This window comes from Gibbsiella greigii, assembly GCF_039540155.1.
GTDB lineage: Bacteria > Pseudomonadota > Gammaproteobacteria > Enterobacterales > Enterobacteriaceae > Gibbsiella > Gibbsiella quercinecans.
Genome location: NZ_BAABEM010000020.1, coordinates 172493 through 230163, shown reverse-complemented (window position 1 = coordinate 230163; position 57671 = coordinate 172493). Strand labels below are relative to the sequence as shown.

Sequence of the window (57671 nt, the reverse complement as noted above, 5' to 3'; positions counted from 1 at the left end):
TTGGGATCGAGCTGCAGCTCATCAGACCGATTCTCCCGGATGCTGAGTGATAGTGGCCACGCATCTAGGCCGTTTTTATTTGAGAGTAGTTCGTGCTTTTGGATGCGGTTAATGAGTGTTTGCTGGTTTTTATTATCTACGGGCATATAAATCAGGTAAATTTTCTGGTTCTTTTCTGACATCCCCTGTTCAACGATAGAAATTTTCCAACCGGAGCGCTGGAATATGATTAGCATTGGATGACTGATAATCGCATAAATCCCCTCATAATTTTTATCGCGGGCATAGTTGATCATTGATAAGAAAAGGATTGAACTAATTGGGTGTTGATGAAGCTGAAGGGAACGCACACGTTGTTTATCAATAAATAATCTGCTGGCTTCAAGGTAGTTACCTTCTGGAATATTGATTTTATTAAAATAATGCTTAAAGGTGCCTGTGATCATATTATTATATCTTGTTTCAATAAACCGCATGCTGCAAATAATCAGATTGTCACAGACGCCGAAGAGATACGTAGTATGTGAGTTGTCATACTCGTCGAATTCCATATTATTTTTGCAGTTTACAATCCAGTCGAGACGATCTTTAAATGTTTTTTTTCTAAGAGAGAATAACTCTGCAGATCTATTTTCAGAAAGTAGATCATAATTCACATTGAAAATCTCTATCATTCTATTTTTTTCCTAATAAAATCAACCATGCTTTTTTATTTGCAATTCTTTATAGCTAAGAATACCAAATTATAGCTAATAAGTAAATTTAGGCTATTTCAATAGTAGCTTGTCAAATATTAAAATGGAGGGGATTTATCTTTTTTATAACGTATTATTCTGTGAAATAAATGTGCAAAAAATACTCATGCAGCACCCGGAATAAAGTAGCGTTGTAGATGCGTTGGCTTTGCTCTTTGGCCTATCGTTGCGCTTGTCTTGATGAACTGCTGAGCACTTTGCTTGCTTTCACCCTGAGTGTGTTGGCGAGAGATGGGGCTGCCGGCAGCCTTGGCACTGGCGATTTTCCCGGCTTTTCGGCGGCCAAAACCGCTTTTTGTTTGATGATTCGCACTTGATGCTGGATTGTGGCTGTATATCTTACGGTCAACGGGTATACTTGCGCATTCAATCTAAAACCACTTGTACCGCGTGCGAATTCAACATGCAAAAGTTTGATACCAAGACCTTTCAGGGCCTGATCCTGACACTGCAGGACTATTGGGCGCGCCAGGGCTGTACCATTGTTCAACCATTGGACATGGAAGTCGGCGCGGGTACCTCCCACCCTATGACGTGCCTGCGCGCGCTTGGCCCAGAGCCGATCGCCGCTGCCTATGTGCAACCGTCACGCCGCCCGACCGACGGCCGCTACGGCGAAAACCCTAACCGCTTGCAGCACTACTACCAGTTCCAGGTGATCATCAAGCCATCGCCGGAAAATATTCAGGAACTGTATCTGGGCTCGCTGAAAGAGCTGGGGCTGGATCCCACCATCCATGACATCCGCTTCGTTGAAGACAACTGGGAAAACCCGACGCTCGGCGCCTGGGGCCTGGGTTGGGAAGTGTGGCTGAACGGCATGGAAGTGACGCAGTTCACCTACTTCCAGCAGGTGGGCGGCCTGGAGTGCAAACCGGTTACCGGCGAAATCACCTACGGCCTGGAGCGCCTGGCGATGTACATCCAGGGCGTGGACAGCGTTTACGATCTGGTGTGGAGCAACGGCCCGCTGGGCGTTACCACCTACGGCGATGTGTTCCACCAGAACGAAGTGGAGCAGTCCACCTATAACTTCGAATACGCCGACGTCGATTTCCTGTTCACCTGCTTCGAGCAGTATGAAAAAGAAGCGCAAAAGCTGCTGGCGCTGGAAAAACCGCTGCCGCTGCCGGCTTACGAACGTATCCTGAAGGCTGCCCATACCTTCAACCTGCTGGATGCACGCAAGGCGATCTCGGTTACCGAGCGCCAGCGTTATATTCTGCGTATCCGCACGCTGACCAAAGCCGTTGCCGAGGCCTACTACGCTTCCCGCGAAGCGCTGGGCTTCCCGATGTGTAAAAAGAATTAAGAGGCAGCCATGACACAACAGACTTTCCTGGTGGAAATCGGCACGGAAGAGCTGCCGCCGAAGGCTCTTCGTTCACTGGCAGAAGCTTTTGCCGCTAATTTTACCGCCGAACTGGACAACGCCAGCCTTGAACACGGTGCCGTCATCTGGTTTGCCGCGCCGCGCCGTCTGGCGCTGAAAGTGGCCAACCTGAGCGCCGCCCAGGCCGATCGCACCGTTGAAAAACGCGGCCCGGCGATTGCCCAAGCGTTCGACGCCGAAGGCCGCCCAAGCAAAGCGGCCGAAGGCTGGGCGCGCGGCTGCGGCATCAGCGTCGATCAGGCGGAACGCCTGAAAACCGACAAAGGCGAATGGCTGCTGTACCGCGCTCACGTGAAGGGGCTGTCGGCGCAGGAACTGCTGGTCGATATGGTCAGCAATGCGCTGAGCAAGCTGCCGATTCCAAAATTGATGCGCTGGGCCGATAAAGAAACCCAGTTTGTGCGGCCGGTGCATACCGTTACCCTGCTATTGGGCGAGCAGGTGATCCCGGGCACCATCCTGGGCATCGAATCCGGGCGTACCCTGCGCGGCCATCGCTTCATGGGCGAAGCGGAGTTCACCATCGACAACGCCGACCAATATCCGCAGATCCTGCTGGAGCGCGGCAAAGTGGTGGCGGATTATGCAGCGCGTAAAGCTATCATCAAGCGCGATGCCGAACTGGCGGCGCAAAAGATTGGCGGCAAGGCCGATCTGAGCGACAGCCTGCTGGAAGAAGTGGCGTCGCTGGTGGAATGGCCGGTGGTGCTGACGGCCAAATTCGAAGAGAAATTCCTGGCGGTGCCGGCGGAAGCGCTGGTCTACACCATGAAGGGTGACCAGAAGTACTTCCCGGTGTATGACGCCGCGGGCAAACTGCTGCCGAACTTCATTTTTGTCGCCAACATCGAATCCAAAGATCCGCAGCAAATCATCGCCGGTAACGAAAAAGTGGTGCGCCCGCGCCTGGCGGACGCCGAGTTCTTCTTCAATACCGACCGCAAGCAACGCCTGGAAGACAACCTGCCGCGTCTGGAAACCGTGCTGTTCCAACAGCAGTTGGGTTCGCTGCGCGACAAGACTGACCGCATTCAGGCGCTGTCGGGCTGGGTTGCCGGCCAGATTGGCGCCGACGTCAACCACGCTACCCGCGCCGGGTTGCTGTCGAAGTGCGATCTGATGACCAACATGGTGTTCGAATTCACCGATACCCAGGGCGTGATGGGCATGCACTACGCGCGCCATGACGGTGAGGCCGAAGATGTGGCGGTGGCGCTGAATGAACAGTATCAGCCGCGCTTCTCCGGCGACGATCTGCCGCATTCCCTGGTGGCGTGCTCACTGGCGATCGCCGACAAGATGGACACCCTGGCCGGTATTTTCGGCATCGGGCAACATCCGAAAGGCGATAAAGACCCGTTCGCCCTGCGCCGTGCCGCGCTCGGTGTGCTGCGCATCATCGTTGAGAAAAACCTGCCGTTGGATCTGCAAACCCTGGCGGAAGAGGCGGTGCGCCTGTATGGCGATAAGCTGACCAACGCCAATGTGGTCGACGACGTGGTGGAATTCATGCTGGGCCGCTTCCGTGCATGGTATCAGGAAGAAGGCCACGCGGTGGACACCATCCAGGCCGTGCTGGCACGCCGGCCGACCAAACCGGCGGATTTCGACGCGCGGGTGAAAGCGGTGAGCCATTTCCGCACCCTGGATGCGGCGGCGGCGCTGGCGGCAGCCAACAAGCGCGTTTCCAACATCCTGGCCAAGTCTTCTGATACGCTGAATGACGAAGTCCAGGCGTCGGTGCTGAAAGATCCGGCCGAGCTGCAACTGGCCACCCACGTGGTGGTGCTGCGCGATAAGCTGCAGCCGCTGTTTGCCGCCGGCCGTTATCAGGAAGCGCTGGTGGAACTGGCCGCGCTGCGCGAGCCGGTCGATGCGTTCTTTGATAGCGTGATGGTGATGGCGGAAGATAACGACGTGCGCGTCAACCGCCTGACGCTGCTGAGCAAGCTGCGCGAGCTGTTCCTGCAGGTGGCGGATATCTCCGTGCTGCAGTAAGCGTTGCCGCAGTCAAACAGGAATGCCAGCCGGTTATGCCGGCTGGCATTTTTTATGTTACGCCGCGCTGATTTCGAGCAGCATCAACAACTGCCCGGCCTGGACCTGGCTGCCCGCCGGGCGGTTGAGTGCCCGCACCACCCCGGCCACCGGGGCGGCGATCGGTATCTCCATTTTCATGGATTCCAAAATGCCCAGCGTTTGCCCTTCCCGCACCGTTTCACCGGGCGTGACCAACCACTGCCACACGCTGCCCGCCACCAGGCTTTCCACCCCATGGCAGTTCTCCGGGATGGTTTCCAGCTCTAGCGGCTGCTCCTGCTGCTGGCTGCTGTCAAAGGTAAACTGGCCGTCGGCGCGCCAGCGCGCCAGTTCGGCATCAAACGCCAGCTGGCGCCGCTGCGCAAAGGCCGTAATCTCCGCCTGCTGCTGCGCAAGGAACGCCTGATACTGCGACAGGCTGAAGCTGCCTTCCTCCACCCGCAGCGGGTAATCGCCGTACGGGAAGCGTTCGCGGATATCGAGCAGTTCCTCGGCGCTCACCGGGTAAAAACGTAACTGATCGAAGAAACGCAGCAGCCACGGCTGGTTGAATTCCGGGGTTTGACGATCGCGGTTCCACATTTGCAACGTGCGGCCGACGAACTGGTAGCCGCCTGGCCCTTCCATGCCGTACACGCACAGATAGGCGCCGCCGATCCCGACGGAGTTTTCCGCCGTCCAGGTGCGCGCCGGGTTGTATTTGGTGGTTACCAGCCGGTGGCGCGGATCGAGCGGGGTGGCGACCGGGGCGCCCAGGTAGACATCCCCCAGCCCCATCACCAGATAACGGGCGTTGAACACGATCTCTTTGACCTGCTCCACTGAATCCAGACCGTTGATGCGGCGGATAAACTCAATGTTGCTCGGGCACCAGGGCGCGCCGGGGCGCACCGACTGGGTATATTTGGCGATGGCTTCATGGCAGGCGGCGTCATCCCAACTGAGCGGCAGCCACACGGTGCGCGAAGGCACCTGCGTGCCCTGCAGATCGCCCAGCTGTTGTTCCGCCGATTGCAGGTGCGCCAGCAAGCGCTCGCGCGGGCAGCGCAGCGCGTCGAAATGGATCTGCAGAGAGCGGATACCCGGCGTCAGTTCCAGCATGCCCGGCAGCGGGTGCTGTTCCAGCCACTGCATCAGCGCATGCACCCGGAAGCGCAACGCAATATCCAGCACCTGTTCGCCATACTCCAGCAGCAGGAAACGATCGCCGGCGCGGCGGCAGGTCACCGCCGGCAAGCCGCCGTGCGCGGCGCGGTGGAATAGAATCGGGTTGCCCGGCGCGGCCGGCGGTATGTGCACTGGCGCGGCCTGCAGCGCAGCGATTTCCTCTTCCGCACGTTGGGCGAGGCGGTCGGCATCTTCCAGCGTCACGGGGATAAAGCGCAAGGTATCGCCGGCTTTCAGCTGGCCGAGCTTCCACAAATCGGCGTGGATCACCGTTGCCGGGCAAACAAAGCCGCCGAGCGACGGGCCATCCGGCCCCAGGATCACCGGCATATCGCCGGTGAAGTCGATGGTGCCGAAGGCGTAGGCGTTGTCGTGGATGTTGGACGGGTGCATGCCCGCTTCGCCGCCGTCGCTGCGCGCCCACTGTGGTTTCGGGCCGATCAAGCGCACGCCGGTGCGGCTGGAGTTGTAATGTACCTGCCACTCGGCGGCGAAAAAGGCGCTGATGTCGCTGTCGGTGAAGAATTCCGGCGCGCCGTGCGGCCCGTAGATCACACGCAGTTGCCAGGTATTCCGCCACGGTGGCGCCATCTCGGCCGGCAGCGCCTGTGCGCTGCGGTGCGCCGGGGCCGCAAGGTGCAGCACATCGCCGCTGCGCAGTGCGCGCCCGGCATGGCCGCCGAAACGGCCCAGGGTGAAGGTGCTGCGGCTACCCAGATAGGCCGGGCAATCTACGCCGCCGGCCAGCAGCAGGTAGCTGCGGCAACCGGCGCCGCTCACCTTGCCCAGCGCCAGCGTTTGGCCGGCTTTGGCGTTCACCACTTGCCACAGTGGCACGGGCTGGCCGTCGAGAGTGGCGTCAATCTGCGCGCCGGTAATCGCCAATGCGCAATCGCAATTAATGCGCAGCGTCGGCCCGCGTAGGGTGATCTCCAGCCCAGCCGCCTGCGGATCGTTGCCCAACAGGCGGTTGCCGATCCTGAACGAGCGGCCGTCGAATGGCCCGGAAGGCGGCACGCCGATATGCCAGTAACCGATGCGCCCGGGCGCGTCCTGAACGCTGGTCAGGGTGCCGGGGCTGAGCACGTCCAGCGTCGTCGGCCGGTATGTCACCGTGCCAAGGGTGGCGGTAATGAGAGTGCCGTTGCGCACCGCGGGCAGCGTCAACAGGTGGCGCAGGTAGCCGAGGTTGGTTTCCACGCCGTACAGCGTGGTCTGGGCGAGGGTAGTTTGCAGCGCCGCCAGCGCGCTGGGGCGATCGGCCGCGTGAACGATAACCTTAGCCAGCATCGGATCGTACAGCGCGGGCACTTCGCTGCCGCTGTCGACCCAAGTGTCGATCCGCAACCGGGCGCCGGGCGCTTGCTGCGGGAACGCCACCTGGCTCAACAGCCCGGCGCACGGCTGGAACTGCTTGGCGGCATCTTCGGCATACAGCCGCACCTGCACCGCATGGCCTTGCGCCGGCGGCACATTAAGGGCCGGCAGGCAACCGGCGCCCAACTCCACCATCCAGCGCACAATGTCCACGCCATACACCATTTCGGTGACGCCGTGTTCCACCTGCAGCCGGGTGTTGACCTCCAGAAAGTAGAAGCGATCCTGGGCGGCATCGTAAACGAACTCCACCGTGCCGGCGCTGCGGTAGTTGACCGCCTGGCACAGCCGCACCGCGGTTTGGTGCAGCGCGCTGCGTACCTCATCACTGAGGTGCGGCGCTGGGGTTTCTTCGATCACTTTTTGGTTGCGGCGCTGCGCTGAGCAGTCGCGTTCGCCCAGGGCGATCACCAGGCCCGCGCCGTCGCCGAAAATTTGTACTTCGATGTGCCGGGCCTGAGCCACAAATTTTTCCACAAACACGCCGTCGTTGGCGAAGTTATTGCCTGCCAACCGTTTGACGTGGGTAAACGCTTTGGCCAGCGCTTGGGCATCGTCGCAGCGCTGCATGCCGATACCACCGCCGCCGGCGGTGCTTTTCAGCATCACCGGGTAGCCCATTGCCGCTGCGGCGCTCAACGCCTGCTGCTCGCTGGTCAGCAGATCGCTGCCCGGCAGCAGCGGCACTTGGTTTTGCTGCGCCAACGCCCGCGCCCGGTGTTTAAGGCCGAACGCCGCCATCTGTTCCACCGTGGGGCCGAGAAACACGATCTGTGCCTGTTCGCAGCGGGTGACGAAGCTGGCGTTTTCACTGAGAAAACCGTAGCCGGGATGGATGGCCTGTGCGCCGGCGCGCTGTGCGATGGCGATCAGTTTGTCCTGATTGAGATAGGTTTCGCGCACGCTGCCTTCGCCCAGGCTGAAAGCGCAATCGGCATGACGGACGTGCAGCGAATGGCGATCGGCTTCGGCGTAGACCGCAATGGCTTTGATGCCGAGCTGTTTCAGTGTGCGGATGATGCGCACGGCGATTGCGCCCCGGTTGGCGATCAATACGCAGTTGAACATGGTGCGTTCTCTTTCAAAGGCAGGCCGTCCTGCGTTTTGTTATGCGATGGCGGGTCGTCCCGTCATCATTCTCACCTTCGGTTTCTATCCCCCTCACCCTTGCTCTCTCCCTCAGGGAGAGGGGACCGAACGGTGCCGTCTGCGTAGGTTCTGCATTGCGGGCGGACGTGGTGTTACCAGACCTCGACTTCAATCGGCGTCGGGTTGTAAGCGTTGCATGGGTTGTTCAACTGCGGGCAGTTGGAGATCAACACCAGTACGTTCATTTTCGCTACCAGTTCGACGTATTTCCCCGGTGCGGAAACTCCGTCGGCGAAGGTCAGGCCACCTTCCGCGGTGACCGGCACGTTCATAAAGAAATTGATGTTATGGGTGATGTCGCGCTTGGTCAGGCCGTATTCCGGGTGTTCGGCGATCGCCAGCATCCAGCTGTCGCGGCAGGCGTGCATGTGGCGTTTTTCCAGATCGTAGCGCACGGTGTTGCTTTCGGTGGAGCAGGCGCCGCCCAGAGTGTCGTGGCGGCCGCAGGTGTCGCCGACGATCTCCAGCATCGGGCGATCGTCATTGGAGCGCAGCACGGTGCCCAGACCCAGGTACAGGTTTTGCTGGCCGCGCAGGGTATCCATGGCGCTGTAGCGCTCGGCGGTGTCATCGGCGTTGAAGAACAGCGTATCCGCCGCTTGGTTGCCTTCCAGATCGGTGATGCGCAGCGTTTGCCCGGCGTTGACGCGGTACAGCCAGTAATCGCCGGCGCCGATGGTTTTGCGGTAAACGGAAGGGGTTGCGGTGTTCATCATCAGGCTCCTGCGTAGTAAAGGTGGTTGTTGGCCAGGCCGCGGCGGTTTTCCTCGATGGTCAGGCAGTGTTCCGGCAGCGGCGCGCTGCCGGCCAGCAGGGCGATGCCGACCGCGCCGCGCGGGTATTGGGCGGCGGTGGACAGCGGGTGCGGGCAGGTGTGCAGCAGCACCAGCGCGTCCATCGCAAAGCGCAGCGTGACGCTGGCGCCGGGGTGCGGCGTTGCCGCCAGACGCAGGTTGCCGTCGGCGTCGGCCTCCACGCGGGAGAACAGATTGAGGCTGGCGGCCATATCGCGTTTGCCCAGGCCGTATTTCGCCAGTTCGGTCAGCAGGCTGTCATAGCCGTTCTGGTGGCGTTCGTTCCGCGCCTGCTGGTAATCCAGAGTGCCGAACTGTTTGGCTACCTGCGCGGCGTTGCTGGTGCCGCAAACGGTGTCGTGCCAGCCGGCGTCATCCTGTTCAATGCCGCAAAAGATGCGGCCCATATCGGAATACAGGCAGTGCCCGGCGGTCAGGCGGAACGTGTGCTGGCACTTCAGCGTATCGGCGGCGTTGTAGCGTTCCAGCAGGTTCTCCGGGTTGTAGAACAACATGCCGACGTTGGTGCCGCCGGCGATATCGGTGATCCGCAGCGCCATGCCGCGGCGCACTCGCAGCGACCAGTGGGCGCCGGCGGGCAATTGGGTTTGGTACAGGCTGTCTGTCATCATTCTCTCCTTTTAGCGTTCAGGCCCGTTGGGCCGGCGGATAGACCAGGCTGCTCACGTGCTCGATCGGCACGGCGGGCGTGCGGTCGAGCGGGATGTCATAGGTGATGCTGGCGCCGTATGCGTCCGGGGCCTGCGGATCGTGGCGCAGTTTGTCGAATACCCACAGGCGCGAGCCGAGGGAAAACCCTTCTTTCAGATCGTGGGTGATCATAAAGATCGTCAGGCGGTGCTGTTGCCACAGTTCGGTGATCAACTGGTGCATATCGGCGCGGATGCCGGGATCAAGCGCGCCGAACGGTTCGTCCAGCAACAGGATGCGCGGCTTTTTCATCAGCGCCTGTGCCAGCGCCAACCGTTGCTGCATACCGCCCGAAAGCTGGTGCGGGTATTTTTGCAGCGCCTGGCCCAGCCCCACCTGTTGCAGCATGGCGGCGGCCCGCTCGGCAATGGCGCGGCGTTTGCTTCCCCACACGCGGCCGAGCAGACGTGCCTGGCTGAATTCATCGCCCAGCATCACGTTTTCCTGGGCGTTGAGGTGTGGGAAAACCGAATAGCGCTGGAACACCACGCCGCGGTCTTCCCCCGGTTCCTGGCGGATCGGCTGGCCGTCCAGCAGCAGTTGGCCGCGGCTGGGGGATTCAGTGCCGAGCATCATTTTCAGGAAGGTGGTTTTCCCGCAGCCGGAGGCGCCGACGATCGACACGAACTCGCCTTCCTCCACGCTGGCGTTGACCCGCTCCAGCACCACCTGGGCGCCGTAATGTTTTTCCAACTGCTTCATCACTAACAGGCTCATGGTGTGTTCCTTAGCGTGCGTAATACCAGGGCCAACAGCGGCGGCTGATGCTGCTGAGCAACACATCCAGCAGGAAGGCCAGCAGGGTGATCCAGGCGACGTAAGGCAGGATCACATCCATTGCCAGATAGCGGCGCATCAGGAAGATGCGGTAGCCCAGCCCTTCGGTGGAGGCGATGGCCTCGGCGGCGATCAGGAACAGCCAGGCGGAACAAAGCGACAGGCGCACGGCTTCCAGCAGGCGCGGCAGCAGTTGCGGCAGAATGATGCGCCACAGGATCTGGCCGCTGTGCGCCCCTAACGTCAGCGCCTTGATCAGCTGCTCTTGCGGAATGGCCTGTACCCGCTGCTGCAAATCGCGGGCGATAAACGGCGCCACCCCGATCACGATCAGCACCACTTTCGAGACTTCCCCCAGCCCGAACACAATGAACAGGATGGGCAGCACCGCCAGCGGCGGGATTAGCGCAAACAGCGTGATCAGCGGCGACAGCAGGGCGCGCACCGCAGGCAGGGCGCCGCAGAATACCCCGAGCGCCAGCCCCAGCCCGCTGCTGATCAGAATGCCGATCAGCAGGCGCAGCAGGCTGGCGCCGGTATCGATCCACATCAGGTATTCCCCGGTGCGCGGGCTTGGCTGCAACGCCATGCGCGCCAGTGCGTCGCCCATGCTGCCAAAGCTCGGCAGCAGTTTGTCGGAGGCATTAGTCGCCAGCCGTGCGTCGGAAGCCATCAGGTAGATCACCGTCAGCAGCAACAGCGGCAGAAAGCCGAGCAGTACCCGTGACAGCCTGTCCGGCTGGTAGTTAATGATTTTTTTCATCATCGGCCCCGTGGCTTTACAGCTGGTTGGCTGCCGCCAGCTTCAGATAGCTGTCATCAAAATGCAGTTTGACGTTGCCGGTGTTGCCCCAGGTGCCTGCCGGCGTGCTGATGCCCACCACGTCGGCGCTGGGGGCGTTATCGCCCAGCAGCCCATGACGGAAGGAGAACTCTGCCACCGCCTGCATGGTGGTTTTCAACTGTGCACTTTGGGTAAACGCCAACGCCTGTTGCGGCGTGCTGAACAGATGGGTGGCCGCTAACTGCTGGTCGAAGCCGGCCAGATCGGTACCGGAGGCCTGCGCCATTTGGCTGCGTGCGGCCACCGCTTCGGCGCCGTCGCCCGCCATGGTGCGCAGGGTTTCATACCAGGCGCCGGTCAGCGCTTTGCCAAGCTCGGGGTGTTTTTGTAACGTAGCGCGGTTGACCACCAGCAGATCGAGGATCTCGCCGGGGATTTGCGCGGAAGAGAACAGCAGGTGGCTGTCGGGTTGCTGTTTGGCGGCGGCCAGCAGCGGGTTCCAGGTGACGATCGCTTTCACGCTCGGCGTGCTGAAAGCGGAGACCAGATCGGCGTCGGCGGTATTGACCACCTGCACGTCTTTTTCGCTCATGCCGGCCTTTTCCAATGCACGCGCCAGCAGGTAATGCGAAACGGAAAGCTCCACCAGGTTGATCGGCTGCCCTTTCAGCGCCGTCATATCGCCCTGGCCCTTGATCAGGATGCCGTCATTACCGTTGGAGTAGTCGCCGACGATCAACGCCGTGCTGTCCACGCCGCCGGCGGCGGGAATGGTCAGCGCGTCCATGTTGGTCATGGTGCAGCCGTCAAAGCTGCCGGCGGTATATTGGTTGACCGACTCGATGTAGTCGTTGATCTGAACGAACTGGATATCAATGCCGTATTTATCGGCCCATTTTTTGACGATGCCGTGCTGCTGGGCGTAATCCCAAGGCATCCAGCCCACATAGACGGACCAACAGAGTTTGAAACTGGGTTTGGCGCTCGCCAGGGTCGGCAGGCTGGCCAACAGGGCGCTCAATAAGACGGTGCCCTGCAGCAGGCGTTGGCAGAATTTAATCATGTGATGTCCTCTGACGTTAACCACGGAATAAAGGCAGGTCGGCGGCGAGAACGATCTCGCGTTGGCCTCCCGGGTTTTTATCCCGCCGTGTAACCGCCAGAGGGCGGTCGGCCACTCTCGGACCAGCGCCTGTTGCCAGACCGGAACCCTAGTGACCTATTGCAAATTGTCGTGCGACAACGGTGACCCGCTACCGCTCCTGCAGGCAAAATTAAGCAAGATACTTGCCAGGTTGTGAAAAAACCGCCTATCCGGCTTGTTTTATCAGGTTATTTGTTCGCCATTGACGTACTGCGCTATTCGGTGAATGATGGGCGGGCGGTCGCTTTTGGCGCAGTCTGCACTACGGCGAAGCATTTCACCGCGCAATATGCGCACCAGGGTGAATCGCGTATCGGATTGCTGGCAGTTGATCTATTCTTATAGGCGCACGGAGTGCGGCAAAAGGCATGGAGCCCGATGAAAAAGTACGTTTATAACAGGAGTTATGTCACATGGCGGTAGGGATCCAGAGCAGAAGCCTGATGCGTTGGTTGGTGCCGGTATTGGCATTGTTGGCAGTCCTGCAGTTGACTGCCTGTGGCGATAAAGAGCCGGAACAGCGCAAGGCGTTCATTGATTACTTACAAAATACCGTGATGCGCAGCGGCGTGAGAATTCCCACGCTGAGCGAAGATCAAAAGCAAAAGTTCGGCAATTATGCCGGCGATTATGCGATTTTAGTCGGCTTTTCCCAGCAGTTATCCAAATCGGTGGACGCCAGCCTGACGCCGGCGCTGGATCTGGTTAATCAGATCCGCGTCGCGCCAGACTATATCGCCAAGCGCGATGCGCTGCAGCAGTCCGTCGGCGCGCTGAACCTGCTCGGCCAGCAGATTCAGTCGGCAAAATCGCAGGCGGATACGGCGCGCGCGGCGTTGAAGCAGCCGGACGATCTTAAAGCCGTATACAACCAGGTGTATGACAAAGTGGTCACCGATCCGGCCAATGCGCTGATGCCGGCTATCCCGAACACCGCCACGTTCCTGCAGGATCTGGTGCAGGTGGGGGATTTCCTGCAGGCGCAGGGTAACCAGGTGAGCTTCAACAACGGCGGTGTGCAGTTCCGCACCCAGCAACAGGCGGCGCAGTACAACACCATGATGTCGAACCTGGTGGCGCGCCAGCAAAACCTGCTCAATGCGCAGAGCACTGTGCAGCGCGTGATGCAGTAACGGTATGGCCAGCGGCGGCGCCCGTGCTGGGTGCCGCCACCGGGGCGGCGCTTAACCCGCCGCCATTTCGCGCTTAAATACCGCCAGCGTATGGGCTTTGACCCGAATGAACTCCGGGTCGCTCATGGCTTCGGCGTTGCGCGGGCGCGCCAGGTTGAATGGCACAATCTCCGCCACCTGGGTGGGGCGCCGCGTCAGCAGCAGGATCTCATCGGCGAGGAAAACCGCGTCTTCCAGATCGTGCGAGACAATCAGCATGGTAACGCCGGTCGCCAGCTGCACTTGTTGCAGCTTGTCTCGAATAAACAGCGTCATTTCAAAATCGAGTGCGGAAAACGGCTCGTCCAGGAACATCACTTCCGGTTTAACCGCCAGCGCGCGCATGATGCATACGGTTTGCTGTTGGCCGCCGGAAAGCTCATACGGGTAGCGGTTTAGATCAAAACGGATATCAAACATTTGCGCCAGTTCTTCCACCCGCGCTTTGACTTCATGCTCTTTCATGCCGCGCCGTTTCAGCGGGTAGGCGATGTTTTTCCAGGCGCTCATCCAGGGGAACAGCGCATCGCGGTAGTTTTGGAACACGTAGCCAATATTGGTTTCGGAAAGCTTTTTGCCGTCGAACAAAATCTGCCCCTGATCGAGCGGCAGCAAGCCGGCAATCATGTTCATCAGCGTTGATTTACCGCAGCCGTTGGGGCCGAAAATGGAAACGATCTTTCCCCGGGGCAGATCCAGATTCAGATCGCTATACAGGGGTTGGCCCGCGAAGGATTTATACAGTCCGCGGATGGTAACGTGGGTGTTGGGCTTCGGCCAGGATGGATTACTCATGCTTTGCCACTCCAGTGTACGCAGCGTTTTTCTATTAACAAAAACGCCAGGTTAAGCAGATAGCCAAAGGCGCCGGTCAGCAGAATAGATGCATACATATCCTTGATATTAAACAACTGCTGCGCATCAATAATGCGGTGGCCAAGGCCGGTTTCCGAGCCGATAAACATTTCCGCGACGATGACGATGACCAACGCCATCGAGACGCCGGTGCGCAGCCCAACGAAGGTTTGCGGCAGGCTTTCCATCAGCATGATGTCTTTGAATATATGCCAGCGGGGCACCCCCATGACGTGAGCCGCCATGATGCGGGTCTTTTTGGCATTCATCACCCCGTAGGCGCTGTTAAACAGGATGACCAACACTGCGGCGAAAGCGGCGATGGCGATTTTATTGGCATCGGTGATACCGAAAATCAGCATAAACAGCGGGATCATGGCCGACGAAGGCGTGGAGCGGAAGAAATCCACCAGGAACTCTACGCTGCGGTAGACGCGCTCATTGCTGCCCAGAATCACCCCCAACGGCACGCCGATCACGGCGGAAAACACAAAGGCCATCATCGTGCGGTACAGCGTGGCGCCGATATCCTGGTTCATGCCGCCGCTCACCAGCGCTTCGAACAGATAGCGCAGTGTTTCCACCGGCGAAGGCAGCAGCACCGGGTTGAGCCATTTGGCGCTCACCGCCGTTTGCCATAAGACAAACAGGATGGCAGGCCCGATCAGGGGTAAGAGCCTGTTTCCCCAATTTTTGGTCATATCATCCCTCTACGCACGATAAATCAGTGATGCGACGTCTACCGGTTTGCTGAAAATCTTGCGCTCGGTGAACACGTCGTAAAATTTCTGGAACCACTGCAGATTGTCGCTGGTGAGCTGGTCATACATGACAAAGCCGGGCAGCGGCACTTCATGTACCAGCGCCGGCTCAATGCCGGTATAGCCGGCCACGTATTGGCGCGAAGCCTCCGGCTGTTGCTGGATAAACTCAACCGCCTGGCCGTATGCCTGGGTGAATTGCTGCGCCCGTTGGGGGTTGGCGCTGATAAAGCTGCTGGTCAGCGCCGCCGCGCCGCCGAACCAAGGGGCAGCGGCATCGCCCAGCACGTATTTGGAAATCACGCCGGTTTCCAACACTTTGCCCATCCCCTTGATGCGCGCCACCGTACCGGTTGGCTCCAGGGTATACACCCCGTCGATTTGCCCGGCGGCCAGCGATGGCGCATGCTGGCCCACCGGCAATTCGATGACTTTGGTGTCGCTGAAGCCGTTTTTTTCCAGAATGATTTTCGTCATGGTCACGTTCTGGATACCGGGGCCGCAGGCGATGCGCTTGCCCTGCAGATCCGAAATGCGCGTTGCGCTGCTGTTGACCGGCACCAGGAACTCGTCCAACACCATTTTTTCATTGGATGGGTTAGAGCAGATGATTTTGAATAACTCCGGGCTGGTGATGGCGCCAAGCCCCAGCGCACCGGTAGCGGTGCCGTTGGCGCAGCCGTGAATACGGCCGGTGATCATCGCTTCCACGACTTGTTGCGGGCTGGCGAACTTCACGGCCTTCACGTTCAACCCCGCCTGTTTGAAAATGCCTCTTTCAACGCCGGTGTACAGCGGCAACCCGCCGACAATCGGCCAGTAGCCGATAAGGATTTCATCATCGGCCGCCAAGGCCGGCGTGCTGTTCAGCATGCTGGCCAAGGTTATGCCGCCCAAACTCAGGGCGGATAATTTCATTAACCGACGACGCTGAATATCAATTTTTTCATCGTTATGATCGCGCATAAATGTTCCCCAGTGTTATTGACAGGATACAAACTTGTATACAAGGCCAGCTAACGTATGCAGAACTTATGCCAAAATAAAAAACACGTTAATACAATAGGATGTAACGTGTTCGGCCCAGGCAACGCACCGCAATGAGGCGGAGCGCTGTGGTGGTGCACTGCTGGCATCGCCTTCGTGGGGCGCAGTATGGCAAGGGCGATTTCCTGGCTTTATTTACCCACTTTTCGTGTTGTTATTGTTCTCTCCAGCGCCGGCGGGATGAGAAATGTAATTTTATTTCATTTTTTACGTTGCCGTTTTCAGCGCCATATCGGCGAAAACCAGGAACGAGATCGAGCTCTCGTTTTGCTCGCCGCAGCGAAAAGTTAATTGTGATTAACATCACAATTAACAAACAAAGTGGCCATAAAAAATAGTGATACAAATCACATTTTTTACGGCGTAACCGGTCTGTTTTTAACAATGTGCTTTTTTTACATTCAATTATTGTGATCTTAATCACCATTACCCCCCTGTAATGGGTATGTCTGGTGTGATTCATATCACAAAATTTTCACACGATATTCCCCCCCAAAAGCGCGTGCTAGAGTCCGCTTCGCATACAGCAGCAACTCGACGATTCCGTCACGACAAATATCACGCGCTCTTATTGTCAGCGCGTAACAATAGGGGTGGGGTTTATGTTTTCACCAGATATCAAGGTCAAGGTTCAAAACTTTGGCCGCTTCCTGAGCAATATGGTGATGCCCAATATCGGTGCATTTATCGCCTGGGGCATTATCACCGCGTTGTTTATTCCAACCGGTTGGCTGCCGAACGAAACGTTAGGCAAGTTGGTCGGCCCGATGATCACCTATTTGCTGCCACTGCTGATCGGTTATACCGGTGGGCGCCTGGTGGGCGGTGAACGTGGCGGCGTGGTCGGCGCCATCACCACCATGGGGGTGATCGTCGGTGCCGATATGCCAATGTTCCTCGGCTCAATGATCGCCGGTCCGTTGGGCGGCTGGGCCATCAAACGTTTCGACCGGTGGGTTGACGGCAAGATCAAAAGCGGCTTTGAGATGTTGGTCAACAACTTCTCCGCCGGCATTATCGGCATGCTGCTGGCGATCCTGGCCTTCATGGCCATCGGGCCGCTGGTTGAAGGGCTTTCGCACATCCTGGCGGCGGGCGTCAACATCATGGTGCAGAACAACCTGCTGCCGTTGACGTCGATCTTCGTCGAACCGGCGAAAATCCTGTTCCTGAACAACGCCATTAACCACGGTATCTTCTCGCCGTTGGGCATCCAGCAGGCGACGGAAGCCGGCAAATCGATCTTCTTCCTGATTGAAGCCAACCCCGGCCCGGGGCTGGGCGTGCTGATGGCCTATATGTTCTTTGGCCGCGGCAATGCCAAGCAGTCTGCCGGCGGCGCGGCGATTATCCACTTCTTCGGTGGTATTCACGAAATCTACTTCCCGTATGTGCTGATGAACCCACGCCTGATTCTGGCGGTGATTCTGGGCGGCATGACCGGGGTGTTCACCCTGACCTTACTGAACGGCGGCCTGGTTTCCCCTGCTTCCCCCGGCTCAATCTTGGCCGTGCTGGCGATGACGCCAAAAGGCGCTTACTTCGCCAACCTGGCGGCGATTGCCGCGGCATTCGCGGTCTCCTTCGTAGTTTCAGCCTTCCTGTTGAAAACCACCAAAGCGAAAGACGAAGACGAACTGGAAGAAGCCACCCGCCGCATGCAGGACATGAAGGCGCAATCGAAGGGTGCGGTTGCGCCGGCTAACGCGCTGGTGGATGGCGATCTGAGCACCGTGCGTAAAATCATCGTCGCTTGTGACGCCGGTATGGGTTCCAGCGCCATGGGCGCCGGCGTGCTGCGCAAAAAAGTGACCGACGCCGGGTTGAAAAACATCTCGGTGACCAACTGCGCGATCAACAACCTGCCGGATGATGTGGATCTGGTGATCACCCACCGCGATCTGACCGAGCGCGCCATGCGTCATGCGCCGCAGGCACAGCACATCTCGCTGACCAACTTCCTCGATAGCCACCTGTACAGCAACTTGGCCGAGCGCCTGGTGGCTGCCAGCAAGACCAGCGAAAACCAGCAGAAAGTGATCTCGACGCTGGATGACAGCTTCGACGCCACCGAGCAGAACCTGTTCAGGCTGCGTGAAGACAATGTCTTCCTCGGCTTGCAAGCGGCCGATAAAGAACAGGCGATCCGCTTTGCCGGCGAACAACTGGTGAAAGGGGGCTATGTCGAAGCGGAATACGTGCCGGCGATGCTGGAGCGTGAAAAGCTCACCTCCACCTATTTGGGGGAATCCATCGCGGTGCCGCATGGCACTATCGAAGCCAAAGACCGCGTATTGCGCACCGGGGTGGTGTTCTGCCAATACCCGCAGGGTGTGCGCTTCGGTAACGAAGAGGATGAGGTAGCGCGCCTGGTGATCGGCATTGCGGCGCGCAACAACGAACATATCCAGGTGATAACCAGCCTGACCACTGCGCTGGACGACGAAACCGTCATTGCGCGCCTGAGCAGCACCACCAGCGTGCAGGATGTTCTGGATCTGCTGAACGGTAAACAGGCGTAACTCCCTACGGGGGGTTGCGCAAGCAGCGCCCCCGTGATGTTTGAAAAGGCTAAGATTATGAAAGCATTACATTTCGGGGCAGGTAATATTGGCCGCGGCTTTATCGGTAAGCTGCTGGCTGACGCGAACATTGAACTGACCTTTGCCGATGTAAACCAATCGGTACTGGACGAGCTGAACAAGCGCGGTAGTTATGACGTGCATGTGGTGGGCGAACAGGCGCGGGTAGAGCCGGTGAATAACGTCAGCGCCGTGCATAGCGCCAGCGATGAGGCGGCAGCGCTGATTGCGCAGGCCGATCTGGTCACCACGGCGGTGGGCCCGCAGATCCTGGATAAAATTGCCGGCACCATTGCTAAAGGGCTGATTAAACGCCGCCAGCAAGGCAATGAGGCGCCGCTGAACATCATCGCCTGCGAAAACATGGTGCGCGGCACCAGCCAACTGAAACAGCACGTGTTTAACGCTCTGCCGGTGCAAGAGCTGGCTTGGGTGGAGCAGCACGTCGGTTTTGTTGATTCGGCCGTCGATCGCATCGTACCGCCGGCGGCGGCAGGCACCACCGATCCGCTGGAAGTGACGGTGGAAACCTTCAGCGAATGGATTGTCGATAAAACGCAGTTCAAAGGCGAGCCGCCGGCCATTGCCGGCATGGAGTTGACGGACAACCTGATGGCGTTTGTTGAACGCAAGCTGTTCACGCTCAACACCGGCCATGCGATTACCGCCTATCTGGGCCAGCGGGCGAACCTGCCGACCATCCGCGAAGCCATTCTCCATCCCGACGTGCGCAGTGTGGTAAAAGGCGCAATGGAAGAGAGCGGCGCGGTGCTGATCAAACGCTATGGCTTTGCGCCAGAAAAACACGCGGCGTATATCAACAAGATCCTCGGCCGGTTTGAGAACCCCTACCTGCATGATGACGTGGAACGCGTCGGCCGCCAGCCGCTGCGCAAACTGGGCGCCGGCGATCGCCTGATCAAGCCGCTGCTGGGCACGCTGGAATATGGCCTGCCGAACGAAAATCTGATCCAGGGCATCGCCGCGGTGCTGCATTACAGCAATGAGCAGGATCCGCAGGCGCAAGAGATGTCGGAGCTACTGGCACGGCTGGGGCCGCAGGCGGCGCTGGTGCAAATCACCGGCCTGCCGGAAGGCAGCGAGGTGGTACGCAAAGCGGTGGCTGCATATACCGCTATGCGGCAAACGCAGCGATAAAATTGCATTTTCTCTGATTGGGGAGGAGGTAGGATGAGCAGCATTCATGATATTGTTCACGCTTATCCAAAACCTCCCCTGTCGGGAGAAGGGATCCCACCCCACGCCATACGAAGAACGACGATGGAAGAAGCGCAGGCATTTGAAAATAAGGTTCTGGAAAAGCTTAACGCCGGCAAAACGGTGCGCAGTTTCCTGATTGCAGCGGTGGATCTGCTGGCGGAAGCGCTCAACGTGCTGGTAGTGCAGGTTTTTCGCAAGGATGATTATGCGGTGAAATACGCCGTCGAACCGCTGTTATCCGGTGCCGGCCCGCTGGGCGAACTGTCTGTGCGCCTGAAGCTGATGTACGGGCTTGGGGTGATTTCCCGCCATGAATATGAAGACGCTGAACTGCTGATGGCGCTGCGTGAAGAGTTAAACCACGACGGCAGCGAATACCGTTTCGTCGATGATGAAATCCTTGGCCCGTTTGGCGAATTGCACTGCGTGGCGGCGCTGCCGCCGGTGCCGACGTTCCTGCAACCCGGCGAAGCCGATGAATTGCTGATCGCCATGCAGCACCAGCGTTATCAGCAAATGGTGCGTTCCACTATGGTGCTGTCCCTCACTGAACTGATCGCCGGCATCGGCGCCAAACAGCCTTCCCGCCTTTCCCCGCTCGGCCCGGCTTAAGCCAGGGCGATCCGCCACTCATCATACAGCAGCCACAACGCCGTGGCCGCCATCAATCCGGCCATGATCCCGTTAAACACCCGCAGCTTCCAGGCCACGCGCAGGGCAGTGCGCAGCTGATCGCCCATGAGCGCCCACACCAACACACAGGGAATATTCAATAAGGTGAAACCGGCGATGATCGCCAGCGTTTGATGCAGGCTGGCGCCGCTGCGCGGGGTAAACAAAATAGCCACGTTGATCGCCATCAGCCAGGCTTTCGGGTTCACCGCCTGAAACAGCGCGCCGGCGATAAAGCGCATTGGCTTGGCCTGCTGTTTGGCCGTGGGCGTTGCAGCCTGAAACAGCTTCCACGACAGCCACAGCAGGTAGGCGCAGCCCATCAGCGCCAGTGGGAAACGCAGCCCGCTGGCTCCGCTGAGAATAACGTTGAGCATGGAGGTGGTTAGCGCGAGCTGCACCGCACAGCCGGCGCCGATGCCAAAAATCATCGGCAGCGTCCGGCGCAGGCCAAAGTTGACGCCGGATGAGGCCAGCAGCAGGTTATTCGGCCCCGGGGTTATCGACATCACGGTGACGTAGCTGATAAAAGCAGAATCCAGCATAAAAAAGCTCCTAAAACAGGGTGTTGGGCAGTAACACCAGCATAAGGCGCTTGGCGTGATGGTGACAGAACCAGAGATCGGCTATTGTGATGGATACAGTTTGTTAAAAATGAAACTGTACCCATTGCCTGGAGATAAACTGTGTTTCTTGATGAATCCACTGCGGAAACGCGCTATTTACAATTGGCCGAAACGCTGGCGGAGGCCATTCGCCGTGGCACGCTACAGCCTGGCAGCCGCGTGCCTTCCGTGCGCCGCTGCGCGCAGAGCCACAGCGTCAGCATCAATACCGTGGTGGCGGCTTACCGTATGCTGGAAGATCGCGGGCTGATCGAGGCGCGGCCGCAGTCCGGCTTCTATGTGCGCAGTACGTTGCCGGCGCTGAAAGCGGCTTCGCCGCCGAGCGACCGTATTGAAAAACCGGCGGATGACGTGCTGGCACTGATCGATACGGTGTTCGCCGCACAGCAGAATCCGGCGTTTACCAACCTGTCGCTGGCCTGCCCGCAGACGGCGGATTTTTATCCCGGCGGTAAACTGGGGCGCATGCTGGCTTCACAACTGCGGCGCCAGCCGGATTTGATCGGCCAATATGCGCTGCCGCCCGGCAGCCTGCGGCTGCGCCAGCAGATCGCCCGCCGCGGGATGGCGCTGGGTATGCTGCTGGAGCCGGGTGACGTGGTGCTGACGCACGGCTGCATGGAGGCGCTGCAACTGGCGTTGCGCGCTACCACCAAACCCGGTGACTGCGTCGGGCTAGAGTCACCCACCTATTTTTACCTGTTGCCGCTGTTGGCCAGCCTGGGGTTGAAGGCGCTGGAAATCCCCACCGATCCGCAGCATGGTCTGTCGTTGGATGCGCTGGAACTGCTGCTGGACGAGAAGCGGCTGAATGCGGTTATTGCTATGCCGACGGTGCAGAATCCGTTGGGCTGCACGATGCCGCTGGCGGCAAAAAAACGGCTGGCCCGGCTGATGAACGATCACCAGGTGCCGCTGATCGAGGATGGGCTGTATGCCGAAATCCAGTTTGGCGGTGTGCTGGAGCCGGCGGTAAAAGCCTTTGACCATGGCGGCTGGGTGCTGTTTTGCTCCAGCTTCACCAAAACGCTGGCGCCGGATTTCCGCATTGGCTGGATGGCCGGCGGGCGCTTTAGCGATGCGTTGCGTAAGCTGAAGGCGGTATCATCGATGGCGGAGTCGCAGCTGCTGTCGGAAACGCTGGCCACGTTTCTGGCCAGCGGGGGTTACGATCACCACTTGCGCAATCTGCGTAAACGCTATGCCGCCCAGGTGGATGAGGCGCGGGCGATTATCGCTCGCCACTTCCCGCGCGGAACGCGCGCCACCCAGCCGGCGGGCGGTTTTGTTTTCTGGGTTGAGTTCCCACACGGGGTGGACTGCGTGCAGCTGTTCCACCAATTGCTGGATGAGCACATCTGCCTGACGCCGGGTATGCTCTATTCGCCCAGCGGCCGTTATCGCAATGGGCTGCGCCTTTCCTGCTGCTATCCGTTCAACGAACGCTACCGACAGGCTTTAGCACGCGTCGGGGCCCGGGCCTGCGCGATGAGCGGCCTGCCGGCCGGGATCGCATCGGGCGGGTAACCGGCTGCGCATTTTGCTACAATGCCGCACTGAAAATCACTTCTTAGCGTGCCGCAAGCGGCACAACAGGCCGGATACCATGAAAGAGATAGAAAAGGCAGAGATTAAGCGCCTGAGCGACCAACTGGATGCACTGAACCACAAAGATAGCCAGGTGATCCAACAGGGCAACCCGGATCTGATCGCGCAACACAATAAAGAAAAAGAGACGCTGGCGGCGGAAATTGAGCGGCTGAAAAACGTGCGCGTGCAGAAGCTGAGCAGCGAGGCGCAAAAGCTGGAAAAGCTGCCGTTTAGCCGCGAGATCACCAAGAAAGAGCAGGCGGATATGGGCGGGCTGAAGAAAAGCGTGCGCGGCCTGATCGTGGTGCACCCGATGACCGCGCTGGGCCGTGAAATGGGGCTGAAAGCGGTAACCGGCTACGCTAAAAAACCTTTCTGATCCCGGCCGTGCGGTGGGCTTGCGTAGAGGGGATTCAAATCGCACCTATTCGGCGGGCGTTCATTAATTATTCAACAGCGCCTGCTTGAATGAATAGATATGCGCTTGCGCCGCTGCTTCCACTTGATCCACATTACCTTGTTCCATTGCCTGGATGATCGCCTCGTGTTCGGCGATCACCTCCTGCATATGCATGGCGCTCGATAGCGTAGTGGCCCAGAAGCGCTGCGCCTGTGCGTGAATTATGCTGAGGATATCTGATAGGCGGCTATTGCCTGCGATATCCGCCAGTACCTGATGAAACTCACGATCCAACAGCAGCATCTGTTCTCTGTCACGGGTTTCGCTGGCGGTGGCGATGCGCTGATTCAATTCGCGTAACAACTCAATTTGCGCTGAATTAACGCGCTGTGTGGCAAGGCGCAAACACAACGCTTCATTCACCAGGCGCACCTCAATTAACTCCAACGCATCATCAATCGACAGCGGGGAAACCATCACGCCTTTGCGTGGAATGATTTGCAGTAAACCTTCCGTTGCCAGCCGATGCACCGCCTGATTCACCGGCGTGCGGCCCATTTCCAAATCGTCCATCACCTGCGCGGTATTGAGATATTCACCCGGTTTATAGCGCAGCGTAATTAACCGATGTTTGAACGCCAGATAGGCGCGTTCGTTCAAAGAAGCATTTTTTGGGTTGGCCTGGGGTGGCACATTTTCAGCAATCGAATCACTCATCGTGCAAATCCTTCATTGGGTACCGATACATCTTACACAAAAACTTGGCATGAAAATGGCTAGATTGAAATTACAGTGAAATTTCACTGTAATTTCTTGAAGGGGTATCTCATGCATTTACGGTTTACAACAGACAACGCAGGGGCGGCAGTACTGGATGTGAAGGTTAATCAGTTGGTGATTGCTGGCTGGGTCGGACGTGACCGGGAGGCCGTACTGCACCATATCAGGGAGCTGGAGGCACTCGGTGTGCCCGCGCCTGGTGCGGTACCTTTGTTTTACCGCGTGGCAACCAATCAGCTCAGCCAGCAATCGTCGTTGGAAGTGGTCGGTGAAGAAACCTCCGGTGAAGCTGAACCGTTCGTGTTTTTCCATCATGGTGAATTCTGGGTTTCGCTGATCTCTGACCATACCGATCGTCACCTGGAAACCTTTAGCGTGCCGTTGTCGAAACAGGCGTGTATCAAACCGGTCGCCAGTCACGCGTGGCGTATGGCGGAAGTTAAAACGCACTGGGATCGGTTGGAACTGCGCGCGTGGATTAAGGTGAACGGCGATTGGGTGACGTATCAGCAGGGGACGCTGGCCGCTTTGTTGACGCCGATGGATCTGCTGGCGCGCTATTTCGGCGAGCAGCCGGTGGCAGAAGGTTTTGCCATGTCCTGCGGTACGCTGAGCGCGATTGGCGGCATTCGCCCTTCGAGTGAGTTTCGCATGGCGCTACACGATCCGGTGCTAAATCGCACGCTGGAACATACCTATATCACCGCTTCGCTGCCGGTTATTTCCTGATGAGGAGTCGTGCTATGACTACGTTATGGCAAGCCAGCCAGCAGTTACTCACAGGGCAGGCCAACCCGGAAACGTTGACGAATGAGGCATTGGATGCGATTGCCGCTGAATCCGGTGAAGGCAAACGCGTGTTTACCAAAGTGTATGCCGTTGATGCGCAACAGCAGGCACAACAGGCTAGCGTGCGCTGGCGACAGCATCAGCAGCGTAGCCCGATTGATGGTTTACCGATCAGCATCAAAGATCTGTTTGATGTGGCCGGTGAAACCACCTGCGCCGGTTCGAGCGTGTTAGTGGACGCACCAGCGGCTACTGTCAGCGCCAGCATGGTTCAACGGCTGGAGCTGGCTGGCGCGGCTATTGTCGGCAAAACCAATATGACCGAGTTTGCTTTCTCCGGTCTTGGCATCAATCCGCATTATGGCACGCCGGCCAATCCGTGGCAGCGCGCCGAAAAACGCATTCCCGGTGGTTCCTCTTCTGGCGCAGCCGTTGCGGTGACGGATGGAATGTGTCTGGCGGCGGTTGGTACCGACACCGGCGGCTCGGTTCGCATTCCAGCCGCATTATGTGGGCTGACCGGTTTCAAACCCAGCGCTAGCCGTGTTATGCAAACGGGGACGCTGCCGTTGTCCGTTGCTCTCGATAGTATTGGCGTTATCGCCCACGACGTGCGCAGTTGCTGGTTGCTCGACAGTGTGATCGCCGAACAGCCGTTGACCCTCAATAAGCGTGATCTGGCTCAGGCGTGCTTCGCCATTCCGCAAACGCGCGTACTGGACAATCTGGATGTACAGGTTAGCACTGCCTGGCAACATTCACTGAAACGACTGCGTGAACAGGGGGTTACGCTGGTCGAGCTACCGCTCCAGGAGCTCGCTGAACTGGAAGTCATGAATGCGCGCGGTGGTATCACCGCCTATGAAGCCTGGCAGTGGCATCAGCATTTGGTGCAGGCGCAACCTGAAGCCTATGACCCGCAGGTTCTGGCGCGTATTAAACGTGGCCGTTTGCTCAGCGCCGATGATGCCCAGGCGTTGTACCAGCAACGCGCTGACTGGAAACAGCGTGTGGAAAGGGCGGTTGTGTCTTTTGATGGCCTACTGATGCCGACCGTACCGCTTATCGCACCACCTCTCGCCGAGCTCGACGATCCCGAACGTTACACGCAGGTCAACCTGCTGATGCTGCGCAATACCAGCGTGATCAACATGCTGGACGGCTGCGCAATTTCCCTACCTTGCCATCAGCCCGGAACGGCGCCGGTAGGCCTGATGCTGGCATCCACTCATGGCAACGATGCGGCATTACTCAGCTGGGCGGCCGCGCTTGAATCCACCCTGAAACGGAGTCTCTGATCATGACAAATCCTCACGGCATGTTATTTGTTGCCACCGATATCGCAGTGGAAGACGAAGCGGATTTTAATCAATGGTATGACCATGAACATGTGGAAGAACGCGTGACAATCCGCGGTTTTCTCAGCGGCTCGCGTTATCAGGCGATTGACGCTGAGCGCAAATATCTCGGCCTGTATGAGACGGAATCACTAGAGACCTTCACCAGCGCCGATTACCACGCAGCATTTACCCGTCAGACGACATGGTCGGTGGAAAACCTCGACAAGATGGTGAACCCGATGCGCCGCGTCTGCGTCATCACGCATCAGCACGGCAAAGGCAGCGGTAGCCATTTGGCTGTACTGACACTGAAAGCTGACATAAACGCTGCAACCCTTAACGCCTGGCAAGAGAGCGTACAGCGGACGCCAGGCTACATCGCCTCTCGTTTGCTGACACCAGATTCTTCGCTGAGTACGCCGTTGCCGCGTGAAATCAATACGTATCGGCCGATGCATGCCATGTTGCTGCTGAGCTGTTCCGATATGCAGGCCTGTAAAACGCTGGCCGCCAGCGCGGCGCAGGCATTAAATGCAGACGCGCAACTTTATTCCTTTGGCTGGCAGTTGACCAAACAGGAGATGGCTCATGGCTAATAACGACTCCACGTTGCAGCATGCGGCTAGCGCGTCTGCTGGCAAAACTAAAACTGGCCGGCTCGCGGCGGCCAGTTCCATCGGCACAGCGCTCGAATGGTATGACTTCACCGTCTATAACATCATGGCGGCGTTGGTCTTTAATCATGTGTTTTTCCCGAGCTTTGATCCGCTGGTTGGCACCATTCTGGCATTTTCCACCTACGCGGTGGGCTACATTTCGCGCCCGGTCGGCGGCTTTATCTTTGGTCATCTCGGCGATGTTGCCGGGCGTAAAGCGGTGCTGATTACCACGTTGGTGATCATGGGCGTCACCACCGCGCTGATGGGCATGCTGCCTGGTTATGCTGTATGGGGCATCTGGAGCCCGGTGCTGTTGGTGGCGCTGCGCTTTATTCAGGGCATAGCGCTTGGTGGTGAATGGGCGGGGGCGGTATTACTGTCGATGGAGCATGGTGATGCGGACAAACGCGGACGTAATGCCTCGTTTGCACAAGTGGGGCCATCATGCGGCACATTAATCGGCACCGGTTTTATTACGTTGGTAACGTTGACACTCAGTGGCGATCAATTCCAAGAATGGGGCTGGCGTATTCCATTCTTACTGAGCCTGATATTAGTGATGTTCGGTCTGTGGTTGCGCCGCGGCGTCGAAGAGACGCCAACATTCATAGCGATGCAACAGGCGGAGAAAAACACCCATGCGCCACTGAAGGAAGTGTTTCTGCACTATCCACGCGAGCTGTTGATCGCTGGGGGCGCGCGCGTCGGTTCCGACGTGTTGTATGCACTGGTCGTGGTGTTTACGCTGACGTACGTTACTTCTGTTCTGCAACTGCCGCGCCCGCTGGCATTAATGGCAACGATGTTGGGCGCAATGGGTAATGCCGTGACGGTACCGATGTTTGGCGCATTGTCGGATCGCCTCGGTCGCCGTCCGGTGTATATCGCTGGTGCGCTGCTGGCAATCGTCTGGTCATTTGTCTTCTTTTTGCTGTTAGACAGCTCACAACCGTTCCTGATTGTGCTTGCAGTGATTGTCGGGCTGTTGATTCATGCGGTGATGTACGGGCCGCAGGCGGCGTTTGTCACTGAGCAATTCCCGAGCCACGTGCGCTACGCCGGTTCGTCTTTGGCGTATACGCTGGCCGGCATTATCGGCGGTGGCTTTGCTCCGCTGATCATCACCTCGCTGTACAAAGAAATGGGTAGCACGCTGTGGGTGTCGTTGTATGTCAGCCTGGCGCTGGCGATCACGCTTTTTGCCTTGTGGAAAGCCAAAGAAACGGCGCATAAACGGCTTTAAAACCCTCTGGCGAAGGACCGCCAATACCCCCAGCCGGTAATCACTGCTGATGCCACGTGATTTAATCCATCATCGGGTTGCGGGCACGCCTTCTCTGCGTCAGCCGGGCGCCCACTGCCAGTGGCATTTTCAGGTAACCGCTGGATGTTTTTTCTACGGCGAAGAGGGCGAATAACACGTAAAAGACCTATTAACAGGTCTTATTCAGGGGGCTGTATGCAAAATATTATTCTGAACGATATTAGCGCGAGCATCAGTGAGCTAAAGAAAAATCCGATGCGGACTGTCGGCGACGGTGACGGCTTCCCGGTGGCGGTCTTGAACCGGAATCAGCCCGCGTTTTATTGTGTGCCAGTGGCACTGTATGAGCAAATGTTCAATGCGCTTGACGATCAATAGCTGGTCAGGCTAGTTAACGTATGTCGCAATGAGGCGCTGATGGACGTCAATCTGGATCGTGTGCATGACGTACACGGTCAAATTCCGTGAGTCGGTGCTGAAAGAGTGGAGCAAGCTGGACAAAGCGATCCAGTAGAAGTTTGCCAAAAACTAAAAAGTGCTGCGAAAATCCGCATGTTCCTTTAGTCAAACTTCGGGGGATGCCCGGTTGCGACAAAATAAAGTTGCGCGCATCGGGCTTCCGTTTGGTCAATGACGTGATTGACGACATGCTGGTGATCGCCATTGTGGCGATGGGCAAAAGAGCGCGGAGTGACGTCTATCAACTGGCCAGCGAGCGTATGAAGTCATTCTATCAATCATCAATGATGGTTGCGTCGGGCGCTTTAAGACCGGGACGCTACTTCTACATCTCAATCCAGCATATTGAGCTTTTCGAGTAGTAAAAGAGGTAACGAATGCTTTACTTACTGCAAATTGCCTTGCTTCTGGGGGCCGTGTACTTGTATTTCCATATAGGGTGTACGGTATTCCCATCGTTAAAAAAAAGCCTGCTTGTTTTTTCTTCCCTAATGTTGATGGCGAGCGGCATACTCGCTCATCATCAGGTCTATATAGCGCTTTGGGTTTTTCTTCTTACTGTGTTTACTCTCGTCTTGAGCCGTAGAGGCGTTGGATATGGACGTTCTGGCAAGGAAAGTCAACTTGGGTTGCTATATATAAACTTCGCATCAATTCCAATGATTGTTTTTTTAGCAAGACAGATGGGGAACCTGTAATGCTATTGGCTGCGCAGTAAGCGTCAAAACCGTTGCTAGCCTTGATGAGTTTCCCGTCTTCGCCCCGGCACCCAATACCTGATATCGCTGTGCCGGTGTTCCCGGTTATACCAGCCAGTCAATCTCGCCAGCCAGCATCGCGCTTCCCAGATAGCCCCGGCGCAGTTTTTATTCCAGCTTGGTGGTGACGAACGCCTGGGTTTGGTAAGGCACCGTTACGGTTTCCTTGCCGCGCAGTTCTTCTTCCGCCGCCACCAGTTCGCGCAACTGTGCGATCACCTGTTCCTGCTGCGCCTGCGGCAGGGCGGCGATAAAGCTGGTTGAGCGCACCCGGTTGTAAATCACGTCTTCGGTGGCGCCGCTGTGGCCGAACATAAACCCTTGCTCCCGCAGGCTATCAAAATGCTTCACCGGGAACAGCGTGCGCCACGAGCCGGAATAGAAACGCGGCACGCCCCCTTCGTAGCGATCGACAATCTGGTTGAGTTTGCGCACCCAGTTCACGCGCGCATCGCGCATGTTCCAAATCAGCCCGAGTTTGCCGCCCGGCTTCAGAACGCGGCGGATTTCCGCCAGCGCTGCCGGGGTGGCAAACCAGTGGAAGGACTGGGCGCACACCACGGCGTCGACAGATTCGTCCGGCAGCGGGATGGCTTCGGCGGTTCCCGCCAGGGTCTTTACCTGTGGCAGCGCGGCGGCCAGCTTTTCACGCATCTGCAACACCGGCTCGATGGCGATCACCTGCGCCCCGGTTTCCAGCAGGCGGGAGGTGAATTTGCCGGTGCCCGCGCCGAGATCGATCGCGGTTTTCCCCGGCTGCAGGCCGACGGCTTCGCGCAGCCATGCGCTGACTTCTGGTGGATAATCCGGGCGGCCTTTAACGTAGTATTCCGCATTGGCCTGATAACCTTCGGCTGCGGCAGGATGGATGGGTTGTGTCATGGTCTTTGCCTATCTGTTTAATCTTTCACGTTGCTGGGGTGCCAGCGTGTTATGTGGCCCATCCCTGACCCTTGCGCGCTGTGTCTATCCGTTAATGGCCGAACAGGCGCCGGTTGAAATCTTCGATCTTGCCGGTGGTGATGCGCGCCAGCATGGTTTTGCTCCAGGTGGCGGATAGCCCGGCCGCCGCCAGCAGGCGGTGGTATTGTTCTTCGTCGAACGGCATATGCCAGGCGATGCTGATGGCCTCCGCCACCGAGATTTCGCTGTTGCGCGCCGCCAGCGTTAACGGGCGATCGCCGCTCACTTCACCGCTGGCGATCACCCGGTACAGCCAGCCGCAGCGGCCACTTTGCTGCATCAATAGCGAAATATCGTCGATATCGCAATGGAAATTGAGTTTAAAGCAGGGGGAACGCGGCTGAGTGACCTGAATCAACGCCTCGCCCCAGTGGAAGATATCGCCGATAAATACGTTGTGCTCAGTCAGGCCGAGGGTGGAGATATTCTCGCCGAAGGCGGGCGCACAGAACTGCTCGGCCTGCGCCGGAAACTGCGCGCGCCAGTGGTCGTAGTGTTCGCGCGGATAGTGGCACAGCGCGCGGTCCGGCCCGCCATGGTGGCGGGTTTCCGCCTGCTCATCGCCCGCCAGCCCCAGTGGGGTGAGCTGAACGGCACCGTCCACCTGGCGCTTGGCGATAGCGCTCGGGCGCCCGCCTTCGTAAGGTTGAATGCCGCCAATATAAACGTCGGGGTGGTGCATGTGAGCCTCCTTACTGTCACGTCAGGTTTCAGGATAGCGTGAGTTGCCGGCCAGGGACAGGATAAAGCGGTGCGGCCGTGAGAGGGAAAACGAAAGCGGGGCAGCGGCGCGGAATCGGGGCAAAAAAAAACCGCTCCCCGGCGGGGAAACGGTTAGCGTGGCTGGTGAACGCGCGCTTATTTCGCGGCGTCGGCGAAGCGTTTGGCGGCTTCGTCCCAGTTCACGACGTTCCAGAAGGCCTTGATGTAGTCAGGGCGTTTATTCTGATATTTCAGGTAGTAAGCATGTTCCCACACGTCCAGGCCGATAATCGGGAAGCCGGAAACGCCGGAAATGGCTTCGCCCATCAGCGGGCTGTCCTGGTTGGCGGTGGAAACCACAGCCAGTTTGCCGTCTTTCAGCACCAGCCAGGCCCAGCCGGAGCCGAAACGGGTGGCGGCTGCTTTCTCAAAGTCTTCCTGGAATTTTTCTACGCTGCCGAAATCGCGTTCGATGGCGGCTTTCAGATCGCCAGATAGCGTGGTACCGGTTTTCAACCCTTTCCAGAACAGGCTGTGGTTGGCGTGGCCGCCGGCGTTGTTGCGCAGCGCGGTTTTTTTGTCGGCCGGGACTTTATCCAGGTTGGCGATCAGCTCTTCAACAGACAGTTTGGCCAGCTCCGGCAGGCTTTCCAGCGCCGCGTTGGCATTGTTGACGTAGGTTTGGTGGTGTTTGGTGTGATGGATTTCCATCGTCTGCTTGTCGAAGTGCGGTTCCAGTGCGTCATAGGCGTAAGGCAGGGATGGCAGTGAATAACTCATGATCATCATCTCCAGTGGTTTTTGGGCGGCGCAATATGTGAGCACCGCGTAAGCAGTTGGATCATTATAGTTAATTAATTGGTATTGAAAATGATTATCAATGCCCTATTAAGTATAAGGATTTGTACAATCTGGCAAAAGCAACGCGTTATTTTTATACCTTGCCGGTGCTGGCGCGCATTTTAAGCGTCGTCGGCAGCTCATTGAACGCCGCCGGTTCGTCGCCGTTTAACGCGGCAAGCAGGCGCTTGCCAGCCACTCGCCCCATCTCCCCATATGGTAGTGCGACGGTGGTCAGCGGCGGGGAGCAAACCGCAGAGAGATGGCCGCCGCCGATGCTGGCAATCGCCAACTGGCTGGGAATGGCGATGCCCGCGGCGTGGCAGGCCATGATCGCGCCGCAGGCGACTTCTTCTGCGGTGCAAATCAGCACATCCAGTTCAGGCCACGTCAGGCGGATCTCCGGCAGCAACCCATGCCCGGTGGCGAAAGTCGGCTGCTGCGGCGAGGTGACTACGCGATGCGGCGCCTGATTCATCGCCAACATGCCGCTGTGCCAGCCATTAAGCAACTGCCTGAAAATGGTGCTGTTGGTTTGGGTACACAGCAGGCCGAGATTGCGATAGCCGTTTTCAACCAGCTTTTGTACCAACTGGCGAATGGCTTTGGCGTAATCAACGCCGATGCTGATGCCGGGGGCATCGTGGCGCACACCACCAATGTCCATCACCGGCAAACCGGAGTTGCTCAGCAGGCGGTGCGCGTCAGTGGCGTTATCGAAATTGAAATGCACCATCGCCGCCGGGTTGTAAGAGAGCAACATTTCGATCAGGTCTTTCTCTTCCGCCGCCGAATGGTTGGCTTCCGCCAGCATCATGTTATAGCCCTGCGGGCGCAACACGCTCTGCAGGGCTTCCGACACCACCGCACAGCCCGGCGTGGCGAAAGAGGGCACTACCATGGTAATCAGGAGCGATGAGGCCGAAGCCAGATTGCGCGCCTGCACGTTCGGCACATATCCCAGCTCAATCACCGCCGCATCAATCTTTTCGCGGATTTCAGGAGAGACTTTTTCCGGCACGCGCAGCGCGCGCGATGCGGTCATCGTACTGACACCCACTAAACGGGCGACATCGGCGAGGGTACTTTTGCCGGTATTGCGCCGTCGTTTTTCTGCCATGGCGTTCTCCTGACTGACTGTCCGTTTTTAACTGGACGCAGCTTAAGACCAAATGCGTCCGCGCGCTATGTTAAAAACCACACTTTTGGCCATTGAACAAACCCGCCCTGCAATTCAGAACATGCCAACCTATTGCCGCGATGTAAATTGCCGCTATGTAAACCACGCAACCGCAAATGCAAAAAATGTTAGCGGTAACTCATTTTTTAACAATAACCATGTTACCGCTAACTTTTGCGACTAGTATCACAGAATGGCGTTCACTAAATCACCAGAATGCAGATCATTCACCAACCGACGGGAAATTAGCATGCTTACTCAGTGGCTCACCGCCGACGCTATTAACATCGTGGACGAGGTTATTGACTGGCAGGATGCGGTGCGCAAGTCCGCCGCACCGCTGCTGGCGCGGGGCGCCATTACGCCTGCGTATCTTGAGGCGATTTTTACCGCGCACGCCGAAATCGGCCCTTTCTATGTGCTGGCGCCTGGCCTAGCAATGCCGCATGCCCGCCCTGAACAGGGCGCGCACGAAAATGGCCTGTCGCTGCTGCATATCAAAAACGGCGTTAATTTTGATGCCGGGGAAAACGATCCGGTGTACGTGGTGATCATGCTGTGCGCCGTGTCCGGCGATGAACACATCCAGATGATCACTCAGTTAGCTGAACTGTTCAGCGATGAAGCACGCCTGCAACAACTGTTGACGGCAGATACCCTACCCGCCATTCAGGCGGCCATTAGCCAGTAATCACCAGAGATGACGATGATGAAAAAAGTACTGATTGTGTGTGGAAACGGTTTAGGCAGCAGCTTTATTGTCGAAATGAACGTGAAAAAGATTGTGGCGGAATTAGGAAAAGAAGCGGAAGTCGGCCATACCGATTTAACTTCCGCCAAATCTGAAAAAGCCGACCTGATTATTAGCGCCAAAGATATCGCCGATCAATTAGCCGGCCACAGTGCGCAGGTATTTGGCTTAACTAATTTGCTGGATAACGCACGGATTAAAGAAATTCTGGCAGAGCACCTGTAATTATTCCCGATTGCATGGAGTAAATTATGCTGCAGTTCATCATTAAGGATGTTCTTGGAACACCCGCAATACTTGTCGGCCTGTTTTCTCTGATCGGGTTATTACTGCAAAAGAAACCGATCTCCGATGTTATTTCCGGCACGCTAAAAACCGTTATGGGTTTTGTTATTCTGATTGCCGGTGCTAATTTGATCGCCGCGACGCTGACTATTTTCAGCCAGCTGTTTGAACACTCGTTCTCGATTCAGGGCGTGGTGCCAAATACCGATGCGATGGCGGCGTTGGCGCAGCGGAATTACGGTACTGAAACCGCGATGATCATGGTGTTCGGTATGCTGGTGAATATTCTGCTGGCGCGCATTACGCCGCTGAAGTACATCTTCCTCACCGGCCATCACACGTTATATATGGCGGCGATGCTGGCGGTGATCCTGTCGGTGGGCGGCGTGAGCGGCTTTTGGCTGGTGCTGATTGGCGCGCTGATCCTCGGCACCATGATGGTGGTCAGCCCAGCGATTTTGCAGCCTTTTACCCGCAAAATCACCAATTCGGACGATCTGGCGCTCGGCCACTTTGGCTCCACCGGTTATCTGCTCTCGGCGTTGGTCGGCAAGCTGGTTGGCAAAGGCAGCCCGTCGATTGAAGAGCTGAAGGTGCCGAAAACCCTCAATTTCCTGCGCGATTCATCGGTGGCGATCTCGCTCACCATGATGATTCTGTTCATCGCACTGGTGCTGGTGGCAGGCAAAACGTTTACCGAAAGCCAGGTGAGTGGCGGCCAGAACTTCATCGTGTTCGCCATTATCCAGTCGATCACCTTTGCGGCGGGTGTTTACATCATCCTTGCCGGGGTGCGCATGATCATTGCCGAAATTGTCCCGGCGTTTAAAGGCATCGCCGACAAGCTAGTACCGAATGCCAAACCGGCGCTCGATTGCCCGACGGTATTCCCGTTTGCGCCTAACGCGGTGATCATCGGCTTTCTGAGCAGCTTCGCCGCCGGCCTGATCAGCATGTTCCTCTGCCCGCTGTTTGGGTTGAGCGTCATCGTGCCGGGCCTGGTGCCGCACTTCTTTTGCGGTGCGACCGCGGGCGTGTACGGCAACATTACCGGCGGGCGCCGCGGCGCCATCATCGGCGCTTTTGTTCAGGGGCTGTTGATCTCTTTCTTGCCGGCGATTCTGCTGCCGCTGATGGGCGACTTGGGCTTTGCATCAACCACCTTCGGTGATGCCGACTTCGGTATTATCGGCATTATTCTCGGCCATATCGTTGCATTCTTCCATTGATGTCATGAGCAGCCGATGGCTGCTCATGTAATGATGAGGATTACCTAATGAACGCGAAATTTTCCCCTTCGCTGATGTGCATGGATTTAACCCGCTTTCGCGAACAGATTGAGGCGATGAACAGCACAGCGGCGTTTTATCACGTCGATATTATGGATGGCAGCTATGTAAAAAATATTACCCTGTCGCCGTTCTTTATCGAAAACCTGCGCAAAATTACCGAAGTGCCGATCGACGTGCACCTCATGGTTAACCACCCGGAAGATATTATTCCGATGTGTATTGATGCCGGGGCGGATATTATTAGTTTTCATCCGGAAACGGCGAATAATAAAATATTTCGCCTGTTGAATCAGATTAAAGACGCCGGGCGCCGCTGCGGCGTGGTATTAAACCCAGCGACGCCGGCCGACAGCATTCGTGAATATGCGCATTTGCTGGACAAAGTGACGGTGATGTCGGTTGATCCCGGTTTTGCCGGCCAGAAGTTTATACCGGAGACGCTGGATAAAATTCGGCAACTGATTCGCCTGCGTGAAGAGCACGGCTATCACTATCTGACCGAGATCGACGGTTCATGCAACGCACGCACCTTCCGGCAAATCGCCGCCTCGGGCGTGGATGTGTTTATCGTCGGCACCTCCGGCCTGTTCAGCCTGGCTGATGATGTGGCTGAAGCCTGGCAGAAAATGGCAGCGGTGTTCGCCGCCGAAACCGCCGCCTGATCCTCACCGGCGGCGAAGCGGCCGCCGGTTTCTCCTGCCTTACCCTGCGCGCTGTCCGTGTTCAAAATGGCAAGTAAAATCGCCCTAATGGGATAGGCTCTTAAACCAGCCGCTGCGGATGGGTATAGACGCTCGCCCGGCCGGGCCGGCTGAAACCCACCAGCGTCAGATTACAGCGTTCGGCAATCTCCACCGCCAGCGAGGTGGCGGCAGACACCACGAACAGGATCTCGGCGCCGCACATGGCGGCTTTTTGCACCATTTCATAGCTGGCGCGGCTGGAAACCAAAATCGCCCCTTGTTGCCAGCCCTGTTGGGCGCGCACGCCCAGCAGCTTATCCAGCGCCACGTGGCGGCCAACGTCTTCGCAGCCGCCCAGCAGTTCGCCCTGCGGCGTGATCCAACCGGCAGCATGGGTGCAGCCGGTCAGTTGGCCGACCTGCTGCACGTCCTGGAGCTGGGCCAATGCGCCATCAAGCCGGCTGAGCGTGAAGGTTTGGCTAAACGGCAGCGGCGCCAGCGGACGGAAGATATCGGCCAATTGCTCAATGCCGCAGACGCCGCAGCCGGTGCGCCCGGCCATGGCCCGCCGGCGTGCTTTCAGGCCGGCGAAGCGGCGGCTGGAAAGCTCTATGTTCACTTCCAGGCCGTGGCAGGTGGCGGCGATATCCATGCCGTAAATCTCGTTGGGCGAAGCGATAATTCCTTCAGACAGGGAAAAGCCAACGGCGAAGGCCTCCAGATCCTTGGGTGTGCACATCATCACCACGTGAGAAATGCCGTTGTAGACCAGCGCCACCGGCACTTCTTCCGCCAGCCAGTCCTGCCCGGCGGCCGCCAGGTCATCGCGTTGAAATACCTGGCGTTGGATGGCGCCGGCGAGCCCGGGCGCGCTGGTTGCGGGTTCTGTGTCTATATTATTCACTGACTTGGCACCTCGGCATAACACCCATACCTACCCTGTGGTAATGTGGCGTCAAATAATGTCTCTGCCTTTATCTTAGCGCTGTAACCCGATAAAGGTGTATGCACAATGTGATTATTGCCCGGCGCACAGGGCACTGCGCCGGCATGAGCCAACAGGAAAATAAACGCTGATGAGCATTCGTATCGTTCCTAAAACGCCGTCAGAGGCACCGGGCGCCAAGTCTACGGCGGCGCACGCCATTCCGCCGTTGCTGTTCGCTAACCTGAAAAGTCTCTATCGCCGCCGGGCGGAACGCCTGCGCACGCTGGCGGAAAATCATCCGCTGGGGGATTACCTGGAATTTGCCGCGACCCTGGCTGAAGCGCAGCACAACGCCCTGCACGATAACCCGCTGCAGTTGGATCTGAGCGAAGCCTTGGCGCAAGGCGCGCGCAGCGGCAAACCGCCGCTGGACATCAGCGTGTTTGCGCGCAGCGGCCATTGGCGCACGCTGTTGGCTTCGCTGATCGCCGAACTGCGCCCGCAGGCGCCGGAACATATTCTGGCGGTGCTGGATAATCTGGAAAAAGCGTCCGTCACGGAGCTGGAACTGCTGGCCGATGGTTTGCTCAACCGCGAATTTAGCCAAATCGGCAGCGATAAGGCGCCTTTCATTTGGGCGGCGCTTTCCCTGTACTGGGCACAGATGGCCAGCCTGATCCCAGGCAACGCCCATGCCGAAGACGGCGAGCACCGCCAGTTCTGCCCGGTGTGCGGCAGTATTCCGGTTTCCAGCGTGGTGCACATGGGCACGGCGAACGGCCTGCGTTACCTGCACTGCAACCTGTGTGAAAGCGAATGGCACGTGGTGCGGGTCAAGTGCAGCAACTGCGAGCAGACGCGCGATATCAATTACTGGTCGCTGGGCAGCGAGCAGGCGGCGGTGAAGGCGGAAAGCTGCGACGATTGCGGCACCTACCTGAAAATTCTTTATCAGGAGAAAGATCCGCAGGTTGAAGCGGTGGCCGACGATCTCGCCACGCTGATCCTGGATGCCAAAATGGAAGATGAAGGGTTTGCCCGCAGCAGCATCAATCCTTTCCTGTTTCCCGGCGAATAAGCGGCTATCCCTTTATGCGGTTGCCATGTGGCAAATCGGGCCGCAACTCTGGCAAACGCCAGAGTGACTTGCTACGGTTAGGCATAGATGTGTGGTAGCAAAGGAAAGGGACGATGTTAACAACATGCGTAAAATTCGCCACGGTGGTATGGCTGGCCGGCGCTCTGGTTGCCTGCGACAATCCGGACAGCAAAAAGCCGGAAATCCCGAAGCCGGAGCCTAAACCCATCGTGACTCAGCCCGCCGCGCCGCCGGTTGCGCCGGTGGCCGAGAGCGTGCCGCAGGCCGGCCTGCCGGTTTCCCTGCAGCAAGGGCGCATCACCTTTGAATTGCCGCCGGGCTTTAGCGATCAGACCAAGTACAGCGGTATTATCAACGACAGCAAATCCACGATTCAACTGTTCCTGGACAGTAAATCGCGCCAGCGCACCGTCTCTTCCGAGGTGATCCCGCCGGAAGGGATGAAGCTCAGCAGCAGCGATGCGATGCTGAAAGAACTGATGCAGAGCATGATCACCGAGCTGGCGGATCGTTATCAGAATATCAAGAAAACCCGGGAAGAGAGCTTTAGCGTCGGCAAACAGCGCTTTCGCCGCCTGGACAGCGAACAGAACGTCAGCGGCCAGCAGGTGGTCTCCACCATTGTGGTGACGGTATTCAACCAGCGCGTGGTCACGCTACAGATCCTGTCGCCGGCCAAAACGCCGCAGGCGCATCAGGCACTGGTGCAGCGGATTATTGAAACCATGGTGGTCAAATAACCCGGATAGCGAAGCTATCCCCGGAGCGAGGAGCGACTGATGAAGCTGATCGGCAGTTATACCAGCCCGTTTGTGCGCAAGATTTCCGTGCTGCTGCTGGAAAAAGGGCTGGTATTTGAATTCGTCAACGATCCGCCGTACGACGCGGGCAGCCAGGTTGCGGCCTTCAACCCGCTGGGCAAAGTGCCGGTGCTGGTGGCCGATGACGGCGAGCTGTTTTTTGATTCCCGGGTGATTGCCGAATACCTTGAGCTGCAGCAGGAGGCGCCGGCGTTCCTGCCGGCCGATCGCCTGGCGGCGCTGCGTATCCGCCGCGTCGAGGCGCTGGCGGATGGCGTGACCGAAGCCGCCGCCATGCTGTTTCGCGAAAGCAAGCGCGCGCCGGGGAAACAGGATGAAAACGGGATGCTGCGCCAGCGCCAAAAGCTCACGCAGGGGCTGGATGCGCTGGAAGCGTTGGCGCAGCAAAAAACGCTGCTTAATGCCGAACAGCTTACGCTGGCGGATATCGCCACCGGGTGTGCGCTGGGCTACCTGAATTTTCGCCGCATCGTGCCAAACTGGTGCGTTTCCCGCCCGGCGCTGATCAATCTGGCCGAGCGGCTGTTCAGCCGCGAAAGCTTTGCCCGCACCCTGCCGCCCTGATCGGCAGGGCGGTGATACGAGCCACCCCTCAGGCAAAACCGCGCCGGTTTAGCTGCCCACGGGTTAAAACTGTGACCCCCTTCCAAGAGTTGATCATTATTTCTGCCTGATGGGCGCTTCCTGCCTAAGCTTGGTATAGAGATTTCTCCCAGATTCTGATTCTTGCAACTTCATATACCACTGTATTAGCGGCCGCCCCGCGATACTGCTTACTGCCTGCGGGCGGTAATTATGATGCTGCGTAAAAGGAGACAGAACATGGCAACCCACACCACTGCAACCCCGATCACCCCAGAAAACACCGGTTTTCCGCTCAAGCTGAAAAAACGTTACGACAACTTTATTGGCGGTGAATGGGTGCCGCCGGTTCAGGGGGAATATTTCACCAACCTGACCCCGGTTACCGGCCAGGCGCTCTGCGAGGTGGCCAGTTCCAGCTCGCACGATGTCGATCTGGCGCTGGATGCGGCGCACCGCGCCAAAGCCGCCTGGGGTAAAATGGCGGTGCAGGATCGCGCCAACCTGCTCAACCGCGTGGCAGACCGCATGGAGGAGAACATCGAGCTGCTGGCGGCGGCGGAAACCTGGGACAACGGTAAACCGATCCGCGAAACCCGCAACGCCGACGTGCCGCTGGCCATTGACCATTTCCGCTACTTCGCCGCCTGCGTGCGGGCGCAGGAGGGCGGCATCAGCGAAATTGATTCGGAAACCGTCGCTTATCACTTCCATGAACCGCTGGGGGTGGTGGGGCAAATTATTCCGTGGAACTTCCCGCTGCTGATGGCCTGCTGGAAAATGGCGCCGGCGCTGGCGGCGGGCAACTGTATCGTGCTCAAGCCCGCCAAGCTGACCCCGCTGTCGGTGCTGGTGCTGATGGAGCTGGTGCAGGATTTGCTGCCGCCGGGGGTAATCAACGTGGTCAACGGCGCCGGCGGCGAGATCGGCGAATATCTGGCTACCTCGAAGCGTATCGCCAAGGTGGCGTTTACCGGCTCCACCGAAGTGGGCCGCCAAATCATGAGCTACGCCACGCAGAACATTATCCCGGTTACGCTGGAGCTGGGCGGCAAATCGCCAAACATCTTCTTTGCCGACGTGATGGATAAAGAAGACGCGTTCTTTGATAAGGCGCTGGAAGGGTTTGCGCTGTTTGCCTTCAACCAGGGGGAAGTTTGCACCTGCCCAAGCCGCGCGCTGGTGCAGGAATCGATCTACGAACGCTTTATGGAGCGCGCGATCAAACGGGTTGAAAGTATCCGCAGCGGCAATCCGCTGGACAATAATACCCAGATGGGCGCGCAGGTGTCGCAAGGGCAGTTGGATACCATCCTCAACTATATCGATATTGGCAAGCAGGAAGGCGCCCGGGTGCTGACCGGCGGCCGCCGCAAGGCGTTGGACGGCGGGCTGGATGGCGGCTACTACCTGGAACCCACCATCCTGTTCGGCAAAAACAGCATGCGGGTGTTCCAGGAAGAGATCTTCGGCCCGGTGCTGGCGGTGACCACCTTCAAAGATATGGATGAAGCGCTGGCGCTGGCCAACGATACTGATTATGGCCTGGGCGCCGGGGTGTGGAGCCGCAACGGCAACGTGGCCTACCATATGGGGCGCAACATTCAGGCCGGGCGCGTGTGGACCAACTGCTACCACGCCTATCCGGCGCATGCGGCGTTCGGCGGCTACAAACAGTCGGGGATTGGGCGCGAAACCCACAAGATGATGCTGGATCACTACCAGCAGACCAAATGCCTGTTGGTCAGTTACTCGGAAAAAACGCTCGGTTTGTTCTAACCCCGCGCCCCACGTTTTGCTTGCATGGCCCCTGCCGTTGGCAGGGGCCGTTTTGTTGGCGCCAGCGCCACAATAGCGCGTTTGGCTTGTCGCCGGCAGCGCCGCTCTATACTCTAAATAATTCGAGTTGCAGGAAGGCGGCGACGCAGCGAATCCCCAGGAGCTTACTTCAGTAAGTGACTGGGGTGAGGGAGGAAAGCCAACACACCTGCAACTTGAAGTATGACGAGTATATACCCTTTGGGGTTTGGAACTTATGATGAGGCCAGCGGCAAAGGGCGTTGATGAGCAATAAAATCGGCTGGATAGATAACCTGCGCGCCTTGGCGTGCCTGATGGTGGTGATGATTCATGCCACCACCTATTACGTGACTCACGGTATGGCAGTGGGCGAGACGCCCTGGGACGTGGCCAATGCGTTGAATGCGCTGTCGCGCGTTGCCGTGCCGCTGTTCTTTATGATTTCCGGCTACCTGTTTTTCGGCGAACGCAGCGCCAACCGCCGCCACTTTAGCCGCATCGCCTGCTGCATTGTGTTTTATAGCGCCGTGGCGCTGATCTATATCGCGCTGTTTACCCGCATCGGTTTCTGGCCCTCGCTGCGCGGTATAGTGGAAAAGCCGGTGTTCTATCACCTGTGGTTTTTCTACGCTATCGCGGTGATTTACCTGCTCTCGCCGCTGATTTGCGTCAAGCCGGTGGCCGGGGGCTATCTGGCGGCGGCGCTTGCCGTGCTGGCGGTGATCGCCAACCCCAATACTCCGGCGTTAAACGCCGGCCACGCATCGCTATTGCCGGTGAATCTGTATATCAACGGCGATACGTTTTATTACCTGCTGTATGCGTTGGCCGGACGGGCGATCGGCATGCTGGATACCCAGCGGCGTGGCGCCAGCCTGCTGGCGGCGCTGGTGTTTGTGGTGTGCGTGGTGCTGATCATCGTCGGCACCAAACGCCAGCTGTTTATCAACCGCAACTTCGCCGACACCTTTTACATTTACAGCGGGCCGTTGGTGTTTATTGCCGCCGTCGCCCTGCTGGTGTGGTGTAAAAACTGCCTGCCGGAGCCGATCGGCTGGCTGGGGCTATTTTCCCGCCATTCACTGGCGATCTACGGTTTCCACGCCATTATCGTCAATGCGTTGCGCAGCGGCCATTTAACGCTGAGCGCCTATCCGGTGCTGGATATCTTTTGGGTATTCGGTGCGGCATTGGGGCTGAGCCTGCTGCTTTCCGCCGGCTTGCAACGCATCGATAAACGGCGGCTGGTTTCCTGAAGCCTACGCCGTCTGTGGCCAGCGCTGCTGGGCTCGGCGTAACTGCCGGCCGGAAGAGAACCCGGCGGCGAGGGCGGCCTTTTCCAGCCCGTAGCCCTGCTGCAGGCGTTGCTGCGCTACCGCCAGCCGCAGTTGCTCATGGTATTCACGCACGCTGATGCCGATGTGGCGGCGGAACAGCCGCGCCAGGTGGCGGCTGCTGACGTGAGCCCTGTCTGCAATCTGGGCGACCGACCATTCGGCTTCCGGCTCGGCGGCCATCACATCCTGCGCGCGGTGCACTGCCGGGTGCAGGTGATTACGGTAGCGCAGCCAGGGCGACAACTGCGGATCGTCCCCGGAACGGCGGAAATACACCACCATTTCCCGTGCCACCGCCAGCGCTGCAGTGGCGCCGCAGTGGCGGCCGATCAGATGCAAAGCCAGATCGATGCCTGCGGTAATGCCCGCGCTGGTATATATGCTGCGATCTTCGACAAAAATACGGTTTTCTTTTACCTGCGCCGCCGGCGCCTGCTGGCGCAGGCGAGCGATCACCTCATGATGCGTGGTGCACTGGTAGCCGTCGAGCAACCCGGCCTGCGCCGCCAGCAGCGCCCCGGAACAGATGCACACCAGTGTGATGCGTTGTTCGTGCAGCGCCGGTAGAAGTTGCTGCAGCCACTGGCGCGCTAGCGCGGCTTCCTCATTGGCGAAAAAGGCGCTGGAGTCGGTTACGCCGGGCAGCACCAGAATATCGCCGTCCGCCAACCGTGGCGGCAACGGCTGGAGCTGGCCCAGCGTCATACCGATGGAACAGGTGATCTGCGGGCACGGGCTGATATAGCGCAGGGCAAACTGCCCGCTTAGGCGCAGAGTTTCCGCCGGGCCGCTGACGTCCAGCGACAGCACGTTGGGCAACAGTAAAAAGTACACGGTTTGGGTCATCAGGGTTCCTGGCGCAGATCCTCCAGCGCCCGATCGACGCTGGCGAGCTGGGCGAAACGGCCGGCCAGCACCGTTTCAGTATGCCGCTTTAGCTGTGCCGTGGTAAAGCTCGCACCGTCCGGGTGCTGCATGGGGAAGGTGAGCGTAGCTTCGGTGACGAAGGTCACCCGGTAGCCCAGATCGGACGCCACCCGGGCGGTGGTTTCGCAGCACTGTTCGGTGCGCAGACCGGCGATAATCAGGTGCCTGATGCCGCGCTCCCGCAGCCAGGCGTCCAGGCCGGAATCGGTCAGGGCGTTGTGAACCCGTTTGTGTACCGTCACATCCGCCTGATGCTGCAGGAACGGCAAGCGTTGCACCAGCCCGGACGCCAGGGAAAAGGGCCCCTGCGGCGCAACGTGGAACACATCGACCAGCGCCACGCCCTGCTGTTGGCAACCGGTGATGAGCCGTTGCAGGTTGGCGGTGAATAATGGCAGATCGTCTTCCTGCCAGAATGGCCGGTGCAGGAAGGAGTGTTGAACATCAATGATTAACAGTGCGCTGTGTGGCATTTTCGGCCCTCCGCCGTGTGGGATTAAGCCTATCATGCGCGGCTTTCCATCACGGAAGAAGGCCAAAAACGGCCATCATGATGACACCCACGGACCTTTGGTTTACGGGGCCAGGAATGCTTTATCGCCATCCCCCGCCTGGCTTACTAATCAGCCAGGCGGGGGATGGTGCTGAACTTCATGAGGGCCTGGACATCGGCAATAATTCGATTTTGCTGGACTGCGCCCCCTGTTTACCGCCCGCCAAATAGCTATACCTGATCGGCTTCAATAATACTCCGCAGGCCTGCCAGTAACCCGGGGAAATAACTCTGATCGAAGCATAAGCCACCAGTCAGTTCACTCCCCGCTTGTATATCAGGGCGAATCCAGAACGTGAATCCTATAACGCCACTGTCACTGATCTGCCGAATGGTAATATCAAGAATACCAATACGTGGGCTAAATTATACATATCAATACGATATATAAAGAATCCTGGCTTTTTTTGGGGATCGGCAGCACGAACCCCATAACAAATGGCTTTTTCCTGAATTTGTAATGGTACATAGCGGCCGGGGGTATACATATGCTTTGCGGCAGTATCTGTCATTTTAAGACTACGGGCTGATAATCCCATTTTAGCCGCCCACGAAGTAGGCTGACCGTTGCATGGCTCAATTTAACGGTAACGGCTGTTTTTGCCCCGCTTTCCAGTAATGAGCCTCCTACCCGGAAAAGACGGAAAACCCCACATGCCAGCAGAGCAAGATCTGTTGGGTCAATCAGCGGTGTTTCCAGCGGCGCTTCTTCCATACAGCTGAAGATGCCATCCGTATCGTAAATCTGCCATAAGCCAGGCGATTGCACAACGGAGTAACCGATACACATACCGCTTTCATCATCGACAATTGGCTGGGCATTGTGAGGAATATGGCGGGGGCGGATTTCAAAATATTCGCCAGGCATCAACCTGGATTGAAAAGTATAGTAGCGCCCTGGCTCTTCAGGCGTAGCAAGTCCTGTTGTCATTATTATGGCTTCCTTATGAGGGTTCTCCTGCCTCAGAGAATAATAAATAACCAGGGGGGACGCATCTACATTTATCCCCCAGGCTATCTTTGTGTAGACAACACATTACTGATGGTTACCACTACTTTGGCTCGCAAATGCGGGTTGCTGTTCGAGGCGGCTTACCGTTTAACGAGCCTGGGCAAAAAACGGCCATCATGATGACACCAGCGGACCTTTGGTTAACGGCAGCAGGCAGCGATACAGCTCGCGGAAGGTCGCGCGCTGTTCGGCATAACGCGCATGGCGCTCGCTATCCGGTTGGTGAACCTGTTCCAGCGGCAGTTCCGGCAGCAGTTCGCTCAAGGGGCGCTGCGGGTTGAGGGCAATCTGCGCCAGCCGCGCCGCGCCCAGCGCCGGGCCGACGTCGCCGCCGGTGCGGTATTCCAGCCGCTGGCCGCTGATGTCCGCCAGCATTTGGCGCCAGTACGGGCTGCGCGCGCCGCCGCCGATCAGCCGGATGCTGGTGGGCTGCAGGCCGCTGGCGTGCAACACATCCATCCCGTCGGCCAGTGCAAAGCCCACGCATTCCAACACGGCGCGCGCCAGATCGTTCGGGCCATGCTGATGAGTCAGGCCCCAAAAGGCGCCCTTGGCGTTAGGGTTGTTGTGCGGCGTGCGCTCGCCGGAAAGGTAGGGCAGGAACCACAGGGGCACCTCTGCCGGTTCGGCCTGCTCGACGTTGCGCAGCAGGGTGGCTACGTCCGCCACCTGGGTTAATTTGCACACCCAGTCCAGGCAGGAAGCAGCGCTTAGCATCACTGACATCAGGTGCCAGGTGGCGGGCAGCGCGTGGCAGAAGCTGTGCACGGCGCTGGCCGGGTTGCTGAGGAAGCCGTCGCTGACGGCGAAATAGACCCCGGATGTGCCGAGCGACAGCATCGCCTGGCCGGCCTGGTACAGGCCCACGCCCACCGCCCCGGCGGCATTATCGCCGCCGCCGGCCACCACCGGCACCGGCTGTATCCCCCAGCGTTTGGCCAGTTCCGTATGCACCTGGCCGGTAATCTGGTTGCCTTCAAACAGCGCCGGCATCTGATCGCGCGTCAGCCCGCAGGCGGCGAGCAGTTCATCGCTCCAGGTGCGCTGCGCCACGTTGAGCCACAGGGTGCCGGCGGCGTCGGACATATCGCTGGCGAATTCGCCGGTGATGCACCAGCGCAGGTAGTCTTTCGGCAGCAAGACTTTGTCGATCTGGCTAAATATCTGCGGCTCATGCCGTTTAACCCACAGTAGCTTCGGTGCGGTAAAGCCCGGCATCATCAGGTTGCCGGTGATGGCGCGCGCGTTCGGCACCGCCTGTTCCAGCGCCTGGCACTCGGCCGAGCTGCGGCCATCGTTCCATAAAATGGCCGGCCGCAGCACACGCTGCTGTTTGTCCAGCAGCGTGGCGCCGTGCATCTGGCCGGTCAGGCCGATGGCCTTGACCGCCTGCAGATTATGCTGTTTCGCCAGCGCCAGCATGGCGCGGTCGGTGGCTTTCCACCAGTCCTGCGGCGATTGCTCCGACCACAGCGGATGAGGGCGAGAGATCGGCAAGGGTTCGCTTTGGCTGGCCAGCAGTTGCCCCTGTTCGTCAAGCAGAATGGCTTTCACGCCAGAGGTGCCAAGATCGATGCCAATGTACATGAGCGCGTATCCTTCAAAGCGTGGGGCCGCCGGGCGGCAAGGCGCGCCAGCACCTTGCCGTGGCCCTCGGGGTTTAACACAACGGCGGGCAACGCCGCCGGATGGGGCTAACCGAACAGATAACGGTTGACCAGGTTTTCCAGTTTTTCCTGGTGGCCGCTTTGGTGCTGCGGTGCCAGAGCCTGTTGTTCAGCGTACTTCGCCAACGCATCAAGCGACAGTTTTCCCTGCAAGATTTGCTGGCCCAGTTCACTGTTCCAGCCGGCGTAGCGCTTGGCGACCTGCTGATGCAACTGGCCGTCTTCGACCATCTTCGCCGCCACTTTCAGCGCCAGCGCCATGGTGTCCATTGCGCCGATGTGGCCGTAGAACAGATCGTATTTATCGGTGCTCTGGCGGCGCACTTTGGCGTCGAAGTTCAGGCCGCCGGTGGTGAAACCGCCCGCCTTGAGGATTTCAAACATCACCAGCGCATTTTCCTCCACGCTGTTCGGGAACTGATCGGTGTCCCAGCCAAGCTGCGGATCGCCGCGGTTGGCGTCAACAGAGCCAAAAATACCCAGCGCGATGGCGGTGGCGATTTCATGATGGAACGAGTGGCCGGCCAGGGTGGCGTGGTTGGCTTCAATATTGAGTTTAATCTCTTTTTCCAGCCCGAACTGCTTAAGGAAGCCGTACACGGTGGCGACGTCGTAGTCGTATTGGTGCTTGGTCGGTTCCTGCGGTTTGGGTTCGATCAGCAGCGTGCCCTGGAAGCCGATTTTGTGTTTGTGCTCCACCACCATCTGCATAAAGCGGCCGATCTGTTCGCGTTCCTGGCGCAGATCGGTGTTCAGCAGGGTTTCATACCCTTCGCGCCCGCCCCACAGCACGTAGTTTTCACCGCCGAGCTTTTTCGTGGCGTTCATGGCGGTAAACACCTGGGTGGCGGCCCAGCAGAACACGTCCGGATCGGGGTTGGTCGCCGCGCCGGCGCCATAACGCGGGTGGGTGAAGCAGTTGGCGGTGCCCCACAGCAGCTTAACGCCGCTGCTCTGCTGCTTCTCGGCCAGCACGTCGCTCATCACCGCAAAGTTGTTCAGGTATTCTTTCATCGATGCACCTTCCGGCGACACATCAACGTCGTGGAAACAGTAATAAGGCACGTTGAGCTTGTGGAAGAACTCGAACGCCACGTCGGCCTTTAATTTAGCCAGCGATAGCGCATCGCCCGGCTGTTGCCACGGGCGATCGAACGCGCCCACGCCGAACATATCCGCGCCGGTCCAGCAGAAGGTGTGCCAATAGCAGGCGGCAAAGCGCAGATGATCGGCCATGGTTTTGCCAAGGATGATCTCATCCGGGTTGTAATGGCGGAATGCCAGCGGGTTGGTGCTGCCGGTGCCTTCATAGCGGACGTGTTCGAGCTTTTCAAAATAGGATTGCATTCTTGACTCCTTAATTGACAGGACCCTGCGTACGGGATACTGCTTCATCTTCGGAGTTCATTGCCGGCTGCTCAATTACGTTATTTCACACTTAAATGCACAGAATTATTAAATGTGCGCAAGATCCCACAATGACGATAAAACGCAGCCGGAGAGAGACAGACAGGATATTTCTATTTAGCTGCGTGAAAGTCTCTGGGTGAAAACGTGATCGCCACCATAAAAACAACATTAAACCAAAAAACATAATTGGCGGGTAAAAATCAGTAATTGCTGAATGCGAAATAAGCGTCAACAATTCGCAGGACGTAATCAAAAAAGCCTGTTTCAATTATTACCCCTACACATTCAATAACAAAGGTATATAAGATGAAATTCAAGCACATTTTCCTCTCCGCCTGTGCCCTTCTGGTGCTGGCCAGCCAGCCGGGGTTTGGTAAAGAAATAAAAATCGGTATGGCGATCGATGATTTGCGCCTGGAACGTTGGCAAAAAGATCGCGACATTTTTGTGAAAAAGGCCGCCTCGCTGGGGGCGGACGTGTTTGTGCAATCCGCCAACGGCAATGAAGAAACCCAGATGGCGCAGGTTGAGAACATGATCAACCGTGGTGTCGACGTGCTGGTGATCATCCCTTACAACGGCCAGGTGCTGAGCAACGTGATCGCCGAGGCGAAGCGCGAAGGGATCAAGGTGCTGGCTTACGATCGCATGATCAATGACGCCGATATTGATTTCTACATTTCGTTCGACAACGAAAAAGTGGGTGAGATGCAGGCGCAAAGTTTGGTCGACCGCGTGCCGCAGGGCAACTACTTCCTGATGGGCGGCTCGCCGGTGGATAACAACGCCAAGCTGTTCCGCAAAGGGCAGATGAACGTGCTGCAACCGCTGATCGACAGCGGCAAGATCAAGATAGTGGGCGATCAGTGGGTTGACGCCTGGCTGGCGGAGAACGCGCTGAAGATTATGGAAAACGCCCTGACCGCCAACAACAACCATATCGATGCGGTGGTGGCTTCCAACGATGCCACGGCGGGCGGCGCTATCCAGGCGCTGGCGGCGCAGGGGTTGGCCGGCAAGGTGGCCATTTCCGGCCAGGATGCCGATCTGGCGGCGATCAAACGCATTGTGGCTGGCACCCAGACCATGACGGTGTACAAGCCGATCAGCAAACTGGCGGATGAAGCGGCGGATATTGCCGTGCAGCTGGGCAAGGGCGAACAGCCGAAATCCAATAGCGTATTGAATAACGGCAGCCGCGACGTTCCCGCCTGGTTGTTGACGCCGATCGCAGTGGATAAATCAAATATCGACAGTACCGTTATTGCCGATGGCTTCCATAAAAAATCCGATATTAATTAATTTTCATTTGACGCAGTAATGCGGAGGGAATAATGCCCTGCCTGTTGGAAATGAAAAACATCACTAAACAGTTCGGCGTGGTAAAAGCCGTGGATAACGTCAGCCTGCAATTAGATGCGGGGCAGGTATTATCCTTATGTGGTGAAAATGGATCGGGTAAATCCACTTTAATGAAAGTGCTGTGCGGAATATATCCGCACGGCAGTTACCAAGGGGAGATTTATTTTTCCGGGGATTTATTAACAGCAAAAACCATTCGTGATACTGAACAAAAAGGCATTGCTATTATTCACCAGGAGCTGGCATTGGTGAAACAAATGACGGTGCTGGAAAACATGTTTCTCGGCAGCGAGTGGGGCCGTTTCGGGCTGATGGATTATGACGCGATGTTCCTGCGCTGCCAGCGCATGCTGGCGCAGGTCAAGCTGGCGGTGGATCCTCACACCCGCGTCGGCGAGTTGGGCCTGGGGCAGCAGCAGTTGGTGGAGATCGCCAAGGCGCTGAACAAACAGGTGCGTTTACTGGTGCTGGATGAACCCACCGCATCGCTGACGGAAAACGAAACCGCCACGCTCTTGGCGATCATCCGCGATCTGCGCGATCACGGCATTGCCTGTATTTATATTTCGCACAAGCTCAATGAGGTAAAAGCGATCTCGGATCTGATCTGTGTGATCCGCGACGGCAAACACATCGGCACCCGCGCGGCGGCCAGCATGAGCGAGGATGACATCATCGCCATGATGGTCGGGCGCGAGCTGACCGAACTGTACCCCCAGGAGCCGCACGATATCGGCGAGGTGATCCTACAGGTGGAAAACCTCAGTGCCTGGCACCCGGTGAACCGCCACGTGCGCCGGGTTGACGATGTTTCCTTTACTCTGCGGCGCGGCGAAATCCTCGGCGTTGCCGGGCTGGTCGGTTCCGGCCGCACCGAGACCATGCAGTGCCTGTTCGGCGCTTATCCCGGCCGCTGGGAAGGGCGTATCACCATCGACGGTCGGCCCGCCACCATCAACAACTGCCGCCAGGCAATGGAATACGGCATCGCCATGGTGCCGGAAGATCGCAAGCGCGACGGCATCGTGCCGGTGATGGGAGTGGGCGCCAATATGACGCTGGCCGCGCTGGGGGATTTCAGCGGCAGGCTGACCACGCTGGACGACGCCCGTGAGCAGGCCACCATTCAGCAGTCGCTGGCGCGGCTGCGGGTGAAAACCTCTTCGCCGGAGCTGGCGATCGCCCGGCTGAGCGGCGGCAATCAGCAAAAGGCCATTCTGGCTAAATGCCTGTTGCTGAACCCGAAAATCTTGATTCTGGATGAGCCGACGCGCGGCATCGATATCGGTGCGAAACAAGAAATCTACAAGCTAATCAACCAATTGGTGCAGCAAGGTATCGCGGTGATCGTTGTGTCTTCCGAACTGCCGGAAGTGCTGGGGCTCAGCGATAGGGTGTTGGTGATGCACCAGGGGCAGATTAAGGCTTCCCTGATTAACCGCGGCCTCACTCAGGAGCAGGTGATGGAAGCGGCTTTGCGGAGTGAAACACATGTTGAAAAGCACAGAGTCTGAAGCAAGCCTGTCGGCAGCGGCAGAGAAACAACCGCTGCTTAAACGTAGCCCGATTAACCTGCAGGTGTTCGTGATGCTGGCGGCGATCGTCGTCATCATTCTGTTTTTTACCTTTACCACCGACGGCGCCTACCTGAGCGCGCGTAATATTTCCAACCTGCTGCGCCAGACGGCGATCACCGGCATCCTGGCGGTGGGCATGGTGTTCGTGATTATTTCGGCGGAGATCGATCTGTCGGTGGGATCGATGATGGGGTTGTTGGGTGGGGCGGCGGCGATCTTCGACGTCTGGTTTGGCTGGCCGCTGCCGTTGACCATCGTGGTGACGCTGGTGGCAGGGCTGGTGCTGGGGGCGTGGAACGGCTGGTGGGTCGCCTATCGCAAGGTGCCTTCGTTTATCGTCACCCTGGCCGGGATGCTGGCATTCCGCGGCATCCTGATCGGTATCACCAACGGCACCACGGTGTCGCCGACCAGCAGCGCGATGTCGCAGATCGGCCAGAGCTATCTGCCGGGCGGCGTGGGTTTTGGCATCGGCGCGATCGGCCTGATGGTGTTTGTGGCCTGGCAGTGGCGGCAGCGCAGCCGGCGCGCGCAGCTTGGCCTGCCGGTGGTCGCGGCGCGCGGCGATGTCGCCCGCCAGAGCATCCTGGCGGTGATTGTGCTGGGCGCCGTTTATCTGCTGAACGACTACCGCGGCGTGCCGACGCCGGTGTTGATCCTCACCGCCCTGATGCTGGCCGGGATGTTCATGGCCACCCGCACCGCCTTTGGCCGGCGGATTTACGCCATTGGCGGCAATATCGACGCCGCGCGCCTGTCGGGGGTGAACGTTGAGCGTACCAAGCTGGCGGTGTTCGCCATCAACGGTCTGATGGTGGCGATTGCCGGGCTGATCCTCAGCTCGCGCCTGGGCGCCGGTTCGCCTTCCGCCGGCAACATTGCCGAACTGGATGCCATCGCTGCCTGCGTGATCGGCGGCACCAGCCTGGCCGGCGGCATCGGCAGCGTGGCGGGGGCGGTGATGGGGGCGTTTATCATGGCGTCGCTCGACAACGGCATGAGCATGCTGGATGTGCCCACTTTCTGGCAATACATCGTGAAAGGCAGCATCTTGCTGCTGGCGGTGTGGATGGATTCCGCAACCAAACGGCGGGTGTAAAAAGCGCGCTGGCTCACAGTTATCGCGCAATTATTCCAGCTCTCTGGTTGGCGTGTGCTATCCAGAGAGCCGGGCTGTGTCCCGTCACGTGCGTGAGAGCCGCTGGCGGCCATTGGGCCGCGCTTCTGCGTTGCTCGCCGTTTGTTGGGGCCGGCCAAATTGCACGGCTCGCGGCTTGATATCTATATAAATGGCTACTCACTGCCGGCTCTCGCGGGCTTTACCCGCGTGTTTTCCAGGAGTGTACACCATGTTCGAGAAACGCTACCGCATCACGTTACTGTTCAACGCCAACAAAGTGTATGACCGCCAGGTTGTGGAAGGCGTCGGCGAGTATTTGCAGGCATCACAGTGTGACTGGGACATTTTTATCGAAGAGGACTTTCGCTGCCGTATCGATAACATCAAGGAGTGGTTGGGGGATGGGGTGATCGCCGATTACGACGATCGCGAAATTGAACGCCTGTTGGCGAACGTGAATGTGCCGATCGTCGGCGTCGGCGGCTCTTATCACCGCCCCGAGGATTACCCGCCGGTGCATTATATCGCCACCGATAACGCCGCGCTGGTCGAAGCCGCCTTTATGCACCTGAAAGAAAAGGGGCTGAACCGCTTTGCCTTTTACGGTTTGCCGATTGAGGGCGGCAAGCGCTGGGCGCAGGAGCGCGAGCATGCCTTCCGCCAACGGGTAGCGGCCGAGCAATATCAGGGGGTGGTGTACCAGGGCATGGCCACCGCGCCGGAAAACTGGCAGTACGCCCAGAACCGCCTGGCGGACTGGGTGCAAACGCTGCCGCAGCAAACCGGCATTATCGCCGTGACCGACGCCCGTGCGCGCCATCTGCTGCAGGTGTGCGAGCATCTGGACATTGCGGTGCCGGAAAAGCTGTGTGTGATCGGCATTGATAACGAAGAACTGACGCGCTACCTGTCGCGGGTGGCGCTCTCCTCGGTGGCGCAAGGTTCGCGCCAGATGGGCTACCGCGCTGCCAAACTGTTGCATCAGTTGCTCAATGGGCAACGGCCGCCGCTGCAGCGCATTCTGGTGCCGCCGGTGAAGGTGATTGAACGCCGCTCCACCGACTTCCGATCGCTGCGCGATCCGGCGGTGATTCAGGCGATGCACTATATTCGCCATCATGCCTGCAAAGGCATCAAGGTGGAACAGGTGCTGGATGCGGTGGGCATGTCGCGCTCCAATCTGGAAAAGCGCTTCAAAGACGAAACGGGCCAGACCATCCATAACATGATCTATCAGGAAAAGCTTGAGCGCGCCCGTAACCTGTTGGCGGCCACCACGCTGGCGATTAACGAAATTTCGCAAATGTGCGGCTATCCTTCGTTGCAATATTTTTATTCGGTGTTCAAAAAAGGCTACGGCACCACGCCCAGGGAGTATCGGGCGCGGTTTGGCGAAGTGGGGTACTAGGCTGTGTCCCGTAATAGTGCGTGAGTGCCGCTGGCGGTTCAGGGATGGGCCGAGTCATAAAGCCACCACACCTGCAATTTGAAGGATGACGTGTATAAATCATATTTCTGTCATTACGGCTCCCTATAGTGGCGTTGTTTTTACCTTTGTGTACAGATAACAATCAGGGAGCCTGAAATATGCATATAACAAAAACACGCCTGGCGCTGTTGGCCGCCTGCATGATGTGCAGCCAGCCGCTGTGGGCACAGCAAGACGTTTCCGCCGAGCTGGCCGGGCATGCTCTGCTGCCGGTGAAATCCACCGTGGCCGCGCCCGCCGATGCGCCGGTGGATCTGCAGCAGAGCGGCAAGTACACCAGCGGCCAACGGGTGACGGAACTGGGCAGCGTGCCGGGGAAATCCGCCGATCGCTTAACCGGCATCGGCTTGCCGATTAACGGCCAGCCGCTGCAAGGCCATTCCGGCATCAAACACATGCCGGACGGCACTTATTGGGTGCTGACCGACAACGGCTTCGGCAGCAAGGCCAACTCGCCGGACGCCATGCTGTATCTCAACCATTACAACATCGATTTCAAGGCCGGCACCGTCACGCCGCTGAAGACCGTGTTCCTGCACGATCCGGATAAAAAAGTGCCGTTCCATATCGTCAACGAGAGCACGGAAAAACGCTATCTGACCGGCAGTGATTTTGATCCGGAAAGCTTCCAGTTTGCCGGCGGCGCGCTGTGGATCGGCGATGAGTTCGGCCCGTATCTGATTAAGGCCGATCTTGACGGCAAGATACTGGCGGTGTTCGACACCCTGGTCGACGGCCAGATCGTGAAATCCCCCGACAACCCGACGCTGACCCTGCCGGGCACGCCGAATAGCAAACTGAACTTCCAGGTATCGCGCTCCAAAGGTTTTGAAGGCATGGCCGCCTCGCCGGACGGCAGCAAGCTATATCCGCTGTTGGAAGGCGCGCTGTGGGATGGCGAGCAGTTTGAAAACGTTGGCGGCAAACGCTACCTTCGCGTGCTGGAATTTGATGTTAAACAGCAGCAGTGGACCGGCCGCAGTTGGCAGTATGTGCTGGAAGACAACCAGAACGCGATTGGCGACTTCAACATGATTGACGCGACGCACGGGCTGGTGATTGAGCGTGATAACGGCGAAGGCACCGAAGACAAAGCCTGCGCCAGCGGCGCGGCGACCGCCAACTGCTTTAGCGACGTGGCGAAATTCAAGCGCGTGTACCGCATCGCGTTTTCCGATGCCAACGTCGGCAAACCGGTGGACAAACAGGCCTATATCGATCTGCTCAAGATTAAAGACCCTAACGCCGTGGCGCGTAAGCCGCTGAACAACGGCGTGTTCACCTTCCCGTTCTTTACTATTGAGAACGTCGACGTGGTGGACGGCAGCCATATCATCGTTGGCAATGACAACAACTTCCCGTTCTCCTCCAGCCGCCTGCCCAACGTGGCTGATGACAACGAGTTTATTTTGTTAGAGGCGAAGGGCTTGCTGCAGCCGTAATTCGGCAACGTTAAAAAAGCCCCCGGCAGGGGGCTTGGTTAAACCCGGCTCTTCCCGTGCCCGCCAGGGCAAAATGTTAAACTGTGACGCCTCTCAAAAAAGCAGCCTTTACCCGTTTGGCTTGCTAATCGGTTTCTCCCTTTTCCTCGCGGGCGTTTTCCCCCGTTGGTGTACGTAAGTAACGTTCAGCCTATTAATTCGATAGTGGTAGTTGGCTCACTAATCCGTGTAATGCCATGTAGAGTGAGCGTGATTTCAGGCAGATAGCCTGTATCACCCGACGCAGGAAAAGCCAAGGCGGCGGCAACGCGCAGATCAAGGTGGGGAACAGCGAACCCGGATAAACAAAACGGCCGATAGGCCAGACCTGGCAAAAACAATAAGTGTGCTGAATGTGTTCGGTGATTTCACGTCGCCGTTACGCAGGGCTGCCCTTTGCGTTTTTTTAGCGGATGGCGCCGGTTGCCGGCGAAGCACGAGCCAACGGACGGCTTTCCTTATCCTCTGCCTTTGCGCCTAAAAAAAACAGGCTGTAGGCGCTAGCGCCAGCGCGGGAATGCGTTTTACCACAAAACCGATGAGGATAGCGTTATGAGCAATAACCGTATCACCGGCGGCTTTATCACCCGGAAAAAGCTGCTGATTGTTTTAACCTCGCTGGCCATCAGCCCGATGACGCTGGCAGAGACCTTAACCCGTGATAACGGCGCGCCGGTGGGTGATAACCAGAATTCGCAAACGGCCGGCGCCGGCGGCCCGGTGCTGTTGCAGGATGTGCAACTGCTGCAAAAGCTCCAGCGGTTCGATCGCGAGCGCATCCCCGAGCGCGTGGTGCACGCGCGCGGCACCGGGGCGCACGGTGAGTTCACCGCCACGACAGACATTTCCGATCTGACCATGGCGAAAGTGTTTACCGCCGGCAGCAAAACGCCGGTGTTTGTCCGTTTCTCTAGCGTGGTGCACGGCAACCACTCGCCGGAAACGCTGCGTGATCCGCGCGGGTTCGCCACCAAGTTCTATACCACCGAAGGCAACTGGGATCTGGTCGGCAATAACTTCCCCACGTTTTTTATTCGCGATGCCATCAAGTTCCCGGACATGGTGCACGCGTTCAAGCCGGATCCCCGCACCAACCTGGATGATGATTCACGTCGCTTCGATTTCTTTTCCCATGTGCCGGAATCGATCCGTACCCTGACGCTGCTCTACTCCAACGAAGGGACGCCGGCTTCCTACCGCAATATGGACGGCAACGGGGTTCATGCCTATAAGCTGGTGAACGCCAAGGGCGAAGTGCATTACGTCAAGTTCCACTGGAAGACGCTGCAGGGGATAAAAAACCTGGATCCGCAGCAGGTTGAGCAGGTGCAGGGCAAAGACTACAGCCACATGACGCACGATCTGGTGGCGGCGATCAACCGTGGCGACTACCCAAAATGGGATCTCTACATCCAGGTGCTGAAGCCGGAAGATTTGAAGACGTTTGATTTTGATCCGCTGGACGCCACCAAGATTTGGCCAAACGTGCCGGAGCGCAAAATCGGCCAGATGGTGCTGAATAAAAACCCGGACAACGTATTCCAGGAAACCGAACAGGTGGCGATGGCGCCTTCCAACCTGGTGCCGGGGATTGAACCTTCGGAAGATAAACTGCTGCAGGGGCGGCTGTTCGCCTATGCCGATACGCAGATCTATCGCATCGGGGCCAACGGTCTGAACCTGCCGATTAACCGGCCGCATAGCCCGGTTAACAACGGCAACCAGGACGGCAGCCTCAACAGCGGCCACACGCAGGATAAAGGGGTGAATTACCAGCCAAGCCGCCTCTACCCGCGCGAAGAGCTGGCTTCCGCCCGCTACAGCCACACGCCGCTGGAAGGCACCACGCAGCAAAGCAAAATCCAGCGCGAACAGAACTTCAAGCAGACCGGCGAACTGTACCGCTCGTACAGCAAGAAAGAGCAGGACGATCTGGTGAACAGCCTGGGTACTTCGCTGGCCGGCACCGATACGGAAAGCAAGAACATCATGCTGTCCTATTTCTACAAGGCGGATAAGGACTACGGTACGCGCCTGACCGGCGTGGCAAAAGGGGATTTGGTCACGGTACAAAAATTGGCGGATAAGCTTTCCGACTGATGTAAAGGGTATGCGCCCGCACCACGGTGCGGGCTGCCTGGCATGCTGATGAGGAAAACGCGATGAAAGCGCTTTATCTACTGTTTTGCCTGTTGGCCGCGCCGGTGTCGGCCGTTCAGGCGCCGAATGTCGCCAACGAGCAACAGATCAAACAACAGCTGAACAACTACCTGTGGGATGCGGCGCGGGCGGGCGATGGCGGCGTGATTGATAGCTTTATCGCCGCCAAATACAATCTTAACGTGCAGGATGAACACGGCTATACCGCAGTGATCCTGGCCGCCTATCACGGCCATCAGGCGGCGGTGGAAAACCTGTTGAACGCTGGGGCCGATCCTTGCCTGCGCGATAAGCGCGGCAATACCGCGCTGATGGGGGCGATTTTCAAAGGCGAGGTGAAAATCGCTCGCCGGCTGATCGCCGCCAAATGCAATCCGGATACGCGCAACAATGCTGGGCAAACGGCGGCCATGTATGCCGCGTTGTTTCAGCGGCATGCGCTGTTGGAACAACTCAAGGCCAAAGGGGCTGATATGCGTGCTACCGACGCCAACGGCAACAACGTCGCCGCGCTGGCGCGTGGGGAAATTAACGGCCATTGAGCCAGGCCGGTTTGCGCCGTGGGGATTTTTTCGCCCGCTGGT

General features: G+C 58.1%; 51 protein-coding genes, 2 pseudogenes and 1 riboswitch (2 of these 54 running past the window's edge). Of the genes and pseudogenes, 31 read left to right on the top strand and 22 right to left on the bottom strand.

All coding sequences use genetic code 11. The annotated features are described in order from the left end of the window. On the top strand, positions 1-50 hold the 3' portion of the coding sequence (locus AC559G_RS14045; RefSeq protein WP_462614835.1) for a helix-turn-helix transcriptional regulator. It extends 694 nt beyond the left edge of the window; the window shows 50 of its 744 coding nt (coding positions 695-744); its start codon lies beyond the left edge, outside the window; it ends in the stop codon at positions 48-50. Here AC559G_RS14045 and AC559G_RS14040 read toward each other — a convergent pair. After that, positions 1-674, bottom strand: partial view of an acyl-homoserine-lactone synthase gene (locus tag AC559G_RS14040; RefSeq protein ID WP_416261329.1) — the 5' portion only. Its footprint begins 34 nt before the window's first position; 674 of the gene's 708 nt are visible here — the first part of the coding sequence; it begins with the start codon at positions 672-674; the stop codon falls past the left edge of the window. The two genes, AC559G_RS14045 and AC559G_RS14040, sit on opposite strands and share 84 nt — an antisense overlap. A 484-nt stretch (positions 675-1158) precedes the next feature. Between AC559G_RS14040 and glyQ the strand changes: the two genes are divergently transcribed. Then, the gene (glyQ, locus tag AC559G_RS14035; protein ID WP_279028678.1) at positions 1159-2067 is read left to right on the top strand and encodes a glycine--tRNA ligase subunit alpha; all 909 of its coding nucleotides are present in this window, start codon (positions 1159-1161) and stop codon (positions 2065-2067) included. Positions 2068-2076: 9 nt separating this feature from the next. Next, entirely contained in the window at positions 2077-4146 is a 2070-nt protein-coding gene (glyS, locus tag AC559G_RS14030) for a glycine--tRNA ligase subunit beta (RefSeq protein WP_498912923.1), read from the top strand. Between the two features lie 57 nt (positions 4147-4203). Here glyS and uca read toward each other — a convergent pair whose 3' ends face one another. From uca to AC559G_RS14000, 6 genes are all read right to left on the bottom strand, one after another. Further along, positions 4204-7800, bottom strand: coding sequence for an acetyl-CoA carboxylase biotin carboxylase subunit family protein (gene uca / locus AC559G_RS14025; RefSeq protein WP_498912922.1), 3597 nt, complete (start codon positions 7798-7800; stop codon positions 4204-4206). A 173-nt stretch (positions 7801-7973) separates the two neighbouring features. Then, entirely contained in the window at positions 7974-8597 is a 624-nt protein-coding gene (locus AC559G_RS14020; RefSeq protein WP_498912921.1) for an urea amidolyase associated protein UAAP2, read from the bottom strand. Further along, positions 8597-9304, bottom strand: coding sequence for an urea amidolyase associated protein UAAP1 (locus AC559G_RS14015; RefSeq protein ID WP_498912972.1), 708 nt, complete (start codon positions 9302-9304; stop codon positions 8597-8599). Before AC559G_RS14015 ends, AC559G_RS14020 begins: the two co-directional genes overlap by 1 nt. 19 nt (positions 9305-9323) lie before the next feature. Then, the gene (locus AC559G_RS14010; RefSeq protein ID WP_095846457.1) at positions 9324-10103 is read right to left on the bottom strand and encodes an ATP-binding cassette domain-containing protein; all 780 of its coding nucleotides are present in this window, start codon (positions 10101-10103) and stop codon (positions 9324-9326) included. Positions 10104-10113: 10 nt separating this feature from the next. Further along, a complete protein-coding gene (locus AC559G_RS14005) occupies positions 10114-10926 on the bottom strand; it encodes an ABC transporter permease (protein WP_498912920.1) in 813 nt (270 codons plus the stop codon). A gap of 16 nt (positions 10927-10942) precedes the next feature. Next, positions 10943-12010, bottom strand: coding sequence for an ABC transporter substrate-binding protein (locus tag AC559G_RS14000; protein WP_498912919.1), 1068 nt, complete (start codon positions 12008-12010; stop codon positions 10943-10945). Positions 12011-12074: 64 nt separating this feature from the next. Continuing rightward, a riboswitch (guanidine-I (ykkC/yxkD leader) is annotated at positions 12075-12173 on the bottom strand. A gap of 331 nt (positions 12174-12504) precedes the next feature. On the opposite strand from AC559G_RS14000, the gene AC559G_RS13995 reads away from it, so the two are divergent. Beyond that, positions 12505-13224 (top strand): DUF3053 domain-containing protein, encoded by a 720-nt coding sequence (locus tag AC559G_RS13995; protein ID WP_498912918.1) that lies wholly within the window; start codon positions 12505-12507, stop codon positions 13222-13224. Between the two features lie 51 nt (positions 13225-13275). Here AC559G_RS13995 and AC559G_RS13990 read toward each other — a convergent pair whose 3' ends face one another. From AC559G_RS13990 to AC559G_RS13980, 3 genes are read right to left on the bottom strand one after another with little or no spacing between them, the layout of a single operon-like run. After that, positions 13276-14058, bottom strand: a complete 783-nt coding sequence (locus AC559G_RS13990; protein ID WP_438598878.1) for an ABC transporter ATP-binding protein — start codon at positions 14056-14058, stop codon at positions 13276-13278. After that, positions 14055-14819 (bottom strand): ABC transporter permease, encoded by a 765-nt coding sequence (locus AC559G_RS13985; RefSeq protein WP_095846451.1) that lies wholly within the window; start codon positions 14817-14819, stop codon positions 14055-14057. The genes AC559G_RS13990 and AC559G_RS13985 overlap by 4 nt, the downstream gene beginning before the upstream one ends. Before the next feature lie 9 nt (positions 14820-14828). Then, on the bottom strand, positions 14829-15845 hold the full coding sequence (locus tag AC559G_RS13980) for an ABC transporter substrate-binding protein (protein ID WP_498912917.1): 1017 nt from the start codon (positions 15843-15845) through the stop codon (positions 14829-14831). A gap of 683 nt (positions 15846-16528) precedes the next feature. Between AC559G_RS13980 and AC559G_RS13975 the strand changes: the two genes are divergently transcribed. The 3 genes from AC559G_RS13975 to AC559G_RS13965 all read left to right on the top strand — a co-directional run bounded on the left by AC559G_RS13975 (position 16529) and on the right by AC559G_RS13965 (position 20341). Beyond that, positions 16529-18448: a PTS mannitol transporter subunit IICBA gene (locus AC559G_RS13975; RefSeq protein WP_498912916.1), complete on the top strand. Its 1920-nt coding sequence runs from the start codon at positions 16529-16531 to the stop codon at positions 18446-18448. Positions 18449-18505: 57 nt separating this feature from the next. Then, positions 18506-19666 carry a mannitol-1-phosphate 5-dehydrogenase gene (locus AC559G_RS13970; RefSeq protein ID WP_498912915.1) on the top strand — a complete coding sequence of 387 codons (1161 nt, stop codon included), beginning with the start codon at positions 18506-18508 and terminating at the stop codon, positions 19664-19666. Positions 19667-19789: 123 nt separating this feature from the next. Continuing rightward, positions 19790-20341 carry an MltR family transcriptional regulator gene (locus AC559G_RS13965; protein WP_095846448.1) on the top strand — a complete coding sequence of 184 codons (552 nt, stop codon included), beginning with the start codon at positions 19790-19792 and terminating at the stop codon, positions 20339-20341. Here AC559G_RS13965 and AC559G_RS13960 read toward each other — a convergent pair. Further along, positions 20338-20946 carry a LysE family translocator gene (locus tag AC559G_RS13960; protein WP_498912914.1) on the bottom strand — a complete coding sequence of 203 codons (609 nt, stop codon included), beginning with the start codon at positions 20944-20946 and terminating at the stop codon, positions 20338-20340. The genes AC559G_RS13965 and AC559G_RS13960 overlap by 4 nt on opposite strands. A gap of 141 nt (positions 20947-21087) precedes the next feature. Between AC559G_RS13960 and AC559G_RS13955 the strand changes: the two genes are divergently transcribed. Together AC559G_RS13955 and AC559G_RS13950 are read left to right on the top strand one after the other, a co-directional pair. Beyond that, positions 21088-22554 (top strand): aminotransferase-like domain-containing protein, encoded by a 1467-nt coding sequence (locus AC559G_RS13955; protein WP_095846446.1) that lies wholly within the window; start codon positions 21088-21090, stop codon positions 22552-22554. A 79-nt stretch (positions 22555-22633) separates the two neighbouring features. After that, positions 22634-22996, top strand: coding sequence for a YibL family ribosome-associated protein (locus tag AC559G_RS13950; protein ID WP_416261347.1), 363 nt, complete (start codon positions 22634-22636; stop codon positions 22994-22996). Between the two features lie 63 nt (positions 22997-23059). Here the strand turns inward: AC559G_RS13950 and AC559G_RS13945 are convergent, their stop codons facing one another. After that, positions 23060-23734 carry a GntR family transcriptional regulator gene (locus AC559G_RS13945; protein WP_121525427.1) on the bottom strand — a complete coding sequence of 225 codons (675 nt, stop codon included), beginning with the start codon at positions 23732-23734 and terminating at the stop codon, positions 23060-23062. Between the two features lie 111 nt (positions 23735-23845). Between AC559G_RS13945 and AC559G_RS13940 the strand changes: the two genes are divergently transcribed. From AC559G_RS13940 to AC559G_RS13915, 6 genes and pseudogenes are all read left to right on the top strand, one after another. Continuing rightward, positions 23846-24526, top strand: coding sequence for a DUF2848 domain-containing protein (locus AC559G_RS13940; RefSeq protein ID WP_121525428.1), 681 nt, complete (start codon positions 23846-23848; stop codon positions 24524-24526). 14 nt (positions 24527-24540) lie between these two features. Then, positions 24541-25884 carry an amidase gene (locus tag AC559G_RS13935; protein ID WP_121525429.1) on the top strand — a complete coding sequence of 448 codons (1344 nt, stop codon included), beginning with the start codon at positions 24541-24543 and terminating at the stop codon, positions 25882-25884. 2 nt (positions 25885-25886) lie between these two features. Further along, positions 25887-26522: a hypothetical protein gene (locus AC559G_RS13930; RefSeq protein ID WP_498912913.1), complete on the top strand. Its 636-nt coding sequence runs from the start codon at positions 25887-25889 to the stop codon at positions 26520-26522. Continuing rightward, entirely contained in the window at positions 26515-27828 is a 1314-nt protein-coding gene (locus AC559G_RS13925; RefSeq protein ID WP_498912912.1) for an MFS transporter, read from the top strand. Before AC559G_RS13930 ends, AC559G_RS13925 begins: the two co-directional genes overlap by 8 nt. 216 nt (positions 27829-28044) lie before the next feature. Beyond that, a pseudogene (locus AC559G_RS13920) lies at positions 28045-28224 on the top strand (type II toxin-antitoxin system Phd/YefM family antitoxin); the annotation flags it as partial. A 67-nt stretch (positions 28225-28291) separates the two neighbouring features. Beyond that, positions 28292-28574: pseudogene (locus AC559G_RS13915) on the top strand (type II toxin-antitoxin system RelE family toxin); the annotation flags it as partial. Positions 28575-29174: 600 nt separating this feature from the next. On the opposite strand, the gene AC559G_RS13910 reads toward AC559G_RS13915, so the two are convergent. The 4 genes from AC559G_RS13910 to AC559G_RS13895 all read right to left on the bottom strand — a co-directional run bounded on the left by AC559G_RS13910 (position 29175) and on the right by AC559G_RS13895 (position 32691). Continuing rightward, positions 29175-29948: a class I SAM-dependent methyltransferase gene (locus AC559G_RS13910; RefSeq protein WP_498912911.1), complete on the bottom strand. Its 774-nt coding sequence runs from the start codon at positions 29946-29948 to the stop codon at positions 29175-29177. 91 nt (positions 29949-30039) lie between these two features. Next, a complete protein-coding gene (yiiM, locus tag AC559G_RS13905; RefSeq protein ID WP_121552836.1) occupies positions 30040-30711 on the bottom strand; it encodes a 6-hydroxyaminopurine reductase in 672 nt (223 codons plus the stop codon). Between the two features lie 176 nt (positions 30712-30887). Continuing rightward, complete coding sequence (gene sodA / locus AC559G_RS13900; RefSeq protein WP_121525487.1) at positions 30888-31511, bottom strand: superoxide dismutase [Mn]; 624 nt, start codon at positions 31509-31511, stop codon at positions 30888-30890. Between the two features lie 154 nt (positions 31512-31665). Beyond that, positions 31666-32691 (bottom strand): LacI family DNA-binding transcriptional regulator, encoded by a 1026-nt coding sequence (locus AC559G_RS13895; RefSeq protein WP_498912910.1) that lies wholly within the window; start codon positions 32689-32691, stop codon positions 31666-31668. Positions 32692-33001: 310 nt separating this feature from the next. On the opposite strand from AC559G_RS13895, the gene AC559G_RS13890 reads away from it, so the two are divergent. Genes AC559G_RS13890 through alsE form a run of 4 tightly spaced genes read left to right on the top strand, consistent with a single transcriptional unit; the run spans position 33002 to position 35741 of the window. Then, positions 33002-33442, top strand: coding sequence for a PTS sugar transporter subunit IIA (locus AC559G_RS13890; RefSeq protein ID WP_346082539.1), 441 nt, complete (start codon positions 33002-33004; stop codon positions 33440-33442). 18 nt (positions 33443-33460) lie between these two features. Next, complete coding sequence (locus AC559G_RS13885) at positions 33461-33727, top strand: PTS sugar transporter subunit IIB (RefSeq protein WP_095849001.1); 267 nt, start codon at positions 33461-33463, stop codon at positions 33725-33727. A 26-nt stretch (positions 33728-33753) separates the two neighbouring features. Beyond that, positions 33754-35016, top strand: coding sequence for a PTS ascorbate transporter subunit IIC (gene ulaA / locus AC559G_RS13880; RefSeq protein ID WP_279029696.1), 1263 nt, complete (start codon positions 33754-33756; stop codon positions 35014-35016). A gap of 47 nt (positions 35017-35063) precedes the next feature. After that, complete coding sequence (alsE, locus tag AC559G_RS13875) at positions 35064-35741, top strand: ribulose-phosphate 3-epimerase (RefSeq protein WP_498912909.1); 678 nt, start codon at positions 35064-35066, stop codon at positions 35739-35741. Between the two features lie 100 nt (positions 35742-35841). Here alsE and fdhD read toward each other — a convergent pair whose 3' ends face one another. Continuing rightward, positions 35842-36657 carry a formate dehydrogenase accessory sulfurtransferase FdhD gene (fdhD, locus tag AC559G_RS13870; RefSeq protein ID WP_498912971.1) on the bottom strand — a complete coding sequence of 272 codons (816 nt, stop codon included), beginning with the start codon at positions 36655-36657 and terminating at the stop codon, positions 35842-35844. 181 nt (positions 36658-36838) lie between these two features. Between fdhD and fdhE the strand changes: the two genes are divergently transcribed. The 5 genes from fdhE to AC559G_RS13845 all read left to right on the top strand — a co-directional run bounded on the left by fdhE (position 36839) and on the right by AC559G_RS13845 (position 42248). Continuing rightward, entirely contained in the window at positions 36839-37768 is a 930-nt protein-coding gene (fdhE, locus tag AC559G_RS13865; RefSeq protein WP_498912908.1) for a formate dehydrogenase accessory protein FdhE, read from the top strand. A 113-nt stretch (positions 37769-37881) separates the two neighbouring features. Then, positions 37882-38529 (top strand): DcrB/PsbP domain-containing protein, encoded by a 648-nt coding sequence (locus AC559G_RS13860; RefSeq protein WP_498912907.1) that lies wholly within the window; start codon positions 37882-37884, stop codon positions 38527-38529. A 39-nt stretch (positions 38530-38568) separates the two neighbouring features. Beyond that, positions 38569-39174, top strand: coding sequence for a glutathione S-transferase (locus AC559G_RS13855; RefSeq protein ID WP_498912906.1), 606 nt, complete (start codon positions 38569-38571; stop codon positions 39172-39174). A gap of 258 nt (positions 39175-39432) precedes the next feature. Continuing rightward, the gene (exaC, locus tag AC559G_RS13850) at positions 39433-40971 is read left to right on the top strand and encodes an aldehyde dehydrogenase family protein (protein WP_498912905.1); all 1539 of its coding nucleotides are present in this window, start codon (positions 39433-39435) and stop codon (positions 40969-40971) included. Between the two features lie 284 nt (positions 40972-41255). Then, positions 41256-42248: an acyltransferase gene (locus tag AC559G_RS13845; RefSeq protein WP_498912904.1), complete on the top strand. Its 993-nt coding sequence runs from the start codon at positions 41256-41258 to the stop codon at positions 42246-42248. A gap of 3 nt (positions 42249-42251) precedes the next feature. On the opposite strand, the gene AC559G_RS13840 is transcribed toward AC559G_RS13845, so the two are convergent. The 5 genes from AC559G_RS13840 to xylA all read right to left on the bottom strand — a co-directional run bounded on the left by AC559G_RS13840 (position 42252) and on the right by xylA (position 47835). After that, positions 42252-43175: a GlxA family transcriptional regulator gene (locus AC559G_RS13840; protein ID WP_498912903.1), complete on the bottom strand. Its 924-nt coding sequence runs from the start codon at positions 43173-43175 to the stop codon at positions 42252-42254. Continuing rightward, positions 43175-43729, bottom strand: coding sequence for a cysteine hydrolase family protein (locus AC559G_RS13835; protein WP_498912902.1), 555 nt, complete (start codon positions 43727-43729; stop codon positions 43175-43177). Before AC559G_RS13835 ends, AC559G_RS13840 begins: the two co-directional genes overlap by 1 nt. A gap of 588 nt (positions 43730-44317) precedes the next feature. Further along, positions 44318-44740, bottom strand: a complete 423-nt coding sequence (locus AC559G_RS13830; RefSeq protein ID WP_498912901.1) for a hypothetical protein — start codon at positions 44738-44740, stop codon at positions 44318-44320. A 195-nt stretch (positions 44741-44935) separates the two neighbouring features. After that, the gene (gene xylB, locus AC559G_RS13825) at positions 44936-46408 is read right to left on the bottom strand and encodes a xylulokinase (RefSeq protein ID WP_498912900.1); all 1473 of its coding nucleotides are present in this window, start codon (positions 46406-46408) and stop codon (positions 44936-44938) included. A 107-nt stretch (positions 46409-46515) separates the two neighbouring features. Next, positions 46516-47835, bottom strand: a complete 1320-nt coding sequence (gene xylA / locus AC559G_RS13820) for a xylose isomerase (protein WP_498912899.1) — start codon at positions 47833-47835, stop codon at positions 46516-46518. A gap of 369 nt (positions 47836-48204) precedes the next feature. Here xylA and xylF point away from each other — a divergent pair, with 369 nt between their 5' ends. From xylF to AC559G_RS13785, 7 genes are all read left to right on the top strand, one after another. Further along, on the top strand, positions 48205-49200 hold the full coding sequence (gene xylF, locus AC559G_RS13815) for a D-xylose ABC transporter substrate-binding protein (RefSeq protein ID WP_438597955.1): 996 nt from the start codon (positions 48205-48207) through the stop codon (positions 49198-49200). Positions 49201-49232: 32 nt separating this feature from the next. Continuing rightward, positions 49233-50774, top strand: coding sequence for a xylose ABC transporter ATP-binding protein (locus tag AC559G_RS13810; protein ID WP_438597954.1), 1542 nt, complete (start codon positions 49233-49235; stop codon positions 50772-50774). Then, positions 50752-51936, top strand: a complete 1185-nt coding sequence (xylH, locus tag AC559G_RS13805) for a xylose ABC transporter permease XylH (protein ID WP_438597953.1) — start codon at positions 50752-50754, stop codon at positions 51934-51936. Before AC559G_RS13810 ends, xylH begins: the two co-directional genes overlap by 23 nt. A gap of 250 nt (positions 51937-52186) precedes the next feature. Further along, on the top strand, positions 52187-53365 hold the full coding sequence (gene xylR, locus AC559G_RS13800) for a D-xylose utilization transcriptional activator XylR (protein ID WP_462614853.1): 1179 nt from the start codon (positions 52187-52189) through the stop codon (positions 53363-53365). A gap of 179 nt (positions 53366-53544) precedes the next feature. Then, positions 53545-54888, top strand: a complete 1344-nt coding sequence (locus AC559G_RS13795; protein WP_498912898.1) for an esterase-like activity of phytase family protein — start codon at positions 53545-53547, stop codon at positions 54886-54888. Between the two features lie 672 nt (positions 54889-55560). Continuing rightward, a complete protein-coding gene (gene katB, locus AC559G_RS13790) occupies positions 55561-57027 on the top strand; it encodes a catalase KatB (RefSeq protein WP_498912970.1) in 1467 nt (488 codons plus the stop codon). 62 nt (positions 57028-57089) lie between these two features. Next, complete coding sequence (locus AC559G_RS13785) at positions 57090-57629, top strand: ankyrin repeat domain-containing protein (protein ID WP_498912897.1); 540 nt, start codon at positions 57090-57092, stop codon at positions 57627-57629. The last annotated feature ends 42 nt before the right edge of the window (positions 57630-57671 follow it).

Bases quoted from the DNA above. Each gene is read 5' to 3' on its own strand.
- AC559G_RS14020 (WP_498912921.1), bottom strand. From the start codon at position 8,597: ATGATGAACACCGCAACCCCTTCCGTTTACCGCAAAACCATCGGCGCC.
- AC559G_RS13980 (WP_498912917.1), bottom strand. From the start codon at position 15,845: ATGCGCGATCATAACGATGAAAAAATTGATATTCAGCGTCGTCGGTTA.
- AC559G_RS13795 (WP_498912898.1), top strand. From the start codon at position 53,545: ATGCATATAACAAAAACACGCCTGGCGCTGTTGGCCGCCTGCATGATG.
- AC559G_RS13860 (WP_498912907.1), top strand. From the start codon at position 37,882: ATGTTAACAACATGCGTAAAATTCGCCACGGTGGTATGGCTGGCCGGC.
- AC559G_RS13970 (WP_498912915.1), top strand. From the start codon at position 18,506: ATGAAAGCATTACATTTCGGGGCAGGTAATATTGGCCGCGGCTTTATC.
- AC559G_RS13830 (WP_498912901.1), bottom strand. From the start codon at position 44,740: ATGACAACAGGACTTGCTACGCCTGAAGAGCCAGGGCGCTACTATACT.
- AC559G_RS13925 (WP_498912912.1), top strand. From the start codon at position 26,515: ATGGCTAATAACGACTCCACGTTGCAGCATGCGGCTAGCGCGTCTGCT.
- AC559G_RS13855 (WP_498912906.1), top strand. From the start codon at position 38,569: ATGAAGCTGATCGGCAGTTATACCAGCCCGTTTGTGCGCAAGATTTCC.
- glyS (WP_498912923.1), top strand. From the start codon at position 2,077: ATGACACAACAGACTTTCCTGGTGGAAATCGGCACGGAAGAGCTGCCG.
- AC559G_RS13895 (WP_498912910.1), bottom strand. From the start codon at position 32,691: ATGGCAGAAAAACGACGGCGCAATACCGGCAAAAGTACCCTCGCCGAT.
- AC559G_RS13885 (WP_095849001.1), top strand. From the start codon at position 33,461: ATGAAAAAAGTACTGATTGTGTGTGGAAACGGTTTAGGCAGCAGCTTT.
- AC559G_RS14010 (WP_095846457.1), bottom strand. From the start codon at position 10,103: ATGAGCCTGTTAGTGATGAAGCAGTTGGAAAAACATTACGGCGCCCAG.
- AC559G_RS13950 (WP_416261347.1), top strand. From the start codon at position 22,634: ATGAAAGAGATAGAAAAGGCAGAGATTAAGCGCCTGAGCGACCAACTG.
- AC559G_RS13930 (WP_498912913.1), top strand. From the start codon at position 25,887: ATGACAAATCCTCACGGCATGTTATTTGTTGCCACCGATATCGCAGTG.
- AC559G_RS14005 (WP_498912920.1), bottom strand. From the start codon at position 10,926: ATGAAAAAAATCATTAACTACCAGCCGGACAGGCTGTCACGGGTACTG.
- xylB (WP_498912900.1), bottom strand. From the start codon at position 46,408: ATGTACATTGGCATCGATCTTGGCACCTCTGGCGTGAAAGCCATTCTG.
- AC559G_RS13965 (WP_095846448.1), top strand. From the start codon at position 19,790: ATGGAAGAAGCGCAGGCATTTGAAAATAAGGTTCTGGAAAAGCTTAAC.
- alsE (WP_498912909.1), top strand. From the start codon at position 35,064: ATGAACGCGAAATTTTCCCCTTCGCTGATGTGCATGGATTTAACCCGC.
- xylA (WP_498912899.1), bottom strand. From the start codon at position 47,835: ATGCAATCCTATTTTGAAAAGCTCGAACACGTCCGCTATGAAGGCACC.
- uca (WP_498912922.1), bottom strand. From the start codon at position 7,800: ATGTTCAACTGCGTATTGATCGCCAACCGGGGCGCAATCGCCGTGCGC.
- sodA (WP_121525487.1), bottom strand. From the start codon at position 31,511: ATGAGTTATTCACTGCCATCCCTGCCTTACGCCTATGACGCACTGGAA.
- AC559G_RS13935 (WP_121525429.1), top strand. From the start codon at position 24,541: ATGACTACGTTATGGCAAGCCAGCCAGCAGTTACTCACAGGGCAGGCC.
- yiiM (WP_121552836.1), bottom strand. From the start codon at position 30,711: ATGCACCACCCCGACGTTTATATTGGCGGCATTCAACCTTACGAAGGC.
- AC559G_RS13995 (WP_498912918.1), top strand. From the start codon at position 12,505: ATGGCGGTAGGGATCCAGAGCAGAAGCCTGATGCGTTGGTTGGTGCCG.
- AC559G_RS14000 (WP_498912919.1), bottom strand. From the start codon at position 12,010: ATGATTAAATTCTGCCAACGCCTGCTGCAGGGCACCGTCTTATTGAGC.
- AC559G_RS13960 (WP_498912914.1), bottom strand. From the start codon at position 20,946: ATGCTGGATTCTGCTTTTATCAGCTACGTCACCGTGATGTCGATAACC.
- AC559G_RS13810 (WP_438597954.1), top strand. From the start codon at position 49,233: ATGCCCTGCCTGTTGGAAATGAAAAACATCACTAAACAGTTCGGCGTG.
- AC559G_RS14015 (WP_498912972.1), bottom strand. From the start codon at position 9,304: ATGACAGACAGCCTGTACCAAACCCAATTGCCCGCCGGCGCCCACTGG.
- AC559G_RS13785 (WP_498912897.1), top strand. From the start codon at position 57,090: ATGAAAGCGCTTTATCTACTGTTTTGCCTGTTGGCCGCGCCGGTGTCG.
- xylR (WP_462614853.1), top strand. From the start codon at position 52,187: ATGTTCGAGAAACGCTACCGCATCACGTTACTGTTCAACGCCAACAAA.
- fdhE (WP_498912908.1), top strand. From the start codon at position 36,839: ATGAGCATTCGTATCGTTCCTAAAACGCCGTCAGAGGCACCGGGCGCC.
- xylH (WP_438597953.1), top strand. From the start codon at position 50,752: ATGTTGAAAAGCACAGAGTCTGAAGCAAGCCTGTCGGCAGCGGCAGAG.
- AC559G_RS13990 (WP_438598878.1), bottom strand. From the start codon at position 14,058: ATGAGTAATCCATCCTGGCCGAAGCCCAACACCCACGTTACCATCCGC.
- AC559G_RS13910 (WP_498912911.1), bottom strand. From the start codon at position 29,948: ATGACACAACCCATCCATCCTGCCGCAGCCGAAGGTTATCAGGCCAAT.
- xylF (WP_438597955.1), top strand. From the start codon at position 48,205: ATGAAATTCAAGCACATTTTCCTCTCCGCCTGTGCCCTTCTGGTGCTG.
- AC559G_RS13945 (WP_121525427.1), bottom strand. From the start codon at position 23,734: ATGAGTGATTCGATTGCTGAAAATGTGCCACCCCAGGCCAACCCAAAA.
- AC559G_RS13840 (WP_498912903.1), bottom strand. From the start codon at position 43,175: ATGACCCAAACCGTGTACTTTTTACTGTTGCCCAACGTGCTGTCGCTG.
- AC559G_RS13940 (WP_121525428.1), top strand. From the start codon at position 23,846: ATGCATTTACGGTTTACAACAGACAACGCAGGGGCGGCAGTACTGGAT.
- AC559G_RS13985 (WP_095846451.1), bottom strand. From the start codon at position 14,819: ATGACCAAAAATTGGGGAAACAGGCTCTTACCCCTGATCGGGCCTGCC.
- exaC (WP_498912905.1), top strand. From the start codon at position 39,433: ATGGCAACCCACACCACTGCAACCCCGATCACCCCAGAAAACACCGGT.
- glyQ (WP_279028678.1), top strand. From the start codon at position 1,159: ATGCAAAAGTTTGATACCAAGACCTTTCAGGGCCTGATCCTGACACTG.
- AC559G_RS13975 (WP_498912916.1), top strand. From the start codon at position 16,529: ATGTTTTCACCAGATATCAAGGTCAAGGTTCAAAACTTTGGCCGCTTC.
- ulaA (WP_279029696.1), top strand. From the start codon at position 33,754: ATGCTGCAGTTCATCATTAAGGATGTTCTTGGAACACCCGCAATACTT.
- AC559G_RS13890 (WP_346082539.1), top strand. From the start codon at position 33,002: ATGCTTACTCAGTGGCTCACCGCCGACGCTATTAACATCGTGGACGAG.
- katB (WP_498912970.1), top strand. From the start codon at position 55,561: ATGACGCTGGCAGAGACCTTAACCCGTGATAACGGCGCGCCGGTGGGT.
- AC559G_RS13845 (WP_498912904.1), top strand. From the start codon at position 41,256: ATGAGCAATAAAATCGGCTGGATAGATAACCTGCGCGCCTTGGCGTGC.
- AC559G_RS13835 (WP_498912902.1), bottom strand. From the start codon at position 43,729: ATGCCACACAGCGCACTGTTAATCATTGATGTTCAACACTCCTTCCTG.